The organism is Arthrobacter rhizophilus, from assembly GCF_026241105.1.
Taxonomy (GTDB): Bacteria; Actinomycetota; Actinomycetes; order Actinomycetales; family Micrococcaceae; genus Arthrobacter.
This window is the reverse complement of the sequence record NZ_JAPFFT010000003.1, coordinates 1-56,385: the sequence shown is the minus strand read 5'-3', so window position 1 is coordinate 56,385 and position 56,385 is coordinate 1. Positions and strand designations below refer to the sequence as shown.

The 56,385-nt window shown below is 64.1% G+C and carries 51 protein-coding genes and 2 pseudogenes (1 of these 53 only partly in view); 34 read left to right on the top strand and 19 right to left on the bottom strand.

The window, feature by feature from the left end:
* A protein-coding gene (locus OOZ51_RS04305) for an FAD-dependent oxidoreductase (protein WP_265977723.1) crosses the window boundary here: on the bottom strand, positions 1-839 show its 5' portion. The gene continues 682 nt to the left of window position 1, outside the view; the window shows 839 of its 1,521 coding nt (coding positions 1-839); its start codon is at positions 837-839; the stop codon falls past the left edge of the window.
* Between the two features lie 214 nt (positions 840-1,053).
* Here OOZ51_RS04305 and OOZ51_RS04300 point away from each other — a divergent pair, with 214 nt between their 5' ends.
* A complete protein-coding gene (locus tag OOZ51_RS04300) occupies positions 1,054-1,692 on the top strand; it encodes a TetR/AcrR family transcriptional regulator (RefSeq protein WP_265977722.1) in 639 nt (212 codons plus the stop codon).
* Between the two features lie 20 nt (positions 1,693-1,712).
* On the opposite strand, the gene OOZ51_RS04295 is transcribed toward OOZ51_RS04300, so the two are convergent.
* Positions 1,713-2,810, bottom strand: coding sequence for an EAL domain-containing protein (locus tag OOZ51_RS04295; RefSeq protein WP_265977721.1), 1,098 nt, complete (start codon positions 2,808-2,810; stop codon positions 1,713-1,715).
* Positions 2,811-3,027: 217 nt separating this feature from the next.
* Between OOZ51_RS04295 and OOZ51_RS04290 the strand changes: the two genes are divergently transcribed.
* The gene (locus OOZ51_RS04290) at positions 3,028-3,843 is read left to right on the top strand and encodes an MBL fold metallo-hydrolase (protein ID WP_265977720.1); all 816 of its coding nucleotides are present in this window, start codon (positions 3,028-3,030) and stop codon (positions 3,841-3,843) included.
* 25 nt (positions 3,844-3,868) lie between these two features.
* Here OOZ51_RS04290 and OOZ51_RS04285 read toward each other — a convergent pair whose 3' ends face one another.
* The gene (locus OOZ51_RS04285) at positions 3,869-4,969 is read right to left on the bottom strand and encodes an EAL domain-containing protein (RefSeq protein WP_265977719.1); all 1,101 of its coding nucleotides are present in this window, start codon (positions 4,967-4,969) and stop codon (positions 3,869-3,871) included.
* Between the two features lie 162 nt (positions 4,970-5,131).
* On the opposite strand from OOZ51_RS04285, the gene OOZ51_RS04280 reads away from it, so the two are divergent.
* A complete protein-coding gene (locus OOZ51_RS04280) occupies positions 5,132-5,743 on the top strand; it encodes a TetR/AcrR family transcriptional regulator (protein ID WP_265977718.1) in 612 nt (203 codons plus the stop codon).
* Between the two features lie 67 nt (positions 5,744-5,810).
* Here the strand turns inward: OOZ51_RS04280 and OOZ51_RS04275 are convergent, their stop codons facing one another.
* Together OOZ51_RS04275 and OOZ51_RS04270 are read right to left on the bottom strand one after the other, a co-directional pair.
* Positions 5,811-6,428 (bottom strand): cation efflux transmembrane domain-containing protein, encoded by a 618-nt coding sequence (locus tag OOZ51_RS04275; RefSeq protein WP_265977716.1) that lies wholly within the window; start codon positions 6,426-6,428, stop codon positions 5,811-5,813.
* Between the two features lie 59 nt (positions 6,429-6,487).
* On the bottom strand, positions 6,488-7,294 hold the full coding sequence (locus OOZ51_RS04270) for a DeoR/GlpR family DNA-binding transcription regulator (protein WP_265977714.1): 807 nt from the start codon (positions 7,292-7,294) through the stop codon (positions 6,488-6,490).
* A gap of 140 nt (positions 7,295-7,434) precedes the next feature.
* Here OOZ51_RS04270 and OOZ51_RS04265 point away from each other — a divergent pair, with 140 nt between their 5' ends.
* From OOZ51_RS04265 to OOZ51_RS04255, 3 genes are read left to right on the top strand one after another with little or no spacing between them, the layout of a single operon-like run.
* On the top strand, positions 7,435-7,785 hold the full coding sequence (locus OOZ51_RS04265; protein ID WP_265977712.1) for an ArsR/SmtB family transcription factor: 351 nt from the start codon (positions 7,435-7,437) through the stop codon (positions 7,783-7,785).
* A complete protein-coding gene (locus OOZ51_RS04260; RefSeq protein WP_265977711.1) occupies positions 7,782-8,528 on the top strand; it encodes an aquaporin in 747 nt (248 codons plus the stop codon). Before OOZ51_RS04265 ends, OOZ51_RS04260 begins: the two co-directional genes overlap by 4 nt.
* Positions 8,525-8,947: an arsenate reductase ArsC gene (locus tag OOZ51_RS04255; protein WP_265977710.1), complete on the top strand. Its 423-nt coding sequence runs from the start codon at positions 8,525-8,527 to the stop codon at positions 8,945-8,947. Before OOZ51_RS04260 ends, OOZ51_RS04255 begins: the two co-directional genes overlap by 4 nt.
* Positions 8,948-8,993: 46 nt before the next feature.
* On the opposite strand, the gene OOZ51_RS04250 is transcribed toward OOZ51_RS04255, so the two are convergent.
* Positions 8,994-11,624, bottom strand: coding sequence for an Ig-like domain-containing protein (locus tag OOZ51_RS04250; RefSeq protein ID WP_265977708.1), 2,631 nt, complete (start codon positions 11,622-11,624; stop codon positions 8,994-8,996).
* 265 nt (positions 11,625-11,889) lie between these two features.
* Here OOZ51_RS04250 and OOZ51_RS04245 point away from each other — a divergent pair, with 265 nt between their 5' ends.
* From OOZ51_RS04245 to OOZ51_RS04210, 8 genes are all read left to right on the top strand, one after another.
* Complete coding sequence (locus OOZ51_RS04245) at positions 11,890-12,537, top strand: bifunctional 4-hydroxy-2-oxoglutarate aldolase/2-dehydro-3-deoxy-phosphogluconate aldolase (protein ID WP_265977707.1); 648 nt, start codon at positions 11,890-11,892, stop codon at positions 12,535-12,537.
* Positions 12,538-12,667: 130 nt separating this feature from the next.
* A complete protein-coding gene (locus tag OOZ51_RS04240; RefSeq protein ID WP_265977705.1) occupies positions 12,668-13,963 on the top strand; it encodes an MFS transporter in 1,296 nt (431 codons plus the stop codon).
* A gap of 118 nt (positions 13,964-14,081) precedes the next feature.
* Positions 14,082-14,675, top strand: coding sequence for a P-loop nucleotide/nucleoside kinase family protein (locus OOZ51_RS04235; RefSeq protein WP_265977703.1), 594 nt, complete (start codon positions 14,082-14,084; stop codon positions 14,673-14,675).
* Between the two features lie 259 nt (positions 14,676-14,934).
* On the top strand, positions 14,935-16,110 hold the full coding sequence (locus OOZ51_RS04230) for a MinD/ParA family ATP-binding protein (protein ID WP_416346344.1): 1,176 nt from the start codon (positions 14,935-14,937) through the stop codon (positions 16,108-16,110).
* A 345-nt stretch (positions 16,111-16,455) separates the two neighbouring features.
* Positions 16,456-17,334, top strand: coding sequence for a glycoside hydrolase family 25 domain-containing protein (locus OOZ51_RS04225; protein WP_265977701.1), 879 nt, complete (start codon positions 16,456-16,458; stop codon positions 17,332-17,334).
* Positions 17,335-17,512: 178 nt separating this feature from the next.
* The gene (locus OOZ51_RS04220) at positions 17,513-18,466 is read left to right on the top strand and encodes a hypothetical protein (RefSeq protein WP_265977699.1); all 954 of its coding nucleotides are present in this window, start codon (positions 17,513-17,515) and stop codon (positions 18,464-18,466) included.
* A gap of 106 nt (positions 18,467-18,572) precedes the next feature.
* On the top strand, positions 18,573-19,793 hold the full coding sequence (locus OOZ51_RS04215) for an MFS transporter (RefSeq protein WP_265977697.1): 1,221 nt from the start codon (positions 18,573-18,575) through the stop codon (positions 19,791-19,793).
* 156 nt (positions 19,794-19,949) lie between these two features.
* Positions 19,950-21,197, top strand: a complete 1,248-nt coding sequence (locus OOZ51_RS04210; RefSeq protein ID WP_265977695.1) for an acyltransferase family protein — start codon at positions 19,950-19,952, stop codon at positions 21,195-21,197.
* 594 nt (positions 21,198-21,791) lie between these two features.
* Here the strand turns inward: OOZ51_RS04210 and OOZ51_RS04205 are convergent.
* The 3 genes from OOZ51_RS04205 to OOZ51_RS04195 are packed head-to-tail and all read right to left on the bottom strand — an operon-like array spanning position 21,792 to position 25,939.
* Entirely contained in the window at positions 21,792-22,712 is a 921-nt protein-coding gene (locus OOZ51_RS04205; RefSeq protein ID WP_265977693.1) for a phosphatase PAP2 family protein, read from the bottom strand.
* A gap of 32 nt (positions 22,713-22,744) precedes the next feature.
* Complete coding sequence (locus tag OOZ51_RS04200) at positions 22,745-23,767, bottom strand: glycosyltransferase (RefSeq protein ID WP_265977692.1); 1,023 nt, start codon at positions 23,765-23,767, stop codon at positions 22,745-22,747.
* Positions 23,768-25,939: an amylo-alpha-1,6-glucosidase gene (locus tag OOZ51_RS04195; RefSeq protein WP_265977691.1), complete on the bottom strand. Its 2,172-nt coding sequence runs from the start codon at positions 25,937-25,939 to the stop codon at positions 23,768-23,770.
* A 558-nt stretch (positions 25,940-26,497) separates the two neighbouring features.
* Here OOZ51_RS04195 and OOZ51_RS04190 point away from each other — a divergent pair.
* Positions 26,498-26,602, top strand: a pseudogene (locus OOZ51_RS04190) (carbohydrate ABC transporter permease); the annotation flags it as partial.
* Between the two features lie 24 nt (positions 26,603-26,626).
* Positions 26,627-28,069 (top strand): glycoside hydrolase family 32 protein, encoded by a 1,443-nt coding sequence (locus tag OOZ51_RS04185; RefSeq protein ID WP_265977690.1) that lies wholly within the window; start codon positions 26,627-26,629, stop codon positions 28,067-28,069.
* 116 nt (positions 28,070-28,185) lie between these two features.
* Here OOZ51_RS04185 and OOZ51_RS04180 read toward each other — a convergent pair whose 3' ends face one another.
* On the bottom strand, positions 28,186-29,259 hold the full coding sequence (locus tag OOZ51_RS04180; RefSeq protein ID WP_265977689.1) for a LacI family DNA-binding transcriptional regulator: 1,074 nt from the start codon (positions 29,257-29,259) through the stop codon (positions 28,186-28,188).
* A gap of 177 nt (positions 29,260-29,436) precedes the next feature.
* On the opposite strand from OOZ51_RS04180, the gene OOZ51_RS04175 reads away from it, so the two are divergent.
* Complete coding sequence (locus tag OOZ51_RS04175; RefSeq protein WP_265977688.1) at positions 29,437-30,441, top strand: o-succinylbenzoate synthase; 1,005 nt, start codon at positions 29,437-29,439, stop codon at positions 30,439-30,441.
* A gap of 94 nt (positions 30,442-30,535) precedes the next feature.
* Positions 30,536-32,245, top strand: coding sequence for a 2-succinyl-5-enolpyruvyl-6-hydroxy-3-cyclohexene-1-carboxylic-acid synthase (gene menD / locus OOZ51_RS04170; RefSeq protein ID WP_265977687.1), 1,710 nt, complete (start codon positions 30,536-30,538; stop codon positions 32,243-32,245).
* A 174-nt stretch (positions 32,246-32,419) separates the two neighbouring features.
* On the opposite strand, the gene OOZ51_RS04165 is transcribed toward menD, so the two are convergent.
* The 4 genes from OOZ51_RS04165 to OOZ51_RS04150 all read right to left on the bottom strand — a co-directional run bounded on the left by OOZ51_RS04165 (position 32,420) and on the right by OOZ51_RS04150 (position 36,748).
* A complete protein-coding gene (locus OOZ51_RS04165; protein ID WP_323054669.1) occupies positions 32,420-33,196 on the bottom strand; it encodes an amino acid ABC transporter ATP-binding protein in 777 nt (258 codons plus the stop codon).
* A complete protein-coding gene (locus tag OOZ51_RS04160) occupies positions 33,193-34,167 on the bottom strand; it encodes an amino acid ABC transporter permease (RefSeq protein ID WP_265977685.1) in 975 nt (324 codons plus the stop codon). Before OOZ51_RS04160 ends, OOZ51_RS04165 begins: the two co-directional genes overlap by 4 nt.
* Before the next feature lie 35 nt (positions 34,168-34,202).
* Positions 34,203-35,156 carry an ABC transporter substrate-binding protein gene (locus tag OOZ51_RS04155; protein WP_265977684.1) on the bottom strand — a complete coding sequence of 318 codons (954 nt, stop codon included), beginning with the start codon at positions 35,154-35,156 and terminating at the stop codon, positions 34,203-34,205.
* Positions 35,157-35,356: 200 nt separating this feature from the next.
* A complete protein-coding gene (locus tag OOZ51_RS04150) occupies positions 35,357-36,748 on the bottom strand; it encodes an isochorismate synthase (RefSeq protein WP_265977683.1) in 1,392 nt (463 codons plus the stop codon).
* Positions 36,749-36,873: 125 nt separating this feature from the next.
* Here OOZ51_RS04150 and OOZ51_RS04145 point away from each other — a divergent pair, with 125 nt between their 5' ends.
* The 4 genes from OOZ51_RS04145 to OOZ51_RS04130 all read left to right on the top strand — a co-directional run bounded on the left by OOZ51_RS04145 (position 36,874) and on the right by OOZ51_RS04130 (position 41,461).
* Positions 36,874-37,650 carry a demethylmenaquinone methyltransferase gene (locus tag OOZ51_RS04145; protein WP_265977682.1) on the top strand — a complete coding sequence of 259 codons (777 nt, stop codon included), beginning with the start codon at positions 36,874-36,876 and terminating at the stop codon, positions 37,648-37,650.
* 22 nt (positions 37,651-37,672) lie between these two features.
* Positions 37,673-39,031, top strand: coding sequence for a geranylgeranyl reductase family protein (locus tag OOZ51_RS04140; RefSeq protein ID WP_265977681.1), 1,359 nt, complete (start codon positions 37,673-37,675; stop codon positions 39,029-39,031).
* 9 nt (positions 39,032-39,040) lie between these two features.
* Positions 39,041-40,144, top strand: a complete 1,104-nt coding sequence (locus tag OOZ51_RS04135; RefSeq protein WP_265977679.1) for a polyprenyl synthetase family protein — start codon at positions 39,041-39,043, stop codon at positions 40,142-40,144.
* Positions 40,145-40,642: 498 nt separating this feature from the next.
* A complete protein-coding gene (locus OOZ51_RS04130) occupies positions 40,643-41,461 on the top strand; it encodes an endonuclease domain-containing protein (protein WP_265977678.1) in 819 nt (272 codons plus the stop codon).
* 140 nt (positions 41,462-41,601) lie between these two features.
* Here the strand turns inward: OOZ51_RS04130 and OOZ51_RS04125 are convergent, their stop codons facing one another.
* Positions 41,602-42,024, bottom strand: coding sequence for a hypothetical protein (locus tag OOZ51_RS04125; protein ID WP_265977677.1), 423 nt, complete (start codon positions 42,022-42,024; stop codon positions 41,602-41,604).
* Positions 42,025-42,037: 13 nt separating this feature from the next.
* Positions 42,038-42,721 carry a trimeric intracellular cation channel family protein gene (locus OOZ51_RS04120; protein WP_265977675.1) on the bottom strand — a complete coding sequence of 228 codons (684 nt, stop codon included), beginning with the start codon at positions 42,719-42,721 and terminating at the stop codon, positions 42,038-42,040.
* Between the two features lie 51 nt (positions 42,722-42,772).
* On the opposite strand from OOZ51_RS04120, the gene OOZ51_RS04115 reads away from it, so the two are divergent.
* The 5 genes from OOZ51_RS04115 to OOZ51_RS04095 all read left to right on the top strand — a co-directional run bounded on the left by OOZ51_RS04115 (position 42,773) and on the right by OOZ51_RS04095 (position 48,457).
* A complete protein-coding gene (locus tag OOZ51_RS04115; RefSeq protein ID WP_265977674.1) occupies positions 42,773-43,471 on the top strand; it encodes a sirohydrochlorin chelatase in 699 nt (232 codons plus the stop codon).
* A gap of 132 nt (positions 43,472-43,603) precedes the next feature.
* Positions 43,604-45,349: a nitrite/sulfite reductase gene (locus tag OOZ51_RS04110; protein ID WP_265977673.1), complete on the top strand. Its 1,746-nt coding sequence runs from the start codon at positions 43,604-43,606 to the stop codon at positions 45,347-45,349.
* Positions 45,346-46,062, top strand: a complete 717-nt coding sequence (locus tag OOZ51_RS04105; RefSeq protein ID WP_265977671.1) for a phosphoadenylyl-sulfate reductase — start codon at positions 45,346-45,348, stop codon at positions 46,060-46,062. Before OOZ51_RS04110 ends, OOZ51_RS04105 begins: the two co-directional genes overlap by 4 nt.
* Positions 46,059-47,045 carry a sulfate adenylyltransferase subunit CysD gene (gene cysD / locus OOZ51_RS04100; RefSeq protein WP_265977669.1) on the top strand — a complete coding sequence of 329 codons (987 nt, stop codon included), beginning with the start codon at positions 46,059-46,061 and terminating at the stop codon, positions 47,043-47,045. Before OOZ51_RS04105 ends, cysD begins: the two co-directional genes overlap by 4 nt.
* The gene (locus OOZ51_RS04095) at positions 47,045-48,457 is read left to right on the top strand and encodes a sulfate adenylyltransferase subunit 1 (protein ID WP_265977668.1); all 1,413 of its coding nucleotides are present in this window, start codon (positions 47,045-47,047) and stop codon (positions 48,455-48,457) included. Before cysD ends, OOZ51_RS04095 begins: the two co-directional genes overlap by 1 nt.
* A 97-nt stretch (positions 48,458-48,554) precedes the next feature.
* Here the strand turns inward: OOZ51_RS04095 and OOZ51_RS04090 are convergent, their stop codons facing one another.
* The 3 genes from OOZ51_RS04090 to OOZ51_RS04080 are packed head-to-tail and all read right to left on the bottom strand — an operon-like array spanning position 48,555 to position 49,845.
* Positions 48,555-49,073, bottom strand: coding sequence for a HipA domain-containing protein (locus tag OOZ51_RS04090; RefSeq protein WP_265978041.1), 519 nt, complete (start codon positions 49,071-49,073; stop codon positions 48,555-48,557).
* Complete coding sequence (locus OOZ51_RS04085) at positions 49,019-49,624, bottom strand: HipA N-terminal domain-containing protein (RefSeq protein ID WP_265977667.1); 606 nt, start codon at positions 49,622-49,624, stop codon at positions 49,019-49,021. Before OOZ51_RS04085 ends, OOZ51_RS04090 begins: the two co-directional genes overlap by 55 nt.
* The gene (locus tag OOZ51_RS04080; RefSeq protein WP_265977666.1) at positions 49,621-49,845 is read right to left on the bottom strand and encodes a helix-turn-helix domain-containing protein; all 225 of its coding nucleotides are present in this window, start codon (positions 49,843-49,845) and stop codon (positions 49,621-49,623) included. The genes OOZ51_RS04085 and OOZ51_RS04080 overlap by 4 nt, the downstream gene beginning before the upstream one ends.
* A gap of 315 nt (positions 49,846-50,160) precedes the next feature.
* Between OOZ51_RS04080 and OOZ51_RS04075 the strand changes: the two genes are divergently transcribed.
* From OOZ51_RS04075 to OOZ51_RS04045, 7 genes and pseudogenes are all read left to right on the top strand, one after another.
* Complete coding sequence (locus tag OOZ51_RS04075) at positions 50,161-51,315, top strand: ABC transporter substrate-binding protein (RefSeq protein WP_265977665.1); 1,155 nt, start codon at positions 50,161-50,163, stop codon at positions 51,313-51,315.
* A gap of 117 nt (positions 51,316-51,432) precedes the next feature.
* Entirely contained in the window at positions 51,433-52,170 is a 738-nt protein-coding gene (locus OOZ51_RS04070; RefSeq protein WP_265977664.1) for an ABC transporter ATP-binding protein, read from the top strand.
* On the top strand, positions 52,160-53,122 hold the full coding sequence (locus OOZ51_RS04065; RefSeq protein ID WP_265977663.1) for an ABC transporter permease: 963 nt from the start codon (positions 52,160-52,162) through the stop codon (positions 53,120-53,122). Before OOZ51_RS04070 ends, OOZ51_RS04065 begins: the two co-directional genes overlap by 11 nt.
* 67 nt (positions 53,123-53,189) lie before the next feature.
* A pseudogene (locus tag OOZ51_RS04060) lies at positions 53,190-53,367 on the top strand (LLM class flavin-dependent oxidoreductase); the annotation flags it as partial.
* Positions 53,368-53,480: 113 nt separating this feature from the next.
* Positions 53,481-54,164: a Fe(II)-2OG oxygenase family protein gene (locus OOZ51_RS04055; protein WP_265977662.1), complete on the top strand. Its 684-nt coding sequence runs from the start codon at positions 53,481-53,483 to the stop codon at positions 54,162-54,164.
* A complete protein-coding gene (locus tag OOZ51_RS04050; protein WP_265977660.1) occupies positions 54,161-55,084 on the top strand; it encodes a hypothetical protein in 924 nt (307 codons plus the stop codon). The genes OOZ51_RS04055 and OOZ51_RS04050 overlap by 4 nt, the downstream gene beginning before the upstream one ends.
* A 1,061-nt stretch (positions 55,085-56,145) precedes the next feature.
* A partial coding sequence (locus OOZ51_RS04045; protein ID WP_265977658.1) for a helix-turn-helix domain-containing protein occupies positions 56,146-56,385 on the top strand: 240 nt, incomplete at its 3' end.

The following is a 56,385-nucleotide window of genomic DNA, read 5'->3' as shown; positions in this document are numbered from 1 at the left end:
GGATAGTCCCGCAGCGACCGTGTGGGCGGCTCGGCTGAAAGGTACATCCCCGGCGGCGGGCTCATGCCCTCCGGCAGCCGCAGCGCGGCTGCATAAGAGCGATTCGGCCGCAGCTTGGCGAAGTAGAGCCCGCGGTTCAGCATAGGTGTCCCGGTGGCGAGCACCACGTCGCGGGCGGTGACCTCACCCTTCCTGGTGACCACCGCCAAGGGATCGCCGTTCCGGACGTCCATGACGCGCACGCCCTCCACGATGCTTCCACCAGCCGCCCGAACATCCGCGGCCAGCGCGTCCAACACATCCATCGGATTGAACTGCGCCTGGTCCGCAAGCCGCAAGGCGTCGTCGACGTCGAACGGCAGCCCCGTGTCCCGGGTGGACTTGACGTTGAGTCCGGCAGCCCGGGCCACGAAGGCTTCCGCGCGGAGCCGATCCGCGCCGGCCGGGGTGGTGGCGAACGTGTAGGCATCCCGATACTGGAAAGGCACACCCCGCCCCTCGAGGTAGCCGAGCAACCACTTCTGGCCCGCCCTGTTCGCGTCAACGTAGGCACGGACCACGTCCACGGGATACTGATTACGCAGCGCGGACAGGGTTGTGCCCTGCAACAGGCTCAGCTTCGCGGTGGTGTTTCCGGTGTTGACTGCGCCGACATGCCGGGCCTCAAGGACCAGCACATTGCTTCCCGCCCGTGCCAGCATGAGCGCCGAGGCCAGGCCGGTGATTCCGGCGCCGACCACCACGGCGTCGTAACTGTTCCCGGGCGTGAATTCATCAGGGCTTGTTGCACCGGGGGAGTCCTTATCCGGCCCGCGCGCGTCCAGCCACAGAGAAGTCATGACGGTCCCACTTCCCTTCAACCGGGGCACGATCCACACCGGAGTTAGCGCGGCGGCGGCCCGGTAGTGCCAGAGAAGCAGAAGGCCACGAGAGAAGCAATAGGCGGGCGCCGACGTCGTGAGTTGCTCGGTGCAAGATCGACATGACGGACCGCCAAAAAGGGCCTGACAGACAGGTCTGTCTTGTGGGTGTGCGAGTAGAATTGCTATTGCCATGACTTCGCCAGATGCCTCGGATGCCACAGGTCCGGCCTCGTCGCCAGCCGGACAAACGACCACCCGAGATGACGCGGTGGATCGGATCTTGGACGCTGCCTACGAACTGTTTTCCCGGCGCGGGATCCGCGCTGTCGGGATCGATCTCCTCATCGAGCATTCAGGAGTAGCGAAGGCCACCTTCTACCGGCACTTTCCGTCCAAGGACGATCTGGTCCTTGCCTTCCTGGCACTTCGCGACCAGATCTGGACCGTGGACTTGATCATCTCCGACGCCAAGAGCAGGGGAAACACCGCCGAGGAGCAATTGCTCGCCATCTTCGACGTGTTCGGCGATTGGTTCAAGCGGGAGGATTTTGAGGCGTGCTCGTTCATCAACGTCCTGCTTGAAATGGGCCGCGAACATCCGCTGGGGAAAGCCAGCATCGGCTACCTCGCCAGAATCAGGGGACACATCCAGGCGTTGGCAGAGGAAGCCGGCCTGGAGCGGACCGAGGAGTTCGCACGCTCCTGGCACATCCTGATGAAGGGCTCCATCATCTCGGCCACAGAAGGAGACGTCCTGGCGTCCAAGCGCGCCCAGCAGATGGCCGCTTGGCTGATAGAACAGCATCGAGGCCCAGGGCGCCCTTCCTGAAGTCCAGTCTTATTGAAGCGTCAGGTCCGCATGGCCCTTCCGGTACCGCCTGGGAAGATGAGATGCCCGGCGCGCTCGCCCCAAGTGGCCCATTCGCTGGGCTGGACCGAGGGCCGCCCAAGGTGATAGCCCTGTCCGACCGTTATTCCCAACCCGGCAAGAGTGGCGAGTTCGGCGCTGGTCTCGATGTGTTGAGCAGTCAGGACCGCCCCGATCTCCCGCGCGAACCCGACCTCCGCCGCAACGATTTCCTGGCGCAGGGGATCCTGGTTAAGACCTGCAGTCAGTCTCGGGTCCAGCTTGATCATCTCCGGCTTGAGCCGATGAATATGGCGGACCGCGGCGAAGTAGGAACCCGTATTTTCGATGGACAAGCGCACGCCGGCACTACGCAGCGGCCCCACCGCCGCGTCGAGCGAAGCGGCCTGGTCCGGGGGGAAATGCCCGGAGATTTCCAGGATCACACGGTCGGGCGCCACCGGACTTTGATCGAAAAGTGCAGGAAGGCGTGGATCCAGGCAGACCGCATCGGAAAGCTTTAACGCCACGAAAAGGTGGGGTGGCAGATCCAGCGCCGCTGTAAGCGCCGACTCCAACGCCGCGAATTCAAGATCCGTGCGGAGCCCGGTGTCCTCGGCTTCCGCGAACCAGAAGTCGGCAGGGTCTCCACCGTCGCTGACGAAGCGCGTCAAAGCCTCGGCGCCCACCACGGTAGCCGTGGTGAGATCGAAAACGGGCTGGAAGGCGGTCATCAGCATGTGGTCCCTGAGTACCGCCTCGAGCCGCGTGGTGACATGCTGCGACGAATCCGAGTTCAGCTCGTCCATCTGCGAGGGCGGGGCAGCGGTGTCCTGAACACCCAGGCCGGGCTGTTGCGTCCTGAGCGAAGACAAGTGTTCCAGCAGGGCCTCTTCCGGATGCCCCGGATGGGCGGCAACATGCCGGCGGAGTTGTTCACGCACGGCATCCGTTGCCTGCGAAGAGTCCGCCAGGACTTCATCGATGATTTCCAGGACCTGGCTGCGTAGCCCACCCAGCTCGTCGCGGGGCCCCACGAACGCCGGACTTGCGTGCATGGCGTTGGTCAAAGCAAGAAAAGGCGGCTTCTGCGTCGACATGAAATATTCCTTTGCCTATAGCTCCGGCTGAGCCCGGGACCTGCAAACTAAGGGAATACTACAGCCGGACAAACCGGTCAGCCTGCATTGGGATGAAATAGGCACGCCGTTACTTGGTTCCCGCTGTGGACGCGCGGCAGATCACGATCCTCCCAGCTCTCCGTGGGTAGAATCGAGGCCTGAACACTGCCGGAACGCATCTGAAGACGGAGAAACAATGTCAGCATGGCTCGAAGTCGGCCCAGACAACTACGTGCTGGAGACCGAGGGTTGCCTGCTCAACACGGGCCTCGTGGTAGGCACGGAACGAGCCATGGTGATCGACACCGGCTGCGGCCCCCGTCAAGGCCGGCAGATCCTCGCCGCTGTTCGCGAAAAGACCCAGCTGCCGCTGGTAGTCGTGAACACCCACGCCCACTACGACCACTACTTCGGTAACGCCATTTTTGCCGACGACGGCGTCACGGAGTTCTGGGGGCACGTCAACTGTGCAGCCACAATCGACGACGACGGCGACCACCAGCGCCGCTTCGTCGCCGCCACGGAACCGGAAATGGCCGCGGGCAAGGGCGACGCCGTCGAAATCGTCATACCCAACGCGATCGTCAAGGACCAGCCAGTCCTGGTTGACCTCGGCGGCCTGACCGCCACCCTGTTCTACCTTGGCCGCGGCCACACCGACGGCGACCTCCTGGTAGGCACGCCCAGCACCCTCTTCGCCGGCGACCTCGTGGAACAAGGGGCCCACCCATCGTTCGAGGACTCCTACCCGGAGGACTGGGCAGACGCGCTGCGGCACATCTCGGCCCTGCGCCACCGCTACGAATTCCTGATCCCCGGCCACGGAAAGCCCTGCAGTGACCAGTTCGTGAAGACCATGGCCGACACCATGTCCACAGCGGTACGGCAAGCGAGGCAGTCGATCCGGGACACGCCGTCGGACGCTACCAAAGCGATCCCGGTGCTTCCCTACGGGCCCGAACAATCACGCTGGTTCATCAAGCGGCTCCAGGAAACGCAGGCGCACCACTAAAGAGGGTGTGGCGCAGACTGCCCCGTCACTGCGTCGGTGGCGTGAGCCACGCGGTCAGGGGAGTGCCGCAGGTCCATTCTTTCCAGTCCGCGGGGCGGGTGGTGGGCCGGCCCAGGAAATAGCCTTGCCCTGCGGTCATGCCCAGGCCGGTGACGGTTGCCAGTTCTTCGGGGGTTTCGATGCCCTGGGCGATGACGATGGCACCGATTTGTTCGGCGAATCCGACCATGGCCTCACCGAGGGAAGAGCGGAGGGGGTCCGTGTCGATTCCGGCAATAAGGTTCCGGTCCAGTTTGATGATCTCGGGCCGGACGTGCCTGATTTGCCGGACCGAGGTGAAGAACGAGCCAGCGTGGTCGATCGCCAGGCGCAGTCCCCTTCGGCGCAGCGGAGCCAGCGCGGCAACAAGAGGTGCGGGCTGCTCTTTGGTCATGGCCCCGGTCAGCTCGAGGACCATGCGACCCGGATCCAGTTCCGTCTCCTCCAGCAAGACCGGAAGGAGCGGATCCAGGCAAGTGTCCGGGGAGAGTTTGAGCCCCACGAACAGGTGGGCCGGCAGTTCCTGGGCGGCCGCGAGGGCGGACTCCAGGGCAGCGAAGTCAAGATCACCCGTCAGCTGGGTACGCTTCGCATCGGCGAACCAGCCCTCCGCACTATCGCCGCCCTCGCTCAGGAACCTTGTCAACGCCTCGGCCCCGACAACGCTGCCACCCGCAAGGTCACGGACAGGCTGGAACGCCGTCACCAGCATCCTGCCCTCCAGGACCGCCTCTATCCGAGACCGGATGCTGTCCTCCGAGCGCGGGAACAGGGATCCTGTCAATTGCCGCGCCCCGGGGCTGCCCTCCGCGGGGAAGGTGTCCTGCATGCGGTCCCGGAACCTGTCCAAGGCCCTGGTGTTCACCAGGTGTTCCAGCAATGCAGTTTCGGGGCGTCCGGGGTGGGCGGCAAGACATTGACGCAGTTGTTCCCTGATGTCCGCCTGGTCCGGCCCGGATCCGGAAAGCACCGAGTCAATGATCTCCTCGGCCTGCCGCCGTATTGCCGGCTCACGCCCGCCGGAGCTGCTCGACGGTTCAGGGCGGAGGACAGCACCTGGCGGGAAAGGCTGCGACTCTATCGACATTGGCTATTCCTTTGTTTCCCCGTCTCCGGCTGAGCCCGGAAACCGTAGCCCGCCCGCCCTCTCCCTCTCGGGTTCCCCTGGGCGGAAGAACGGTAGGCCGTGAAGAAACTTTACAACGGTACAGACCGGTCTGTCCCTCATCGGGGAGTAGAATTTTTTACCATGACTCCTCAAGCCGGATCGGTCGCGGCCTCCGGTCCCCGTCCGGGCACCGCCTCGCCCGACGCAGGCCAGAGAATCCTGGACGCCGCGTACGAACTCTTCTCACGCCGGGGCATCCGGGACGTCGGCATCAGCGAACTGATCGACCGGGCCGGCGTGGCCAAGGCCACGTTCTACCGCCACTACCGCTCAAAGGACGACGTAGTCCTGGCCTTCCTCTCACAACGGGACGAACTCTGGACAGTGAACCAGATCATCGCCGGAGCCCGAAGCCGCGGGACAACCCCCACACAGCAACTCCTGGCGATCTTCGACGTATTCGGGGACTGGTTCATCCGTGACGACTTCGAGGCTTGTTCCTTCATCAACGTGCTCCTGGAGATGGGCCCCGGACACCCGCTCGGGCAGGCAAGCATCGATTACCTCGCCCGGATCCGGGACCACGTCCAAGCCCTGGCCGAAGAGGCCGGACTCGCCCGACCCGAAGAATTCGCACGGTCCTGGCACATCCTCATGAAGGGATCAATCGTCTCGGCAACCGAAGGCGACACCCACGCCGCGGCCCGGGCACAGGAAATGGCCGGCTGGCTCATCGAACACCACCAGCGGTAACCACCCGAGCAGGATACGTACCCGGACGATCGCTGCGGCCCAGCGGCCGGCTCGATCAGGCGCACCACTAAGGGGTGGTGTGTTTGAAGGCGTGGCGGGCCTCGAGGAGAGCGTAGTAAATGATCACGACCCCCGCCAGGGGATCGGCCCACCACCAGCCGAACAAGGCGTTAAGGGCGAGCCCGGCCAGGACCGCGCCGGCCAGATAGGCATCCACCAGAGTCACTCTTCCTTCAGCGCGGAGCACCGGATTGCCCAAGCTGCGCCCGGTGCGGATCTTCCCCCAAGCAAGGGCGAGCATGACCACCAAGGTCAGGGCCGTCCACACGATGCCCGGAGCTGAGGTGCCAGGGCGGACGCCTGTGGCAAACACAATGGCCAACTGGATGAGCAAGTAGGCGCCGAGAACGGCGAAAGCCGTCCCTATCAGTCTCATCGCGGGAGCTTCGCGCTCCTTGTGGGCGCCCTTGAGCTGCCACACGACCACCACCGAAGCGAAGATCTCGATCAGGGAATCCAAGCCGAAACCGGCCAGCGCAGGGGAACCGGCCTGAATGGCCGCGGCGGCAAGAACGCCGAGGCCCACCACGTTCCAGCCGAGGGTCGCGTATTCCAGACGAAGGCCGCGGCGCAACAGCATCCCGGAGTCTGTGGTTGGGGTTGCGTTGACGTCAGGACTGGTCATGGGGTGTCTGCTTCTTCCATATGAACAAACATTCAGGCGCACCACTACGTGGTGGCGTGTTAGAAGCCGTTGGTTGCCGCGACATGTACCGTGACGCCCAATTCCTGGATGTTCTCTTGGGTGTCCTGCGCCAGTTCGTCGTCGGTGACAACGGCATCTAGTTGCTCGATCGGCGCCACCCGGAACTTCGCAAAGGTTCCAAACTTGGTGCTGTCCGCCAGCAGGAAGCAGCGCGACGCTGACTCGAGCGCGGCCAGTTTCATTTCCACCTTGTCCATGGACGGCGTGGTGACGCCGCGGGACAGGCTCCATGCGCCCGTACTCATGAAGAACAGATCGATGTTGATGTGCTTGATGGCGTCGGCTGCCATACGGCCTGAGCTTGAGGCACTGGAAGCATCCACCACGCCCCCGGTGTGGATGGTCTCAACGTTCGGGTACGCGAACAAAGACGTGACCACGTAAAAATCGTTGGTGACCACCGTGATGTTCTTCCGGGCGCCGAGGTAGGGGACCACGGACTGGCAAGTGGTACCGGCGTCGAGGAACAGAACCATGTCATCCTCGACGAACTGGGACGCAAGCTCGGCGATTGCTTTTTTCCGAGGCAGCTCCAGCTGCGCCCGGGATTCCCTCTCCCGGGGAGGCTCCTGGCTGGTCCCCTCCGCTAAACGCACGCCACCCTGGACCGACAACACATGCCCGGCATCTTCGAGGGCTGTGATGTCGCGCCGGATGGTCATGTGGGAGACGTTCATGGATTCCGTGAGGCTGCGGATGCTCAGCACCCCCTCGCGGCGAAGCAAGCGAAGGATCTCCTGATGGCGCTGCTCCGGGATCAGGGGAGGTGATGTTGACGAACTCAAAGTTGCTCCTTCGCGGTGGACAACCCCATCTTAACAAGTTTTCACACGCTGTTCCGATTTGTGCTTGCCGGAGCCGACATCCCTGATAGGTGCACGGCCTTGCCTTAAACATCGACAGATGTAAATATTTACAAGTGTCTATGTCATTGGAGTTAACGCCCGTCCAGGCGGTGGCGTGTTGTTCGCCCCTATCGAGGGAACCGCTCTCGGAATCGGAAGCCGAGGGGATTGTGCCGCTGCTGAAGGCGCTGGGCGATCCGGTGCGGCTGCGGCTGATGTCCCTCGTTGCGTCCCACGAAGGCGGCGAAGCCTGCGTATGCGACCTCAACGACGCCTTTGAGCTGTCCCAGCCGACCATCAGCCACCACCTGAAGGTCCTGCACGAAGCGGGCCTGTTGGAGCGCGAAAAGCGAGGCGTCTGGGTCTACTACCGTGCGCGCACCGATGCCCTGGAAAACCTTGCCGCCCTCATCGGGGGAAAGAGCCGGTGAGCGTGCTCATGCGGCGCGCCGTCGCGGAGTTCGCCGGCACCGCCTTTCTGATCATGGCTGTGGTCGGGTCCGGGGTGATGGCCTCGCGCCTGTCCCCGAACGACGTCGGACTGCAGCTCCTGCAGAACAGCATCGCCACGGGCGCGGCGCTGGTGGCCCTGATCCTGGCCCTGCAGCCGGTCTCGGCATCCTTCAACCCCGTGGTCACGCTGGTGGAACGGGCACTCGGCATACTGGACACGCGCACCGCCCTGGGCCTGATCGCCGCCCAGTTCGCCGGTGGCCTGGCCGGAACCGTGATCGCCAACCTGATGTTCGGCCTCGACGCCGTGACGCTCTCCACGCATGAACGCGCCGGGACGGGGTTGTGGCTTGGCGAGGTCATCGCCACCATCGGGCTGGTCCTGATCGTCTTCGGCACCGTCCGCTCCGGCCGCGCCGAAAGGGTAGCCTTCGCCGTGGGCGGCTACATCACGGCTGCCTACTGGTTCACCAGCTCCACCAGTTTCGCCAACCCCGCCGTGACCGTGGCCAGGACCATCACCGACACCTTCGCGGGGATCGCCCCGGTCTCCGCCCCGGCGTTCATCATCGCCCAGCTGTTGGGCGGCGCCGCAGGATTCTTGCTGATCCGTGCTCTCTATCCATCCATACCCGCACCCGCCTTGGCCGCGCCCGCCTTGGCCGCGCCCGCCTTGGCCGCGCCCGCCGTGGCCGCGCCCGATCGAAAGGTCCTCTCATGAGCACTGAAACCGTCAAGAAACCCTCCGTTCTCTTCGTCTGTGTCCACAACGCCGGGCGTTCCCAGATGGCTGCCTCCTTCCTCACCACCCTTGCTGAGGGGCGGATTGAGGTCCGTTCCGCCGGGTCCCAGCCCGCAGACAAGGTCAACCCCGCCGCCGTCGAGGCCATGGCCGAACTCGGAATCGACATGTCCGCCGAGATCCCCAAAATCCTCACCACCGAAGCCGTGAAGGAATCCGACGTCGTGATCACCATGGGCTGCGGAGACGAGTGCCCGTACTTCCCCGGCAAGCGCTACGAGGACTGGGTCCTTGAAGATCCGGCCGGCCAGGGCATCGAGGCCGTCCGTCCAATCCGGGACGAGATCAAATCCCGCATCGAGGCACTGATCGAGTCCCTCACCCCCGCAGCCAAATAGCGCAGCACCGCGGGAAGCGGCGGCTGCCAGGATGGACTGTTGCGGTTCAAGATCCAGAGTTGCGCAGTTCCACGGCCGTCATGTTCCATTGGTCTGTTGTTGGCGCCGTTGCCCCGATTTTCACCTGGGTACCTGCGGCCCCTGTTGACTGGTTGGTGTATTCACTCCAGGAGGTGTCGCCGTGTGTGGGGTCAACCCATTGATCCAGCATGGCGAAGCCGGTGGGAAGGGTCCTGGCGGTGGCGTTGTCCCAGTCATGACCGACGGCGAAGACGAGCGACGTCGCCGAGGTTGTTGTTACGGTCAGACCCGGGGCCCGGCTGGCTGCGCTACCGGTGGAGACTGCCCCTGTTCCGGCCGCGCCTTCATAGGCGACAACGGTCAGGTCCTGGGCGTAACCGGTCTTCGTGGGTGCTGATTTCACGGTGACCTTGTTGAGTACTGTGCTGGCCGTGGCGGACCAGATTTCGGCATCCCCGGATTGGGAGTTGGCGCGCCCAACCAGCTTCCACGTCAGGCCGGCACCTGACACTGTTGCTGACTGGTTGCCCGCCCCGCTGGGGCCGTCCATGGAAACGAATGCCAGCAGCACCTCGCCGGCCACCACCGTACTGAAGCCGGGCGTCTGGACGGTGCCCGTTCCCCGTGCATTCACGTTGGCCTGCAGGACGAAACAGATCATCGGCGGTGCCGGGTTCTGGACCGTAACGGTGATGGCAGGGGCGGTGCCGATATTTCCGCTGGGATCCGTCGCCTTCGCTGACAAAGTGTGCGCACCGTTGATGGCTGTGGTTGTATTCCAGCTGGTCACATAGGGCGACGCCGTGACAGGACTGCCCAGCGGTTGGCTATCGAGCAGGAACTGGACTGAGGAGACCGCGACATTGTCCGTGGCATTGGCGGCTACCGTGATGGTGCCGGACACGGTCTGGCCCGCCGTCGGGTTCGTGATCTGGACGGTCGGAGGGGTCATGTCCGGCGGTGGCGGACTGGACGCCCCGGGAATGATTTCAACGCCGGCCATGTTCCACTCATCTGCCGTCGGTGCGGTGTCGCTCAGTGTGACGGTCTGCCCGGCCGCCGTGGTCAGGGCCGTGGTTGTCTGCAGCCAGAAGGTATCCCCGGTTGTGGTGTTGAGCCATTGAGCGACCATCTGCTGTCCGGAAGCGAGAGTACGGGCAGTTGCGCTGTCCCAGTCCTGGCCGACAGCGTAGGTCAGTGACCCGGCGGATTTCGATGCGAAACTCACCGAGGGCGGTCCGGACGCGACCGCGGCTGAACCTGACGCGCCGATTCCCCCTGAATTCATGAAGCTTTGCACGGTGAGCTGCTGACTGTAACCGGACTGGCCGGGGGTTGACGTTACCGTGACCCCGGTCAGTGCCGTTGTGGCTATCGCACTCCAGATTTCGGCGTCGCCGTGCACGGAATTGCTTCGCCTGACCAGGCTCCAGGCCAGTCCGGCCCCGCTGACGGTCGCTGTTTGTCCGCCCGTGGAGGCCCCATCGGAGGAAACTTCCGCAATCAGCGTTTCTCCGCTTGTCGCTGTGGAGAAGGCTGCCGTTGTCACTGGCCCGGATCCCCGTGCCTGGATGCTTTGGTCAACGGCCAGCCCCGTGGACGAACTCGGCACCGAGACCGGGACCACTGCTGCGGTGTTGGTGTTCCCCGCGGTGTCAGTGGCCCGCGCACTGAGATAGTGCGTCCCGGGTGGCGTATTGCCCACGGTCCAGGAATAGGTGTAGGGCGAGGCGGTCACGGGAGCGCCCAGCGGCTGGCCGTCAAGGAGGAACTGGACCGTGGAGACCGTGGCGGGTGACGTGGCGGCGGCGTTGGCTGAGACGGTCACCGTCCCGGATACCGAGGCCCCGGGCAAAGGGCTGGTCACCGAAACGCTCGGGGGAACAACCTTCGGGTTGCTCTGGGAAACGACACTCACGCTGGTCCCGTTGATGGCCAGCACGGTGTCCGTGACGTTGTTCGTGGCATCGCTTTCCGTCAGAACATGTAAGGGGTCGGCTACAGCCCGCAGAATATAAGTTCCGTTGGTAATGCCGCTCAGATCAATTGGTTGTCCTGGGTCGGTCTGGTCATACTGATCTCCCCAGCCCACGGACCAGCCAAGCGGCTTGGTTGGATCGGTGCAGTTCGATTGCGGTATGAACGTGTTTGACGGAGTGTTAGGAACCGTGCCGACTCTGGTGTTGGCAGTGATGCAGTAATCGGTCTTCGGGCTGGTGGCTACTGCCGCCCCGATTGAGCCGTCCGCATTGATGGAGTTCAGCGTGAATCTGGTGAGCGGGAACTGATAATCGCCCGACGCGCTGAAGACCCCGGTGGCGGCCACCGGAACGGTGTGGTCAAGTGACCAGACTCCCGGGCTTGGGCTGTTGTAGAGGGACTGGATGAAGGTGGCGGTTCCGGTGGCGGAATTGTAGGTAGGGTCGATTTCAAAGGGACCCGTTCCTGCGTCCCAGGTGATGTGCGTGAAGCGGAGCATCGGATGGCCGCTGGTAGGGTCAAGCCCGATGGAGATGAGGTTGGTAGGTACCTGGATCTTCATGTCCGGCGGAGTAAGTGTTGCCGCCGTGGCCGGGCCGGGCGCACCGACCATGAGTCCCCAAACCAAAGCAATGGTGGCGGTGAGCACAAGACCGAGGCGTGGATCTTTTCGCATGGCATTCGTCCCCTGATTGAAGCGTCGCAAGTGTCGACAAGGCCCTGATCGCGGCACGTAGCGAAAACGCGCCGCTCAATTCCGACTCAATTCCGACCGCGACCGACGGTCGACAGTCTCGCGCAGAGCATATTCGATGAGAGGTTGCCAGGGCGCGAGTAGTGACTACCCGTTAATTGAGGTTCCTTCGCGCGCCGACAAACCCGCTTAACAAGTTTTCACAGACTGTTCCGATTTGTGAATATTTGGGGTAATCTCTTAATCAATGTTAACAAAATTCGAAGTACTAGAGACCATCGTCCGCACCGGCGCCTTGCTGATTGCCCGCCTGGACAGTGCCGACGAGGCCTACCGCGTATCTGAAGCTGCCATCGAGGGCGGCATCCGTGCAGTGGAGGTCCCGTTGACTGTTCCCGGCGCCCTGGGAGTCATCGAGCGGCTTGCCGACAAATACGGGGACCAAGGCATCGTGATCGGTGCCGGTACCGTGCTCGACGCAGAGGCTGCCTTCGCAAGCATCTCTGCGGGCGCGCGGTTGCTGGTCAGCCCGCAGTTCAACCCGAAGATGATCGCTGCCGGAAACCGCTACCAAGCCGTCACTGCCAGCGGAGCGTTCACCCCCACGGAGGTCGTCAACACCCTGGAAGCCGGGGCGGACATCATCAAGCTGTTCCCCGCTGAACTCGGTGGGCCTTCATACGTCAAGACCATCCTGGCACCCTTGCCGCAGGCACCCATCATGCCTTCCGGCGGAGTGACCCCCGCGAATGTCGGCGCCTGGTTCGACGCCGGTGTGACCGCCGTCGGCGTGGGAAGTTTTGTGACAAAGGCGGCCCGGAACGACGGCGACTACGGACTCGTTGCCCGCGCTGCACAGACCTTCCTCGCAGCGATCGACGAAGCCCGGCGCTAGCCGAACCCCGCGATCCAAAAACCCGGCGCGAGCCGGAGTCCGGCACCGGCCGGCAAACAAAACCCGGCAGGAGCCGGCGAAAGCACAACCCGACAAAGACCGTCGGTCAGAACACAAAGGAGTGAGCTGCATGAGCCAAGCATCAGCAGATATTGATACCGCGGACACCAAGCCCCTGCATCGCGTGAGAATCAGGTGGTACCTGGTAGCCCTGCTGGTCATCGGCGGGATCGTGAACTACCTCGACCGAAACAACCTCAGCATCGCGAACACCACGATTGCCAAGGAATTCGGCCTCAATGCGCTCCAGATGGGACTGTTGCTCTCGGCATTCTCGTGGCCCTACGCCATCGCCAACCTGCCGGCCGGCTACCTCGTGGACAAATACGGTCCCAAGCGCATGTTCGCCTGGGCGGCCGGGCTCTGGTCCATCATCTCGATGCTCTCCTCCCTCGCCAACTCCTTCGGCTTCCTGTACGCCGCCCGCGTGGCACTCGGTATCTCCGAATCCCCGTTCTTCACCTCCGGGCTGAAGGTCGCCGACCGCTGGTTCAACAAGACAGAGCGCGCCCTCCCGGTCTCGATCGTCAACACCGGCTCGCAGATTGCCAACGCGATTGCCCCGCCGCTGCTGACCTTCCTCTTGCTGACCATGACCTGGCGCGGCATGTTCATCGTCATCGGCGCACTCGGCGTGATCATCGCCCTCGTATGGCTCCGCGTCTACCGTGACCCCACGCTCAAGGAACAGTTCCTCATCAAGGGTGCCGAGTTCGAAGAGCAGTCCAAGCCAAAGGAAAAGCAAGCCGGCTGGGGCGAACTGCTCAAGCAGAAGAACACCTGGTTCATGGTTCTGGGCGCATTCGGCATCTTCTACACGGTGTGGGTCTACCTCACCTGGCTCCCGAGCTACCTGCAGACCGCCCGTGGCTTCAGCCTCAGCCAGAGTGGATGGCTCGCAGCCCTTCCGTTCCTCTGCGGCATCATCGGCGTGCTGACTGGCGGCGTGATCTCCAGCAGGGCCATCCGCCGCGGTATTCCTACCGTCACCGCCCGCAAGCTCCCGATCGTCGGAGGCGCACTCCTCGCAGCCGCAGCCGTCCTGCCCGTTGCCTACGTTGACAACTCCGCACTGGCTATCGTCCTGCTCTCTGTCGGTTACTTCGCCGCCCAGGTGCCGATCGGTGTCCTCTGGACGCTGGCCGCGGACATCGCAGAACCCACCCAGGTTGCATCCTTGGGCGCCATCCAGAACTTCGGCGGCTTCCTCGGTGCGGCACTCGCCCCGATCGTCACGGGCTTCATCCTTACCGAGACCGGTGGAAACTACACCTTCGTCTTCCTGATCGGCGGAGTCCTGCTAGTGGTGGGTGCACTCTCCTACGGCTTCTTCGTCAAGGACCGTCGGGCCACCGTTACGGCCTAGTCTCAGCGCTGTGGCGGGGACGGCAACAAAGCCCACCCGCCACAGCCCTTTGTTGAAAGAATTTGATCCAGCGTTCAATATCCAGGGTTCAATGCAGAACAGACAGTTGAAGACAACCATGCCGCAGGTATTTTTCGTGATCGGGCCGGCGGGCTCCGGCAAGTCGAGCGTCAGCAAGCTCCTCGCCGAACACTACGGCGCCGCTTACATCGACAAGGACACGGCCACCAAGCGATTCACGGAGCTGCTGCTGACGCTCAACGGTTCCGATCCGAACGAGCGGGACAACAACGAGTTCTACCAGCAAGCCATCCTGCCGCTGGAGTACGCGTCCATTTTGGACCTCACCCGTGACAACCTGAGCATCGGCCGCTCCGTGGTCCTGGACGCGCCTTTTGGCAAGTTCTTCGTCGATCCGGACTACCTCATCGACGCCCGGCGGGAGCACCAATGGCCTGAGGCCGAGCTGATCGTGGTGCATGTTCGAACCGATGGCGAGGCCGTCAGGGCGCGCCTTGTGGCCCGGGGGTATGAGCGCGACGAGTGGAAACTCAACAACTGGGAGCAATTCTGGGCCGCGTCCCAGGCCAACGCCTGCGAGTGGAAAGCTGCCCGCCACGTCGACCTCGACAACAGCGGCGACGCGATCGACGTCGAGCTTCTCGACATTGCATTCGGCGCCGACGTTCCGCCGGCTGACGCACCTGCCTGACTGCCGTTACAGGGCCTTCCAGCTTCCGAGGCACGCCTGCCATGACGGGTTTGTGACGGTCTCCACCTAGAATTGTTGGTTGAAGCAATCTAAACGAGAGCCGCGGCGCATAACGCTGCGAGTCCTAGGGGACAAGACCATGCCGGATTCTGTGGAAAACGAAGCGAGCGCCGCTGCATCAAGCGAAGGGCAGCCGGAACTTCGGCGACGCCGCGATCGCCGCCGCGCAGAGGGTGACGACGACGCCTGGACAGGAACTATGCCGATCATTACGCCGAACGATTCCGTAGCAACCGCTGCCCCGCTTCAAAGCAGATCCTGGGCTGAAGCGGCAGCCGCCGCCGACGCGTTCATCGAGGCGGAACCGGTCAGTGAAGACTCCAGCCGTGAAGAACCCGGCTTCGAGCGCCCGACGGCGGCAGCACCGGCGTCGGGGGCTCCGTCGTCCGGGGCTCCGTCTCCAACAGCTGGGCGGGCCGGACGCACCGCGGCTGCGAATGCTCCGATTTCCGACTTCATCTCGTCGCCCGGGTCCTTCGTGAGGGAACAGAAGCCGCGCCCCATAGGCGGCTTTCGCGGCATGCTCTACAAGCTCACCGGTGGCGCCTGGAACCTCGGCCCGAGTGCCAAGCAGCGTGAGGAAGACGAACTGGCGCGGCGCATTTCCCGGCAGCTCCAAGGCAGCTACAACACCGCCGTCCTGAGCCTCAAAGGTGGCATCGGCAAGACTTCCACCACGGTAGGCGTGGGCCTCACCCTCGCGGAGTTCCGCGGCGACCCGCCCTGCGCCATCGACGCCAACCCGGATTCCGGCGACCTCGTAGAGCGCGCCCTGGGTGAAGGCATTTACCAGAAGGCCACTCCGCGCACCATCACGGACTTGCTCCAGAACGTCGACAACGTCGATTCGCTGACGGCGCTTGCCCGGTATATGCACCACGCGGGCCGATTGCACCTGATCGCCGGCGAACAGGACCCGGAAGTCTCGGATTCACTCACCGCCGAGGAGTACCTGCGCATCCGCCAGCTGATCTCGGGCTACTACTCCATTGCCCTGACCGATTGCGGCACCGGCGTCACGCACAACGCGATGAGCGGCATCCTCCAATCGGCCGACAACCTGATCATTGCGGCCGGCTATGCGGTGAGCGGTGCCAAACGCGCCCGCAGCACCCTCCAGTGGCTTGCGAGCCACGGCTACGAGGACCTGGCCCGCAACGCGATCGTGGTCATCACGGACAAGGACGAAGTCTCGTCCCGCGTGGACAAGGACGCCATCGAGGAACACCTCTCCGGGATCTGCCGCCAGTTGATTGCCGTCCCGCACGACAGGGGAGTGGCCGACGGCGACCTGGTCACCCTGGACGTCCTGCGCCCCGATACCCGCCGCGCGTACAAAGAGATCGCGGCCGCGATCGTGGACGGGTACGTGTAGCGGCTCCTGCATTTCGCGGCGTAATTTTCCCGGCGCTGCGCTTCCGCACTGACGCTACGCGAATTTCGTGCGCGCAGGACGAAAAGTGCGTCGCAGCGCGCGTTGGCCCGTCCACTCTATTTACTACCTGGCCTGCTCGGCTTCATACTCGACTGCTACCTGGATTGCAAATTGTCGCTTCTGCCCAGACTTTCCTAAAGTTGGTGGCGGACGTCTTCCGTATTGCGGGGCGTCCTCGCCATGACCGGGAACTGGGCCCGGCCATGGTGCACCCCCATCTTTCACTTTTGTGACAATTCGCTGCGCCCGTTTCTGAACTCGCGGCCAGCACCCAGGAGCCTCATTTTGATTCCAAAGAACCTAGCTTTCGCGTTCGCTGCATTGCTCCTCGTCGGACTGACCAGTGCCTCAGCCACCGTCCCCGCCCCCATTGCCGGCCGTTCCACCAACCCAGCGCCCGACGCCGGCCCCGCACCCATCGCGAACGCCGCGCCCGCCGCCCAGGTCGCCCCGGTCGCCACTCCGGCTGCGGTTCCCGCTCCGGCAGCAGCTCCAGCACCTCCCGCCGTTCCGCAACCTGCCGCCGCAGCGGCGCCCGCCGTCGTCGTGCCCCAAGCTGCCCCGAACGGCTCCGTGAAGGTGCTCGACACCACCGCGGCCATCACCGACCCCGCCTGGTTCCGTCAGGCCTACGCCGAGGGCTTCCGTCTCTACGTGATGCACTCAACCGTTTGGGGCACGTGCACCCCGTGGCAACAGACCCAGGTCCAATTGAAGATGGCGCTCGACGCCGGCCTCAAGATCGCGGTCTACACGCGTGACGCATCGTGCTGGGAAGGCGGCATCAAAGCCGCGGGCCCATACATGTCCCAGTTGCAGTTCTTCGCCCTGGACGTCGAGCCCGGGAGTTCGCCCGTGACGCGTGCCATGGTGGATGGCGTGCGCAGCCTGGGCGTTCGTCCCGTGATCTACAGCGGAAGCGGCATGTGGCCCGGGTTGATGAACAACTCCACCGCGTTCGCGGACGTACCCCTGTGGGATACCAACGCGAGCAACATCAACTACGCCAGCTGGACCGCGAACTACCTGGCTCCAGCCCCGGTGCAGTACGGCGGCTGGAACACGGCCAGGACCATGCGCGTGGGAATCCAGCAGAAGTTCGAGCACACCCTGAATGGCATCAACGTAGACCTGAACTCCTTCAGCGCCAGCTTCCTCAAGTAGGCGCGGCGCTTCTTGCCCTGCGCGGCGCTAAATTCCTGACGCAGCGGGAAATCCGGGGGCGTCAGGAAAACACGGTGTCGGAGGGCACGGGGCGCGTCGGGATTGTTTCCGCGGAGTTGTCCACATGGAGGAATTCGGTGCTGCCGCGGGCCGCAGTCCACGTGGCAGTTTCTCATGCATGACCCACTTGCCCCGTTTGATCCTCAGCCGAGATCACCTTTTTCACGGAATCACTCTCAAGGAACTCGCCCGGGCTGCCAAGGCGGGTACCCTGCATCGTGTGCGCCAAGGAGTGTATGTGGACGGCGCCGCGTGGGCCGCGCTGAAACCGTGGGAACAATACCGTGTCCGGGTCAGCGCCGCAGCCGAAACTTCCATCGCACGGACCATATTCGCCAGGCACTCGGCAGCGTCGGTCTGGGGGATCCCCACCATAGGCGTGCATCATCCGGTGCAGGCTGTGACCTTGAAGAACGACGGCGGCCGCTCGCGTGCCGGGATATCCCGCCACTACGCGGACCCCACCAGCCTCACGGTGCGTCGCAGAGAGGGACTATTGGTGACGGACAGGGTGCGCACGGTCTTGGATCTGGCCGCTTTTACCCCGTTCGTCGAATCCATCGCTCCCTTGGACCACGTGCTCAAAGACGATCGGAAACGGGGACTGCCCGCCATCTCGAAAGAGACGCTGCTGGCAAGAGTGGATGGAATCTACACGGCAGCGGCCATCCGGAGGATCCAAGTGGCCGTCGATTTCGCGGATCCCCTGTCCGGATCGGCGGGGGAAACCTACAGCCGCGCTTTGATGCACGCTGCCGGATTCGAGGCTCCTGTCCTTCAACGTGAATTCCGCGACGAAGCAGGCCTCGTGGGCTATTCGGACTTCTATTGGAAGGGTGTGCGGGTGGCAGGGGAGTTCGACGGCATCGACAAGTACCTGAAGCCGGAATTCCTGAAGGGACGGACTGCCGCTCAAGCCGTGGTCGAGGAGAAGCTGCGTGAGGACCGGATCCGCGCCACGGGGTGCGGCGTCGTCCGTTGGGTGTGGGCAGAACTCATGGTTCCCGGCGTGTTCGAACGGAAGCTGGCAACGGCAGGGGTGCCCCGGCGTCGTCCGCGAGGAGCCTTATGACGCGCAAAGTATCCCGCGCTGCGCAGAATGCCTGGCGCTGCCGGAATTCCGGGTGCGATAGGTATTTTGCGCAGCGCAATAGAAGGGGCGTCCTAGGATAAAGGGGATGACCACCACCAGCACCATCCAACCCTTCAATCTCCGCAGCATTGCCCTGCCCGCCTTCGGGCCCGCCCTGCTGTTCTGCATAGGCGAAGGCGCGGTGCTTCCCGTAGTGGCATTGTCCGCCCGCGATCTTGGCGCCTCCGTGGCCGTTTCCGCACTCGTAGTCACCTTGATCGGGCTGGGCTCCTGGCTTTTCAACCTGCCGGCGTCGCTCATCACCATCAAGTTCGGTGAGCGGTGGGCAATCGTAGGCGCGGGTGCCGCCGGAGCCTTGGCTTTGCTGGCCGCCGGATTCGCGCCCCTCCTTGCCCACAACGGCATCTGGCTGCTTGCCGCGGCGATGACCGTGGTGGGGATGTCCACGAGCGTCTTCAACCTGGCCCGCCAGAAGTACCTCACCGAGGCCGTCCCGGTCATTTTCCGGGCCCGCGCCCTGTCTACGCTGGGCGGCGTCACCCGGATCGGCGTGTTCATCGGCCCGTTCGTCGGCGCGGCCGTGATGCAGTTCGCAGGCATCAGCGGTGCGTATTGGGTCGGCGTTGTGGGCATGGCGGCCGCAGCGGTGCTGTCCCTCACCATCCCGGACCTCGTAGTGCCGGACGACCCCGACGGCGGCCCCAAAGGACCTGAGCCAACCCTCCGGGGAGTGGCGGCTTCCCACGCGGGCGTGTTCCTCACGATCGGTACCGGGATCCTCCTGCTCAGCGCACTCCGGGCCTCCCGCCAAGTGGTCATCCCTCTATGGGCGGACCACCTGGGACTGGACGCAACGCACGCCTCACTCATCTATGGCCTGTCCGGCGCGATCGACATGCTCGTGTTCTACCCGGCCGGCAAACTCATGGACCGCAAGGGGCGGATGTGGGTTGCCGTGCCGTCCACGCTCATCATGGGCGCGGCGTTGTTCCTGATGCCCCTATCGGCCGAGTTTGCGGGATTGCTCCTGGCTTCGCTCCTGATCGGTTTCGGCAACGGCATCAGCTCGGGACTCATCATGACGCTCGGCGCCGACTTTTCCCCGGACAAGGGCCGCGGCCAATTCCTTGGCTTGTGGCGGTTCATCTCGGACGCCGGTTCCACCGGTGGACCCGTCCTGCTCTCGGCCCTCACAGCCACGGTATCCCTTGCAGCGGGGGTCTGGGCCACAGGCGTTCTGGGCGTGGCCGCTGCAGCCGTGTTCGCCGTCGCGCTCCCCAAGCTCAAGCACCGCCGCAACTACTAAGGCGCCCGACGACGGCGGGACGCGCCGGCGTCGGACGCTGCCTGATGGCGGGCTGCGGAGTCAGCCCGTAGCGGCAATGTGGGGCAGATCCTGCACCCAGGCGGCCTGCCGCCCACTCCCAGACTCCGGTCAGGAGCCTCCGGTATGGTGGACTGGATGGTTTCAGTCATCACGCCTCCGCGTCCCGCCACTACCCGGAAACCCACCGGGAATCCGGCCCCGGCGAAAACCAGACCGGATGGCGCAGGAGCTCCCCGGCCGAGCGATTCACAGCAGTCCAGGCCCGATCTCGGGACGCTGACCGCGCTGCGTTTCGTCGCGGCCCTGTGGGTGGTGCTCTTCCATCTTCAGGCCATGCGGCAAACTTTCCTTGCCCCCGTCTACGAGCTGCTCGGCCCGGTCATTGCCAATGGTGACCTGGGCGTGGACGTGTTTTTTGTGCTCAGCGGCTTCATCATCACCTACACCTACCTGGACCGTCTAGGCCCCCGGTTCCGCTGGCGTGCGGCCGCGGACTTTGTCTGGGCCCGGTTCGCCCGGATGTGGCCGGCGTTCGCCCTGGTGGTGGGCGTGCTGGGCCTGTGGTTCGCGTATGGGACCGAGGAGCAATCCGCGGGGACCTGGTCGCTGCAGACCCGGGCCCCGGACCTGTCGCCGTGGGGGCTGGCCAAGCAACTACTGATGGTCCATCTCTGGTTCCAACCGGGCACCGACGGCGCCAGCTGGTTCGGCCCGGGCTGGACGGTCAGCGCCGAATGGCTGGCTTATCTGGCGTTCCCGCTGCTGGCGCTGGTCCTCTTCCGGCTGCGCCGGCTGCATCCGCTGGCAGCGCTTGCCGCTTCAGTGACGGTCCTGCTGCCGACAGCCATTTGGGGCCAGGACCTGCCAATCGCCGCCGGCGAGCATCAGCCGTACGAGTGGCTGCTCCGGATCGCCTGCTGCTTCCTCTCCGGCGCCTTCGCCTGTATCGCCGCCCGGAATGCGGACCAAATGAACTTCAACTCCGCGCTCGCCGGGCCCGGCGCGGTACTGGCCGGAACCGCCGTCGTCGTCTTCCTGGCAACGGCCGGAAAACCGGGCCCCGGACGGCTGGCCGTGCTGGCCTTCCCGCTGCTGATCGCACTCCTGAGCCTGACCCAGGGTTGGCTTCGCTCGATGCTGTCCGCACGCTGGCTGCAGTATGGCGGACACAGCTCCTACAGCCTGTACCTGGTCCACATGTTCTTTATCTATCTCTACTACTGGCTGGAAAGGGACTGGCCGAATGGTGCGGGTCCGGTGGCCACGAACGTGCTCGCGGCGGGTTGCCTGGCCGGAATTGCCCTCGCCACACACCTGCTGTTCAAGTATGTCGAGGAACCGGCCCGCCTCCGCCTGCGCGCGCTGGTACCGCGGCCGCGCTGAGCCTCTAGGTCCACACGTCAAGATCCGACCATTCTTGGCCGGGCCGTTGCCCCGATTTCCGCGGAAGTACAGGGATCCGGGACGACGATACCGGTCAAAAGTGGTCAAACGTTGAGTCACCGACCGGACCAAGGAACGCCGTCGCGTCCTCTGCCACCCGGTCCGGACACTCCCACAAGACCGGGTGCCCACACTGTTCGCATCGCCCTGCCCGGAGGTCGGGCGCGTAAACCCTGAAGTCGGTCAGACGGGGTACAAGACGGTCAAAGCTTAGACGGGCTTCACCCCATGCATGCAATAGGACCAGCGGCCTTGCACCGACGCCGCCCTGGACGAGACACGGCACCGTGATTCCCGTGCTGAGCCTGGGATTCAGGACTTCGGAGTCCATAGCCCTCAGGGTACGCCGACGGCATTGTGGCGACGGCAAATGATCCCCTTCCACCCCGCTGAATCTCCCCACGTTTGGCAGGGCCGCGGCTTCGGAATCCGCAGAAATACGGGGATTCCGGACAACGACACCGGCCAAAAGTGGTCGAAAGTGGGGAAACCACGACGACGGCCGGCGTCGGGCGCTCAAGGCGACGGCCGGAACTAAGGCGACGGCCGCCGTCGGGCGCTCAGTCCGAAAAGCCAGGTGGCAGCGACGGTTGCCAGATAACCGGTGATGACGATCAGCGCGGCCCCGGCCCAAAAGTAGTTGGTGGTGCTGCTTTCCTGGCCGAAACCAGGGGCGATCTTGATCAGCGAGTACACAGCAACAGCCGCCGCCGCGACGCCCGCCAGCGCCGACAACAACAGCCACAAACGCGAGGAAGCCCAATGGTCGCCGCGATCGTCATGGACGTTCCAGCGATTCCCGGTGCGCAGAACCAGCCAACCGGCCGGGAGCATGACCGCTCCCACCAGGAGGAACGCCGCTACGACGTCGGCGGGCCGGTGCCACTGGTTGATCAGCGTGGCCACCCCGGCGGCCACCGCGAACGTTCCGCCCAGGAACCCGGCCACGGGCCGCCAACGCGGCGAGACCACCAGGAACACCGCGGCTGCCGCGGAGGCCGCCAGGGTCGTGTGGCCGGACGGCAGCGAATTCAGCTCGATGGTCTCGACCCCGCGGAACGGCCTGTCCGGGAACCAATCCTTCAAGACCTGCGTGGCCAGGTTTGCCGCCACGCAAGCGGCCAGGGCAATGCCCGCGGCCTTCCAGCGCCGGCGCGCTATGGTGACGAAAAGGACGACGACGGCGGCGATCGCCACCGAAATGACCGGCAACCAATCGAGGAACTTGGTGGTTGCCCGCTCGGCCGGGCCGTTGAGGGTCACGGCTTCCACCAGGGCGGATTCGTCGATGTACTGTCCCGTTGTGGTGCGGACGAAGAAATAGTAGGTGGCGACGAATCCGGCCACGCATGCCAAGGTTGCCAGCACGAAAAGGAAGCCCGTTCCGGCGCCTGCCCAGCGCTTGTTTGCGGTCCTCTGTGTGGCCGTCAGCCGGCCTGTGCTAGGAAAACTCATCCCCTTCAGGGTGCCATATCTAGCTGGGAGGATCACTTTTGCTCGGCGAGAAGCTCCTCATAGAGCTCCAGGTGTTCCGCAACCATCCTTTCGGCGCCGAAATAGGTTTCCGCGGCCCGGCGGCATTCGCCGCGGTCCAACGTGGCGGCGGCAATGAGGGCGGACGCGAGTTCCGGGGGAGTGGAACCGAGGTAGCCGGTGACGCCTTCACAAACGATCTCCGGGGCGGATCCTCGGAATGTTGCCACTACTGGCGTGCCGGTAGCGAGGGCCTCGATCATGGCCATCCCGAAGGGCTCATCCCACTGAATCGGATTCAGCAAAGCCACGGAGCCGCCCAGGAGGACGAACTTGTCCACGGCGTTCAGCTCGCCGAGGTATTCGACGTCGGGCCCCAGCAACGGAGCAATGACCGCAGAGTAATACTCATGTTCCTCCGCGCTGTACATCTTGGCCGCAATTCGGAGCGGAATCTGGGCCAGTCTGGCGGCCTCTATTGCTTCCGGCAAGCCCTTGCCGGGGTGCATCCGGCCAAGGAAGCTGGCGTAGCCGCCGTCGCCGGTTCCGAGCGGGACGGATTGTGTGTTGATGCCGTGGTGAATGACCCTCCGTACCTTGATTCCCGGGGCAGTGTCTGCTTGATGCTGCGAGATGGCAATGATCGCGGTGTCGGTTGCCATTGCTTGGTAGATGTCATGGTTTTCGGTTGAAAAGGGGAGATGGGCCGTTGCGACGAGGGGAATTCCGCTTGGCCGATGCCTATAGAGCGGCCCGGCCAGCGTGTTGTCGTGGATGAGGTCCACATCCTCCATGGCCGCGAAGGCATACACGCTGTGGCGAAGTTCGTCGGTGCCGTTCCCTATCCTGGATCCGTCCGCGAGCGGAGGGCCCGGGACTCTTTCCACTGGACATGTGCTTCCGGAGGCCGCCGCCAGAAGCACATCATGGCCGGCTGCGGACAGGCCACGCGCCAGGATATCGATGATCGACTCGGTGCCGCCGTAAGCGGGCGGTGGGACGGGGATCCAGGGCGGGGCAACCAATCCGATGCGCATCTACTTCACCCGCCGCGGTCCAGCGGTGACATGGTGGACATCCAACAGGTCGGAAAGCGGCTTGCGGGCCTCGAGGTGCAGCGCGATATTCTCAGGTAGGTCCATGACCCGTGTTTTTCCGTTGACCACCTCCACGGAAATCCGGGATCCGGCCAGCGGAATGTTCCGCATCTTGATGTCCCCGAAGCCTTCGGGGAGCACAGGCGCCAGCCAGAGGCCTCCGTGTGTGAGGCAAGGATCGAAGCGGAGCAGCACGCGGAGGAGGTGAACCGGTGTGGCGGCCGCCCAAGCCTGCGGTGAACACGACGAGGGATACGGAACGGGCATCCCGTAGGTTTTCCTGTCCAAGCCGCAGAACAATTCCGGCAGCCGCCCGCCAAAGGCCTCCGCCGCATCCAAGAGGCCCGTGACGATCCGCTGGGACTCCTCCACAAATCCGTACCGCATCAAGCCGCCGGCAATGAGGGCATTGTCGTGCGGCCACACCGAGCCGTTGTGGTAGCTCGCAGGATTGTAGGCTGCCATGTCTGAGGCGAGCGTCCGGACACCCCACCCGGTGAACATGGTGTCCGACATCAGCCGTTCCGCGACCAAGGGAGCCTTGTCGTCGTCGACGATTCCGCTCCAGAGGCAGTGGCCCATATTTGACGCGCACGCATCTACTGGCCGCTTGTCGCGGTCCAGGGCGATGGCGAAATAGCCGCGTTCAGGAAGCCAGAACTGCTCGTTGAACTTGCGCTTGAGTTCGGCCGCCCGCGAACCCCACACTGCGGCAAGCTTCGCATCTCCGTCCTCTTGGGCCATGAGTGCCCTGCTGAGATAGGCCGTGTACACATAGCCCTGGACTTCGCACAGCGCGGTTGGTGGGGTGGCCAAAGTGCCGTCGGCGAAGTTGATGCCGTCCCCGGAATCCTTCCAGCCTTGGTTGAACAGGCCTTGGTCCGTGGCCCGCGAGTACTCCACAAAGCCATCCCCGTCGGCGTCTCCGTAGTCTCGGATCCAATCCAAGGCCCGGTCCACCGCAGGCAGGAGGGATTCCGTGACCTCCGAGCGGAATCCCCAGCGGGTGAGCTCCCCGGCAAGCGTGACGAACAATGGAGTGGCATCCACCGACCCGTAGTAGGCACTCCCGCCCCCAAGGGCCAAGCCCGTGCTGGCGCCCAGGCGGACCTCATGCAGGATCCGGCCGGGTTCCTCTTCGCTGAGCGGGTTGACGGTGCGGCCTTGGTGATCGGCGAGGGTTTGCAGGGTTCCCAAGGCCAGCGAGGGGTCGAGGGGAAGGGTCATGAAGGAAGTCAGGAGCGAGTCCCGGCCGAAGAGGGCCATGAACCAAGGCGATCCTGCTGCCACCACGGTGCGTCCAGGATGGTCGGGGTCGAAGATCCGCAACGAGCCGAGGTCTGCCCTGCTTTGATCCAACGCCTTTTCGAAGACGTGGTTGGCCACTTCCGTTTGAGGAACCTTGCCGTGCCACTCCTGCAATCTCTCTTCCGGGACATCGTAAGGACGCTGGCTGCCCCAAACAGAGGCGTCGGCATCCGGGCCAACCCCGTCAATGCTTGGCGTGGCAGTCACATTGGTGGACCAATGGCCTTGGGGTGCAATGGCCACGTCATAGCTGAGGACATCACCGTCAACCAAGGCATTCGGGGCGTCGACAGTGACCAGGACATGCCGCTCCTGCCGCTGGGACTCAAGGACCAACGCCCCATTGCTGCCCTGCGCCAAATGCACACTCTCGTGCCGTGCCCGCCCTTCTTTGACCTCGAAGATGTCGGCAAAATCAGCGCTTACCGTTAGCGAAACAGTGCATCGAGTGGCTTTGTTGGAAAAGTTCCTGACCGTGATTTCCTCGCGCACTCCGCCGAACAGGCTCCGTCGGCGTTCGATCAGCAGGTGGCTGTCTGCCAGGCCGTCGGTGCGTGCCGCCCGGCCGATGAAATCAGCACGATAGGGCTCCGGGACCGGGGAGCCCAGGGCCTCGATGGCGTGGCCGTTCACCGCCAGCACCCAGTTGGACACAAACCGCGTGTCCCGGAAAAACATTCCGTGGGGGCGTATCTGATCCATATCGCCGTTGGCTGCGGACACGCAAAAGGACGTTCCCGCCAACAGCGTCACGGCGCCTGCGCCCGCCGAACCTGCAAGGTTTTCGGCATTCCAACCTGTCATCGATGAGCTCCAAGGTAGGGAAGAGAAGGGAAGGAAGAGGAGAGGGTGGTGATGGGGTAGGGAACGAGATAGGGCCAGTGAAGGCGATGGGAACTGGATCTGGGATTGGAAACAGGGGATGGGGATCGGGAAAACTGGGCAGCTTGCATCAGCGTATTCTGCGCGTCTTCGGAAGTGAACCCTCCCGCACGTGTGGCGGCCTTTTGGTGGACCCTCCTGCAGGTTTGGCGGGTTTTTGGTGGACCCTCCTGCACGTATGGCGGGTTTTCCACTGACGCTCCTTCAGTTCTAACCCCTTGTTGCCGCGGATTGGGGGCGATTTCTGCCGGAGGGTTGGGGTTTTGGGCGCTATATGTGCTGGAGGGTTTGTCGGGTGGGGCGCGATATCTGCAGGAGCGTTGGGGAACCATCACCTAACACGGATGTGATGCTTGACACGTGTTAGGTGGTGGATTTACACTTCCTAACACGTGTTAGGAAGGAAGGGCATGGCAGGAAACAATGGCCACGGTTGACCGGCATGGACATCCCGGGCCGCGGCATCGGTTTGTCCGACACGTGGTGTTGGCGGGCGTGATGCTCTCCATGATTCCTGCCCTGGTGGTGTTCATGTTCGGCCAGCGCGCCCTGTGTGACGGACTCACCGCCGGCACCGGCAAATAGCCCTACTTTTCTGAAAGGCCTTCGATGACGGACCTTGTACCCGCTACTCCTTCCCTTGCTGTGGCGGCCACCCACCCGGACCCCGCGTTCCCGCATTTCCACCCCCGCCCTGCCCAAGGCTGGATCAACGATCCCAACGGCGTCAGCCACATCAACGGCCGGTACCACGTGTTCTTCCAGTTCAACCCGGAATCGGCCCGACACCACCGGATCCAGTGGGGCCATGTGAGCTCCCCGGACCTGGTGCACTGGGATGAGCATCCCGTCGCGCTGCGCCCACAGGACGGCGGGCCGGACGAGTTCGGTTGCTGGACCGGCGTAGTGACCGACGACGACGGCGTCCCCACCGCCGCGTACTCCGGCGTCAGGGCGGATGGGGGTCACTCGCAAGTGGTGATTTCCAGAGGCTCCGCGGACTTGGTGTCCTGGGAGCAAACCGGCCACGTGGCGGCCACCATGCCGTCCGACGGGTTGGTCACGGCCGTGCGCGATCCCTTCCTCTTCCGTTTCAACGGCAAGCGGTACGCCATGCAGGGCGCCGGGCTGGCCAATGGACATGCTGCCCTTTTGCTGTACACCGTGGAGGACATGTCCGACTGGAAGTACCAAGGGATCTGGCTGACCTCCGAAAACCCCGTGGCCGCCACGCACACGCCGGCCGAAATCTGGGAGTGCCCGCAGCTGGTCCGAGTCCCTTCCCACGGCGCACCTTCCGACGGCGCACCTTCCGACGATGTACTTTTCGACGGCCCTGAAACCTGGGTCATGATGTTCTCCCTGTGGCTCTCCGGTGACGACCACGAGCACGCCAACGGAGTGGGCCACCTCATTGGCTCGCTGGCCGAGGACCCGTCCTCTGGGCTCCCGGTGTTTGTTCCGCGCTCCGGCGGCAAGTCTGACCTTGGCCGCGATTTTTACGCCCCGCAGATCGTTCAGCTGCAAGTCGCTGGGTCCTCGTCGGAGCCGCGCGCCCTGCTGTGGGGATGGGCCAACGAAGGCCCGGGCCGTGATGGGCGCCGTGGCCGTTCGCAGGACCAGATCGACGCCGCGGGCTGGGCCGGCGTGTTAACCCACCCGCGCTTCCTCTCGGTTGAGGACGGGTCACTGGTGGTGGCTCCTGCGCCCGAGGTTGAGGCTTACCGTGGTTCCTTGGCTGCGGGCGGGGCGGCCGGGACCGTTCCCTTGCCGCCGTTTGCCGAAGCAATAGTGACTGGTGGCCTTGATGGTAGCCCTGGCGAGGTTCGTCTGGTGCTGGCCTCCGGAGCGGAGCGGCAAGTGGTGTTCGCCGGGCCGCTGTCCGAGGGCGAGGAGCTCCGCATCTTTGTCGATGCTTCCCTGGTGGAGGTGTATCGGAAGGGCTCGGTGGCCACGACGCTCCGCGCCTACCCGGCGGCCGGGGAAATATGGAGCCTTGAGCTTCCCGAAGGTGCCGCGGCGGACATCTGGGAACTGAGGCTGCCCGAATAGGCGGCAGGCCGCCGTCGTGGTTTCCCCACTTTTGACCACATTTGGCCGGAGTCGCAGTCCAAAAGCCCCGTACTTTCGCGGATTCCGGGCTGCGGCCCGGCCAAAAGTGGGGAGATTTAGCGGGCAGGCACGGGTCCCGTGGACTCACGAACCACCAAACGGCAGGAAACCATGGTTTCCAAGCCGGCGTTGGCCGCCAGACCCGCCCTGCCGCCGGCCGCCGCAGGCCTCTGGGCCGCATCCTCAATCTGTTCCAGCAACATGCTCATGGCGGCCGCGCCCATTTCCCGCAACGGGAGGGCCATGGTGGTCAGCGCCGGGACCATGGTGGCGGCGATGCGGAACTCGTCGTCGTAACCCATGACCGAGAGGTCGTGAGGGACGGAGAGGCCCAACCGGGCAGCAGCCAGGGCAACCCCGACGGCGAGGCGATCGTTCGCGCACGCAATCGCCGTGGGCCGCTCGGTGGAGGAGAGCAGTCTCATGGCACCGTGGAATCCGTCGTTGATGTCCCAGCCGGCCGTGAATACGCGGTCGTCGCGAACGGGGATGGCGGCCTTGGCCATGGCCTCCCGGTGGCCTTCGATGCGCAATGGCACAGCCGGGGAGGTGGCGGCGCCGGCGAGGAAGGCGATGTCGCGATGGCCCAGCTGCAGCAAGTGCTCGGTGGCTTCCCTGCCGCCGGAAACCTCGTCAGGGATGACATGGTGGAGCCGCGGGGTGGGGCTGTTGTCGAAGCAGTTGGCCAGCACAGAGGGGACCCGCAGCATGCCCTGGGGCACGTCGAGTGGCTTCAAGCCGACCGTGACGTACATCAGCCCGTCCACTTGCCGGTCCAGCAGGGTTTCGACGGCGCTCTCGTCCCGCGAGGCGTCGCGCTCGGTGTCCATGACGACCGTGACAAAGCCGTGGGCGCGGGCCACATCGTCGGCGCCACCGATGATGTTGCCGTCGAACGGGCTCACAACCACCTCGTCAGACACGATGCCAATTACGCGCGTGCGTTGGTTCCGCAGGCTCAGGGCGATGGCGTTGGGCGAGTAGTTGAGCTCCGCCGCGGCCTGCCGGATGCGGTCCTGGCTCTCCTTGGCCACATTGCCGTCGCCGCGCCCGTTGAGCACCAGCGACACCGCACTCCGCGAGACGCCCGCCCGTTTCGCGACGTCGAGCGCTGTGGCCTTGCGCTGCATGCGGGCTCTCCTCCGGGGGTGGTTCGGGTTTCTTGCTGCATTCTACCTAACGCGTGTGAGGGCCGCCGGTACTGCAACCCTCCTGCACTTTTAGAGCCCTTTACGGCGATCCTCCTGCAGATATATGCCCTTCCACCCAAACCCTCCTGCAGATATGCCGGGCGTAGAGTATCCACCATGCCCGAATTCCCCACCCTCGACGAGCTCCTTGCCACCGCCACCGTGGTCAGCCTGCCGATGCGCGTCAAGTTTCGGGGGATCACGGAGCGCGAGACCCTGCTGTTCCGCGGCCCGGCCGGATGGGGCGAGTTTTGCCCGTTCCCCGAGTACGGCGACGCCGAGGCCTCCCGTTGGCTCGCCGCCGCCGTCGAAGCCGCTTGGCAGGGTTTTCCGCCCCAGCTGAGAGACACTATCCCCGTCAACGCCACGGTTCCCGCCGTGCCTGCCGCCCGGGTGCCCGAGGTCCTGGAGCGCTTCGGCCGCGTGGACGCCGTCAAAGTCAAGGTGGCCGAGCGCGGGCAGGAACTCGCCGACGACGTCGCGCGCGTCACTGCCGTCCGGGACGCCCTGCCGGACGCCGCGATCCGCGTCGACGCGAACGCGGGCTGGGACGTGCCCCAGGCGATCGAGGCACTTGGGCGACTTTCCGCCGTCGGGCTCGAATACGCCGAGCAACCCGTACCGGATATCGAGGGCCTCGCCGAAGTCCGCCGACGGCTCGCGCAGCAGGGCACGCCCGTGCTCATCGCCGCCGATGAATCCGTGCGGAAGGAAGACGACCCCCTCAAGGTGGCCCGGGCCGGCGCGGCGGACCTGATCGTCGTCAAGGTGGCGCCGCTTGGGGGAGTGCGGCGCGCGCTGGACATCGTGGCGCAAGCAGGGCTTCCCGCCGTCGTGAGCTCGGCGCTGGACACGTCGGTGGGGATCCGCGCGGGGCTGGCGCTCGCCGCCGCGCTGCCGGAACTGCCTTACGCGTGCGGGCTGGGGACCGTGCGGCTGTTCACCTCGGACATCACGCGGGATCCGTTAGTGCCCGACGTCGGCGCCATCCGCGTCCGCGAAGCCGTCGCCGACGAGGGGCTACTGGAGCAATACGCGGCTCCCGCTGAACGTCGCGACTGGTGGCTGGACAGGCTCCGCCGAGTGCACGCTCTCCTGGCCGGGCAGTTCACCGGAACCTAACCGGAGCGTCCTCTCGCCACCCGACGGTCGCTCACCTTTGCTTTCATAGGTGAGCGAGCGTTTGAGGGGGAGGCGCCGCTAATAGACTGGTGCGGTGACTTCGCAAGGCTCCCTGAGCTCCCTCGCCGCTGCCCGGATCGCCGTTAAGGCGTTGCTCGACGGCGGTGTGCGGTACGTGGTGGTCTCTCCGGGTTCGCGCTCGGCACCTATGGCCTACGCGCTGGCCGAGGCCGAAGCAGCCGGAAACGTCCGCCTCCTCGTCAGGATCGACGAACGCTCAGCTGGTTTCACGGCCCTGGGCCTGGCCCTGTCCACGGGCGCCCCGGCGGCCGTCCTCACCACCTCAGGCACCGCCGTCGGGAATCTCCTCCCCGCGGTCATGGAGGCCAACCACGCTGCGGTTCCCCTCGTAGTCCTTTCGGCCGATCGTCCCGCCGAACTCCTGGGCACCGGCGCCAACCAAACCACCATCCAGCTGGACCTCTTCGGCGAACACGTGCGCTTCGCCGTCGACATTCCCGCGGGCAGCAACCCCCAGCACGCCGTCGAGACCGCCCTTTACGCGGCAACCGGCGCCCTCGAGGACACCCCTCCAGGCCCGGTGCAGCTCAACCTTGCCTTCCGCGAGCCATTGGTTCCGGAACCAGGCGAGGCGCTGCCCGCCACCAAGGGCCACGGAGTCTTCCACTACGACTCCGGTCCCCAGCCACTGAGCATGCCCCCCGCTCCCGCGGAACTGACCGAACGGCGGACGGTGGTCCTGGCAGGGCACGACGCCGGTCCGGTCGCCGAGGCCTTCGCCCGCGCCCACGGCTTTCCCTTGCTCGCCGAGCCCTCGTCCAACGCGCGCTTCGGCCCCAATGCGATCGGGCCGTATCGCCTGATGCTGGACAACTTCGGACCAAGCTCTGCCCTGCCGATCGAACGGGTGGTGGTCTTCGGGCGTCCGACCCTTTCGCGGCCCGTCGCAGCCTTGCTTGCCCGAAACGACCTCCCCGCCGCGATGTACGAGCCCGTTCCGGTGGCCTGGTACGAGCACGGCCGGCGTCGTGAGGAACGCTTTGATTCGCTGACTGAATTGGCGGAGTTCGCAGGCCGGGGCTCGGACGAATGGCTCGACGCCTGGCTCCTCGCCGGGGCCGCAGCCCAACACGCGCTCGACGGCGTTCTCGAAGCGGAGCCTGCTGCCAACGGGCCCGCCGTGGGAGCCGTCGTTTGGAAACAAGCCCGCGGGCAGCTGGTTCTGGGCTCCTCCAACGGCATCCGCGACGTCGACCTCGCCGGACAGCCTGCCTCCGAGCCCCTGGCCACGGTTTTCGCGAACCGCGGCCTCGCCGGCATCGACGGAACCATCTCCACGGCTACGGGAATCGCCCTCGGCGCGGGCCGCGAAACCACTCTCCTCCTGGGCGACGTCACCTTCCTGCACGACGCCGGCGGCCTGCTCCTCGGAGCAGGAGAACCCGGGCCGGACCTGCGCATCGTGGTCCTCAACGACTCCGGCGGGGGCATCTTCGGCCTCCTCGAGCACGGCAAGGTGGAGGACGACGGCGGCTACGGCACCGCCGTCGAGCGCCTCTTCGGCACCCCGCACAGCGTCGACATTTCCGCGCTGGCCGCGGCATACGGCGTCGGGCACACTTCAGTGCGTACGACGGCGGAGCTCGCCGCCGTGCTTGCCTCGCCTTTGAAGGGGCGCAGCATCGTCGAAGTACGCGCCGACCGTTCCGAGCTGCGCCCGCTGCACGTGGGCATCAGGGCCGCAGTAGGCGCGGCCGTGTCCCAGGTGCTGCTGGGGGCGTAGGGGCTCGGAGCTGGCGACGCGCACACCGACTGGCGACACGGAGGCAGACCCTCGACGCGGACGCTGACTGGCGACGCGGAGGCAGACCTCGACACGGAAATGCCCTGTCGCGGCTGGATTTCCAGCCTCGACAGGGCATTTGCGCGTCGCCGGGTATTTACCGCAGCGCAGGATCTACAGCACGCGGCTGAGGAATTCCTTGGTGCGGGCGTGCTGGGGGTTGGCGATGATTTCGCGGGGGTCACCGGATTCCACCACCACGCCTCCGTCCATGAATGTCAGCGTGTCGCCGACCTCGCGGGCAAAGCCGATCTCGTGGGTCACCACGATCATGGTCATGCCGGACTTAGCTAGATCCTTCATCACGTTGAGCACGTCGCCCACGAGTTCGGGGTCAAGGGCGGACGTGGGCTCATCGAAGAGCATCAGCTCGGGTTCCATGGCCAGGGCCCGGGCGATGGCAACTCGCTGCTGCTGGCCACCGGAAAGCTGTGCAGGGTAGTGGTTGGCGCGGTCCGCCAGGCCTACGCGGTCCAGCAGTTCAAGGGCCTGCTTCTTGGCGATGCCCTTGGCTTTGCCCTTGACCTGCACGGGCGCTTCCATGACGTTGTAGAGCGCGGTCTTGTGCGGGAACAGGTTGAAGCGCTGGAAGACCATGCCGATTTCCCGGCGCTGCGCGGCGATTTCCTTGACCTTCAGGTCGTGGAGGCGGCCGTTGACTTCGCGGTAGCCGATCAGCTGGTCGCCGACTGAGATGCGGCCGGCGCTGATGGTTTCGAGCAGGTTCACGCAGCGGAGCATGGTGGACTTGCCGGAACCGGACGGGCCGATCACAACGGACACTTCGCCTTGGTTGACCGTCAGGTCGATGCCGCGGAGAACATGGTGGGGACCGAAGTACTTGTGGAGGCCTTCGATCCGCACCAGCGGTTTCTGGGTGGTGATCGTCATTTTGCCTCATCCTCCGGGAAGTCCATCTTCAGTGACGGCTCTGCTTCGGCACTCGGTGCCACTGCCGCGGACGCCTTGGCAGCCGCGGGGTTGATGACGGCCGGGGCGAGGTTGGTGTCCACGCCCTTGCCGTAGTAGGCCTCGATGTAGCGCTGGCCCACCATGAGGAGGCTGGTGATGACCAGGTACCAGATGGCTGCCACGATCAGCAGCGGGACCGGAAGGTAGATCCGGTTGGCCAGCGCGTTGGTGGCGAAGGTCAGATCCAAGGTGAACGGGACGGCCAGGACCAGTGAGGTGGTCTTGAGCATGCCGATGGTCTCGTTGCCGGTGGGCGGGACGATGATGCGCATGGCCTGGGGCAGGATGATGCGCCACATGATCTTGCCCTTGCCCATGCCCAGGGCTTCAGCGGCTTCGGTCTGTCCCTTGTCCACGGACTTCAGGCCGGCCCGGAAGATCTCGGCCAAGTAGGCCGATTCATTAAGGCCAAGCCCCAGAATCGCGGCAACAAGAGCCGTAATGACTGTGCTCGTGTCCAGGCTGAACAGCTCGGGGCCGAACGGCACCCCGGCGCTGATTTTAGGGTAGAGGACGGCGATCAAGCCCCAGAAGACCAACTGTGTGTAGACCGGGGTGCCGCGGAAGAACCAGACCCAAACCCAGGAGGTGTAGCGCAGGACCGGGTTGTCGGACTGCCTCATGACGGCCAGCAAGATGGCCAGGACAATCGCGATGACCATCGACGCCACGGTCAGCAGCAACGTCCAGCCCACACCCTGGACGACCTTGACGTCCAGGATGTAGGTCCCCACAACGTCCCAACGGAAGTTGTGGTTCGTGATCACGCTCTGCACCATCAGGGCTAGTACGCCAACGATGACGATGGCGCTGATCCAGCGGCCGGGATGCCTGACCGGCACCGCATTGTTCAGCACCGGCACCGCGTGGCCTTGTTGATGATGATCCATCTGTGCACCTGATTTGTTATCGGTGGCGGGAATACTCAAGACTTGACCGCCGGGTTGACCTCGGACTTGGTGATGGCGCCTTCGGCGTTGCCCCAGCCAGTGAGGATCTTCTTGTATGAACCGTCAGACATGAGCTTGGTCAGGGTCTTCTGGATGACATCGGCGAGGGCGGTGTCCGACTTGGCAACGGCGATGCCCTGGGGAGCGGCGTCGTAAACGTCGCCGAGCTTCTCGAGCTGGCCGTTCGTCTGGGTCAGGGCGTAACCGATGATGGGGGAGTCGGCTGCCATGGCGTCGATGCTGCCGTTGACGAGCCTGGTGGTGACGTCGGTCTGGTTCTTCAGAGTGACGATGTTGATCGGCTGCTTGCCGTCAGCTACGCACTTCTTGTTGCGGCCGGAGAGGTCCGGGTCTTCCTGGACGGTGCCGGTCTGCACGCCGATGGACTTGCCGCAGACGTCATCCAGGGAGAACTTCTTCGGGTTGCCCTTCTGCACGGCCCAGGCGGTGCCGGCGTTGAAGTAGCTGACCATGTTGACGGCGCCGAGTCGCTCGGGGTTGATGGTGAAGGAAGAGACGCCGAGATCGTACTTGGGGCCGAGAGCGGGGAGGATGCCCGTGAACTCGGCGGTCTGCACCTGGACCTTCAGGCCGAGGGTGGCGCCGATTGCCTTGGCGATGTCGACGTCGTACCCGACAGGGGTCTGGCCGTCGGTCCCGAGGAATTCCGCGGGCGCATAGGTGGTGTCCGAGCCGACGGTCAGCGTGCCCTTGGACTTGATGGCCGCCGGGACCAAGGCAGCAAGGGTGTCGTCCTTCTTGATGGTGCTGGGGTCAAAGCTTGCATTGGCACTGCCGGAAGGCGAGGCGGCACTCGACGTGCCTTGCTCTGAGGCGTTGGTGCAGGCGGTCAGGGCCAGGGCGCCGATTGCGATGATGGTTGCAGCCTTGAGCGTCGAATTGACCGGAAGCGAACGGAATTTCTGCATTTTCTTACCTTTTTTTGCAGTGGATGCGAAACTAATCGGTTTATAGTGTAGCGCCGAACATGAGATGTGCGTCACAGAAAACTAAGTTTTACTATTGGATAACCTACCAAGCCAAAAATCAAGACCCTCTCCATAGCCTTTGTCTCACATCCCAGACATCACGGGGATAGGCGAGGGCCGGGAAGTCAAAGGGTCGGTTCTTAGCTGTTGATACCCAGTGATTCAAGCATCGGCCGGAATTTGGCCCAGGTCTCGGCCAGCTCGGCCTCGGGAACGGAGCCCTCAACGATCCCGCAGCCCGCGTACAAGCGGACGGTTGTTGGGCTCTCGATGATGGCACCACGCAGTGCGATGCCCCACTCACCGTTGCCCGCGGCGTCGAGCCATCCGACCGGTCCCGCATAGGGCCCGCGGTCCATTTGCTCAAGCTCCCGGATCAGTTCCCCGGCCACCAAAGTAGGCGTCCCGCACACGGCGGCCGTGGGGTGAAGTGCGTTGATCAGGGCGAGGCACGTAGGGACATGTCCCTCGATATCGGCCAGTTCAGCCTTCACGTCCGAGGCCAAGTGCCACACATTGGGCAGCTCCAGGATGAACGGCTCACTGTGGGCGTTCATGGCCTCGGAGAAGGGCGCAAGCTGCGTGGTGAGCGACTGGATGGCGATCTCGTGCTCATGTCTTTGCTTCTCGGAACCAGCCAGCACGCGTTCGGCGTATTCCATAGGGGAGCCGTCCATCCCCTCCGCATCGCGCCGGTCAAGCGTCCCGGCCAGGACACGCGCCTGCGCGGTGCGGCCTTCCACTTGGATGAGCATCTCCGGCGTCGCGCCTACCAAACCGTCGACGCCGTAAGTCCAGCATTCGCGGTATCGGCTGGCCAACTGGCGGAGCACCTGGGCGGCGTTGACGCCGTCGGGCAGCGTTGCCACCACGTCGCGGGCGAGGACCAGCTTCTCCAGCTTTCCCGTCCGGATTTCCGTCACGCCGTCGGCGACCGCCTGCTTCCAGTCGGCTTCGCTCAGCGAACCGCTCTCCAGCGTGACGTCCCCGTCCCCCAACTGGCTCGCATTTGTTGTCGTTATGGGCCCTCTAAACGACAACAACTGCGAGTTAGTTGGGTGCCCGACGGCGGAGCCTCCAGCCGCCGTTGGTTGCCCGACGGCGGGGCTAAGCCAGCCTGCCAGGGCGGCGAGGGCGCCCGCCTCGCTGAGTTCGGCGTCGTCGAGTGTCAAGTGGGTGAGCCAGGACTGCCCGTCCCGGATCCCGACCACAATTTCCGGAAGGATCAGGCGCGATTCAAAGGCGGACGTCTTGGAGAAAGCAAAGGAGCCGAAGGCTACGGGGCCGGTGCCGGGGATCTCGAGGGGATCCGTGACGTCGGCCTCGATGACGAGGTGACGCCACCAGATATCGGCCTCGAGGAAGCGATCAGGCCCGGTGGCAGTGAAGCGTGCGAGTTCGCCAAAACCAACCAGGCCGTTCTCGCGGCGGGACCAGCACAGGACGTCGTCCCGGACCAGAAACGACGGCAGCCCCCCGGAGGATGAATAAACATCGAGGGGGACTGTCAAGGTGCGGAGCGTGCTCGTCATGATGGAACAACATTACTCCCGCGGGAGCGTGCGGCCGTGTTGCCCGGGCGGGAACCCGGACGGGAACCCCGGCAAGAACGGAGCGCCCGAAAGTTCTTCCCAATTTTGTCTGAGACAATTGCAGGGTGAACCGAGCATCCTTGGAAAAGCGTCCGGACGAAGTTGCGACGATGTTTGACGATGTCGCCCCCAAATACGACGTCGTCAACGATGTCCTGTCCATGGGGCAGACCCGGCGTTGGCGTCGCGTCGTCGTGGATGCGATGGATGTTCGGGTGGGCCAAAAGGTCCTGGACTTGGCCGCCGGGACTGGCACCTCGAGCGAACCCTATGCCGACGCCGGAGTGGATGTTGTAGCCTGCGATTTCTCGCTGGGGATGCTGAAGGTTGGCAAGCGCCGCCGTCCGGACATCAACTTCGTTGCCGGAGATGCCACCAATCTGCCGTTCGCAGACAACTCCTTTGACGCGTGCACCATTTCCTTCGGCCTGCGCAACGTCAACGAACCGCACAAGGCCCTCGCGGAGATGCTGCGCGTCACCAAGCCGGGCGGACGCCTGGTCATCGCAGAATTCTCGGCCCCGGTGGTGCCCCTCTGGCGCACCATGTACACCGAATACCTGATGCGCGCACTGCCCGCCATCGCCACCAAAGTCTCCTCCAACCCGGACGCCTACGTGTACCTTGCCGAGTCCATCCGCGCTTGGCCGGACCAGGACCACCTGGCCGCTTGGCTGCAGGAAGCCGGTTGGACGGACGTCAACTACCGCAACTTGAGCGGTGGAATCGTGGCAGTACACCGGGCCCAGAAGCCCGCCGCCCCGCACACCGCCAGCGTCCCCGTGGCCAAGCTGCGCCGCCAGATCAAGCCGCGCCGCCAAGCCGGCGATCAGTCCCGCTAACCGGCTCATAAACAAGGATGCTGTGAACGTACTGATAGTCGGCGCAGGACCTGCCGGGTCCACCGCCGCGTACTACCTTGCCCGGGCTGGAATAGCCGTGACGGTGCTGGAGAAGACCAGCTTCCCGCGCGAAAAGGTCTGCGGTGACGGCCTCACTCCCCGTGCGGTCCGCGAAATCCAGAAGCTCGGCCTTCCGCACGCCGCGGACGGGGGCTGGCGGCGCAACAAGGGACTCCGGCTGATCGCTGGCGGCCGGACTATCGAGCTGCCCTGGCCCGAAGTTGCCGACTTTCCCACGTACGGCCTCATCCGCACCCGCCTCGGATTCGACGAGGAGTTGGCCCGGCACGCCCAGGCCGCCGGCGCCGTCGTCCTTGAACGCCACAGCGTCACCGAAGCCCTGCGCGACGACGCCGGGCGGGTGATCGGCGCCCGTGCGGCGCTCCTCGACGAGTCCGGACGCAAGACGGGCGAAACGCGCGACTTCCACGCCGACGTCGTACTCGCCGCGGACGGCAACTCGACCCGCACAGCCGTTTCGCTCGGGATGCACAAGCGAGATGACCGCCCGCTGGGCGTCGCGGTCCGCACCTATTTCACCTCGCCCCGCCACGACGACGACTGGATGGAAGGCTGGCTTGAGCTGCCGGGCAAGTCCGGAAAGCCGCTGCCCGGCTACGGTTGGGTGTTCGGCGTCGGAGATGGAACGTCCAACGTTGGCCTCGGAATCCTGAACTCCTCCAAGGAATTCGGCAAGCTCGACTACAAGCAGGTCCTGCGCGAATGGACCGCCGCCATGCCGTCCGGCTGGGGCTTCACTCCTGAAAACCAGGTGGGGGAGATCCGCGGCGCAGCCCTGCCCATGGGCTTCAACCGGACCCCGCACTACTCGCCGGGGCTCATGCTCCTGGGCGACGCCGGCGGCATGGTTTCCCCGTTTAACGGCGAGGGCATTTCCTACGCCATGGAGTCCGCCCGCTTTGCGGCCGAGTTCATCATCGACGCGTCGTCCCGTTCGCGTTCAGCGGGATGGGGGTCCGGGACGGAGGCTTCCAGAGCCGCCGATGCCCACCTTTCGCGGTACGCGGACTACGTGCGGGACCAATGGGGTTCACACTTCACCTTGGGACGGGTCTTTGCTGCCCTCATCGGCAAGCCTGCCGTCATGAAACTCGCGCTGCGGACCGGCATGCCCATCCCAGTGCTGATGCGCTTTGTGGTGAGGGTACTCGCCAACCTCACAGATGCGTCCGCCAAGGGTTTCGAGGACCGCGTCATCCGCGTCATCGAGATGCTTGTGCCAGCCACGTCCAACACCACGCCCACCGTCGTTTCCACCCGCGCCGGCACCGAATCAACGCTTTCCACCGCGAAAAGTTAGGGTTAACCCGTGACTCACTCTGCCGAACACAGTTGGACGCACGCCGGTCACGGCCTGCCGGAGACTGTCGAACCCGCTCCCACCACCACCGCGATTGCCACTGGCCTGCAGCTTCCTGCCGGTTTTGCGGCTATCGCCAAAGACGTGGAGCTGGGTCCTGCCATCACCACCAACCTTGCCCGCGTGGAGAAGAAGCTCCGCGAAGCAATTGCCAACTCGGACCCCTTGGCTGACGCAACGTCGCGTCACCTGGTGGAAGCCGGCGGCAAGCGCATCCGTCCGCTGTTGACCCTCCTGTGCGCCCACCTCGGTGACGCCTCCCGTCCGGAGGTGGTCCAGGCCGCCGTCGTGGTTGAACTGACGCACCTCGCAACCCTCTACCACGACGACGTGATGGACTCTGCTCCTTACCGCCGGGGCGCCCCCACGGCCCACGAAGTCTGGGGCAACTCGGTGGCCATCCTCACCGGTGATCTGATCTTTGCCCGGGCCTCGATCCTGGTGTCCGAACTCGGTTCGCGTGCCTTGGGAATCCAGGCCCGCACCTTCGAGCGCCTGTGCCTCGGGCAGCTGCACGAAACCGTGGGCCCGCGTGAGGGCGAAGACGCCGTGGAGCACTATCTCTCCGTTATCGCCGACAAGACCGGTTCCTTGGTTGCCGCCTCCGGCCAGCTCGGTGCCATCTTCGCAGGCGCCGACGAAGCCTTCGAAGACGTGCTCGTGGAATACGGCGAGAAAGTAGGCGTGGCCTTCCAGTTGGCCGACGACGTCATTGACGTCACCGGCGTGAAGGTCAAGTCCGGCAAGTCCCCGGGGACGGACCTCCGCGAAGGCGTCCCCACCTTGCCCGTCCTGCTGCTTCGCAAGGCTGCCGACAATGGCGACCAGTCCGCCGTCGAACTCTTGAAGCTGGTGGACGGCGACCTGTCCTCCGATGAAGCGCTGGCCTTGGCCGTCGCCGGGCTGCGCAACCACCCTGTCACCGTTGAATCCTGGGTGATCGCGCGTCAGTGGTCCGCGGAAGCCATCGAGGCCTTGAAGCCGTTGCCCGAAGGCGTGGTCAAGGAATCGCTCACAAACTTCGCCCACGCCGTGGTGGAGCGCGCCAGCTAGTTGGGTGGGGCGGGCTGCCCTGTGGAGGGTGCCGTCGTTGGCGCCCCCTTTTTCTTCGCCGCGGACCCAACTAACTCGCAGTTAACGTCGTTTTGACCCGTCATAACGACAACTACTGCCAGCTACTTGGGCGGGGACGGGCTTAAATGCAATGGCCCCGGTTCATTGCAACGCTACGAGTCACGCGCTGCAATGAACCGGGACCATAATCTCCGTTCGCATCAGACTCACCGGAGGCATTTAGTGAATCCGGTTACAGCATATGACAGGTTTGTCACGGGTGCAACTTTCTCGGTCAATAGATCTTCCGGAGTTTGCGTAGGCCATCGCGTCGTAAATTCCCCACCTTTGACGCTGCCCAGGACCTCAAAGCCTGAATTCTCGGTGTTGGTAACCCGGCAACTCGCTCAAAACCGGGGAGTTTCCGCGCCTACACTCTTATCCACATAGCGAAGCCTTCACCTTCCGGCGTCAACGCCAAACTGCTGAAGTTTTCTCATGGACCTCGTTGGCTTCCTCAAATACGCTGGCTCGGCTGCGAGAACCTCCACGGTGAAGCAGGCTGGTTTCTCCGATCGTGCCATTCGGGCTGCGGTTGTTGGCAGCAAAGTCGTGCGGCGACGCTGGGGTGTGCTGGCCTTGCCGGGTGCCCAGGAAGATATCGTCGCTGCCCTCAGCGCCAACGGACTGCTCACGTGTGCATCCGGCGCCCGTCACAACGGCATCTGGGTTCTGCACGAACCTCGGACCCCCCATTTACTGTGCAGGCACGGCAACGCCAAGGGATTTGTGGTCCACCGTGAGTCAGTGGTGGAGACTCGGCACATCCGACCAGTGGCCAGCCTTACAGATACCTTGCTGCATTCCCTCCGTTGCCTGCCCGACGTCGAGGCGGCCGTCATGGTGGAAAGTGCCCTCCTCCAAGGACGAACCAACCTTGATTACCTCCGTGAGAGGCTGCCTGGCAACCGGAACGGGGCGGCCCGAAAGGTGCTCTCACTCGTCGATGGCTCGGCAGATTCTCCCATCGAGGTCTTGGCGCGGATACTTTTTCGTCAAGCAGGCATCCGGACCGAGACACAGGTCGAATTGTCCGGAATCGGCATCGTCGACTTCTTGCTGGAGGGAAAGCTGATTGTGGAGGTGGACGGTGAGAGCCATCTTCAGCCCCGGCAGGTCAAGAAGGATAGGCGCCGCAATAACGCAGGAACGGTGAAAGGCTTTCTGGTTCTCAGATACGACTATTCGCAGATTGTGTATCAGCGGGAAACCGTGCGTGCCGAGGTTCTCCAGGTCCTTCGCCAAGGATGCCGCTGAATCCGTCACGGATGCCGCTGAAACTCCCCGGTTTTGGCCAGGCGGGGACCGGAGTGCCCTTAGAAACAAGGGGCCCGGGCCCTAGAGGCAGCCCAAAGGTGGGGAGAAGGCTCCGGTCTCCGCTAAAACAAACCCAACCCTCAGTCTTCGTCGCTGAAAGCCCAGTCGAACATGTCGAACACGAACTCGGAGAACGTGCCTTCTTCGGATTTCCACTGGCCGCGGGCGTTGTTGCGGCGCCAAACGATGGGATCCGGGACGCCAAGGTCGCCTACGCGGAAGCCCCAGGTGAATTGCTCTTCTTCGTCCTCCAGGAACATGAGGAAGCCTTCGTCGTCCACTTCGAGTTCCTCGGGGTCCCAGAAGTAGTGGTAAGCCTCCATGAGGTCCTCGCAACCACCGATCGCAAGGTAGAACTCGCGCAAAACCATGGGAACGGTGAACGAGTGGGCGGCCAAGGCTTCGTTCAGCTCGGAGGCGGTGAGGCCGTCTTCTTCCTGCCATTCGTCCTCGAGATACTTCGGTACAAGCGCGCGGAACTTCTCGAGGAACATGTCAGTCATGCTCCCATCCTAGCTAATCGCGGGCACGTGAATCGGCGCCTGTCGAGACCCCGGCGCGATGCCATCCGCGGACCGCCAAGGGCACTCGCCAACCGCGTCGCCAAGCCACCACCCGGAAGGCGAAAACCAAGGCGGCAATCAGGGCAGCGGTCAGCCCGTTGAAGGCACCCGTGTTCCAGAGCAAGGCCGTCAGTGCCGCTCCGCTGAAGGCCGGCAGGGCGTACAGATCCCGGGCATCGAAGAGCGTGGGGATTTCGTTGGCGGTGATGTCGCGGAGCAGTCCGCCGCCCACGGCCGTGGTGACGCCCAACAGGACTGCAGCCACCGGATTCATCCCCGCGGCCAGCGCCTTGAGCGTTCCGGTGATGCAGAACAATGCCAGGCCGCCGGCGTCGAACAGGGTCAACAGCGAGGTAAAGCGTTGGATGCTTGAAAACAGGAAGTACACCAGCACGGCGGCCAACAACGGCGGCAGCAAGTAGACCGGGTTGGTGAACGCCGCGGGCGGGCCGGCGTTGATGATGATGTCGCGGATGACGCCGCCGCCCAGTGACACGAGCGAAGCCAAGAGAAGGGAGCCGATGATGTCGAACTGCTTCTTGGCCGCGAGCAAGGACCCGGACACAGCGAAAAAGAACACGCCGGCCAGATCCAGCCATACCAGCGCGAGGTCAAACGTGAACAAATGCAGCTCCATTCTTCGTTCACAGACGGGCGATCATGCTTGCCCAACGTTACGCTTGCACCCATGAACAGCCCCGTCTTGATCGCGTGCGCCCACGGAACCCGGAACGTCGAAGGGCAGGCCGCCATCCGCCGGGTCATGGCTGAAATCGAGGCACTCCGTCCTGGCCTGACTGTTGTTGAAGCCTACGTCGACGTCCAGGAACCCGAGTTGTCCGGCGTGGTGGCGGGCCTCCCGGAAGGCACCCCCGCCGTCGTCGTTCCTTTGCTGCTCAGCACGGGCTACCACGTCAAGGTGGACATCCCCAAGGCGATCAGGTCCCGTCCGGAAGTGTCCGCGGCACCGCCGCTGGGGCCGGATCCGCGGCTCGCGGAGCTGCTCGCCGCACGGTTGCGCGACGCCGGCCTGGGCGACGACGACGGCGTCCTGCTCGCCGCCGCGGGCTCATCCTTGCCGGACGGTTCCGTCGATTCGGAAGAGCAGGCGCGTCAGCTCGCCGAGCTGCTGCCCAATAAGGTGCGCGTCGCCTATGGCGCAAGTGCCGAACCGAATGTGCCCGACGGCGTCGCGGCCCTGCGCGCGGAACTCACCGAAGACGGCGGCCGGGTTGTGGTGTCCTCGTATCTGTTGGCCACGGGCTACTTCCACGACCAACTGTCCAAAGCCGGGGCCGACGTCGTGACGGCGCCACTGCTGCCTTCTCCGGTGCTCGCGGAGATCGCCCTGGAACGCTACGACGCAGTCCTCGCCGCACGTTCCTGAACCGTTCTTTCGAATGCATAGCGGGGCCTCTCGAACAAGGTCCGACGGCGGTTCGTGACGAAATGTTTCCCTAGGTGACTCTTCGTTTCTGCTCCATTGTTGGAGAAATCTGGGCGGTTCTACAGTCGATGCATGACTGATACAGCTCTAGCCGGAGCGTCTGCGGACGAGGCTGCACCCAAGCGCCCGGCCCGCACCGCCCGTCCTGCCGCTAAACCCCATGGCCAGTGGAAGGTTGACGGCACCACGCCGCTCAACGCCAACGAGACCTGGAAGCAGGAAGACAACGGGCTGAACGTCCGCGAGCGTATCGAGTCTGTCTACTCCAAGCACGGCTTCGACTCGATCGACGGCACGGACCTGCACGGCCGCTTCCGCTGGTGGGGCCTGTACACCCAGCGCAAGCCCGGGATCGACGGCGGCAAGACCGCCACGCTTGAGCCGCACGAGCTCGAGGACAAGTACTTCATGCTTCGCGTCAGGATCGACGGCGGTGCGCTCACCACCGAGCAACTGCGGGTGATCGGCCAGATTTCCGTTGACTTCGCTCGCGGAAGCGCCGACCTGACTGACCGCCAGAACATCCAGCTGCACTGGATCCGCGTTGAGGACGTGCCGGAGATCTGGCGTCGCCTCGAATCCGTTGGCCTGTCCACCACCGAGGCCTGCGGCGACGTCCCGCGCGTCATCCTGGGCTCCCCGGTCGCCGGTATCGCCAAGGACGAGATCATCGACCCCACGCCGCTGATCCACGAACTCGCGGAGCGCTTCATTGGCGATCCCGAGCTCGCCAACCTGCCGCGCAAGTACAAGACCGCCATCACCGGCCACCCCTCGCAGGACGTTGTCCACGAGATCAACGACTTCGGCTTGGTTGGCATGGTCCACCCCGAACTTGGTGTCGGCTACGACCTCTGGGTGGGTGGCGCGCTCTCCACGAACCCCATGCTGGCCAAGCGGCTCGGCGCGTTCGTGAAGCCCGAGGAAGCCGCCGAAGTATGGCTCGGCGTCACCAGCATCTTCCGCGACTACGGTTACCGCCGCATGCGCACCAAGGCCCGCCTGAAGTTCCTCTTGGCCGACTGGGGTCCGGAGAAGTTCCGCCAGATCCTTGAAGACGAATACCTCGGCTTCAAGCTTGCGGACGGCCCGGCGGCGCCCAAGCCTTCTACACCCGGCGATCACGTTGGAGTGCACGAACAGAAGGACGGCAAGTTCTTCATCGGCGCCACCCCGCTGGCAGGACGCTTGTCCGGCAGCCAGCTCGTGAAGCTGGCCGACACCCTCGAAGCCCGTGGATCCTTCCGCCTGCGCACCACGCCGCACCAGAAGATCGTTGTGCTGGACGTCGCCAAAGAGCAGGTGGAACCGCTCGTCGCCGAACTGGACGCACTGGGCCTCTCCGCCCGTCCGTCCGTGTTCCGCCGCGGCACCATCGCCTGCACCGGCATCGAGTTCTGCAAGCTTGCCATCGTGGAAACCAAGGTCACCGCAGCCACCGCCATCGCCGAACTGGAACGCCGCCTGGCCGACCTCGCGGACAGCGGTCAGCTGCCACAGGCACTATCCCTGCACATCAACGGCTGCCCCAACTCCTGCGCCCGCATCCAGACCGCGGACATCGGGCTCAAGGGCATGATGCTGCCAACGCCCGACGGCGACCCCACCCCCGGCTTCCAGGTTCACTTGGGCGGCGGGTTGGCTTCCTCCGACCGCGAAGAAGCAGGCCTCGGCCGCACGGTGCGCGGCCTCAAGGTTTACGTCGAGGACCTGCCCGATTACGTAGAACGGGTAGTCCGGAAATTCGTGGCAGACCGCGCCGAAGGCCAGACCTTCGCCGAATGGGCACACTCCGCAGATGAAGGAGATCTCCAGTGACTACCAGCACCAAGCTCCGCTCCCACGACGAACTCAAGGCCCTGGCCGAATCCGGTGCCGCAGAGCTCGGCTGGAACGCGCCCGCCCGCGACGTCATCGCCTGGGTGGCCCGCAACTTCGACTTGCCCGCCGTCGCCGTGGCCTGCTCGATGGCCGACGCCGTGCTGCCGGCTCTTGTCGCGGACCAGTTTCCCGGCGTCGACGTTCTCTTCCTGGAGACTGGCTACCACTTCCCGGAAACCCACGCCACACGGGATGAGGTCGCCGCGAACCTGCGTGTGAACATCGTGGACGTGCTCCCGGAGAACACCGTGGAGCAGCAGGACCGCCTTCTCGGCAAGGACCTCTTCGCCCGCGACGCCGCCCAGTGCTGCGCGCTCCGGAAGGTCCAGCCGCTGCGGCGGACCCTGGCCGGCTACGAAGTCTGGTTCACCGGTGTCCGCCGCGACGAGGCCCCCACCCGGACCAACACTCCGCTGATCACCTGGGACGAGACGAACGGCCTGGTCAAGGTCAACCCGATGGCCGATTGGAGCTTCGACCAGTTGGTCCAGTACTCCGAAGACAACATCCTTCCCGTCAACCCCCTCCTGAGCCAGGGCTACCCGTCCATCGGATGCCAGCCGTGCACCAGGAAAGTGGCCCCGGGAGCGGACCCCCGCTCCGGCCGCTGGGCAGGAACCGACAAGACAGAATGCGGACTACACGTATGAGCACCCAAATCACCAACGAGGACCTGGAGTTGTCTGTGCTGGAAACCGACGCTGCTGAGACGCCGACTGCCGCTCCGGCTCTGCGTTCGGCCCGCCTGTCCAGCCTCGACACCCTCGAGTCCGAGGCCATCCACATCATCCGCGAGGTTGTTGCCGAGTTCGAGAAGCCTGCGTTGCTGTTCTCCGGCGGCAAGGACTCCGTGGTCATGCTGCACCTGGCTACCAAGGCGTTCTGGCCGGGCAAGGTACCGTTCCCCGTCTTGCACGTGGACACTGGCCATAACTTCCCTGAGGTCATTGATTTCCGTGATCGCACGGTGGAGCGCCTGGGCCTCAAGCTCGTGGTTGGCTCCGTGCAGGAGTTCATCGACCGCGGCGAACTCGCCGAACGTGCCGACGGCACCCGCAACCCGCTGCAGACCGTGCCGCTCCTGGATGCCATCCAGCGCAACAAGTTCGACGCCGTTTTCGGCGGCGGCCGTCGCGACGAGGACAAGGCCCGTGCCAAGGAGCGCATCCTGAGCCTGCGTGACGAATTCGGCCAGTGGGATCCCCGCAATCAGCGCCCCGAATTGTGGAACCTGTACAACGGCCGCCACACCGTGGGCCAGCACGTCCGGGCATTCCCCATCAGCAACTGGACCGAGCTGGACGTCTGGCGCTACATCGAGCGCGAAGGCATTGAGTTGCCCGGTTTGTACTACGCCCACGAGCGCGAAGTCTACGAGCGCGACGGCATGTGGCGCGCAGTGGGTGAGGTCTCCATGCCTAAACCCCATGAGGAAGTCATTACGAAGCTCGTGCGTTACCGCACCGTAGGCGACATGTCCTGCACCGGCGCCGTCCTTTCCGACGCCCGCACCGTTGCCGACGTGGTTGTCGAAGTTGCCGCATCCACACTCACCGAACGTGGCGCCACCCGTGCAGATGACCGCATCTCCGAGGCAGCCATGGAAGACCGCAAGAAGGACGGCTACTTCTAATGAGCACTGAGACTTCACTCCTTGAGAGCGGCCTGCGCGAATCCACCCTGTTTCGCTTTGCCACTGCTGGGTCCGTCGACGACGGCAAGTCCACCCTGGTGGGACGCTTGCTTCACGATTCCAAGGCGATCCTCGCCGACCAGCTCGACGCTGTGGCCCGCACCTCAGCGGACCGTGGCTTCGGTGGAGCCGGCGCCACAGGCACTCAGGCGATCGACCTTGCCCTCCTGACCGATGGCCTTCGTGCCGAGCGGGAACAAGGCATCACCATCGACGTCGCATACCGCTACTTCGCCACCGACCGTCGCAGCTTCATCCTCGCGGACTGCCCGGGCCATGTTCAGTACACCAAGAACACGGTGACCGGCGCGTCTACCGCGGACGCCGTCGTCGTACTCATTGACGCCCGCAAGGGAGTCTTGGAGCAGACCCGCCGGCACTTGTCCGTGCTGCAGCTGTTGCGCGTGGCGCACGTGATTGTCGCCGTGAACAAGATCGACCTCGTGGACTTCCGCGAGTCCGTCTTCCGCGAAATCGAGACGGACGTGCAGAAGGTTGCCCGCGAGCTTGGCTTGGGCAGCGATGGCATTGCCGACGTCGTGGTCATCCCGGTTTCAGCGCTCGACGGCGACAACGTGGTGGACCGCTCGGACCGCACCCCCTGGTACAGCGGGCCCGCACTGCTCGAGGTCCTGGAAACCCTTCCGGCCGCCGACGAACTTGAAAGCCACCTGGAAAGCTTCCGCTTCCCGGTCCAGCTGGTCATCCGCCCGCAAGGCGCGCTGGCCCCCGACGCCGTCGCCGCAGGCCTCGACGTCGAGGCGTACCGCGACTACCGTGCCTACGCCGGCCAGATCACGGAAGGAACCGTGAAGCTCGGCGACAAGGTCACCGTCCTGAGCCCGGGCCACGAGCCCCGGATCACCACGGTGACGGGGATCGACTTCGCCGGCAACGACTTGGCCGAGGCCACTGCTCCTCAGTCCGTGGCGATCCGCTTGGCCGATGAGATCGACATCGCCCGCGGTGACACCATTGCCGCGGCAGGAACGGTGCGCGAGAGCTCGGCTGACCTGTACGCAGCGCTGTGCTGGCTCTCGCCGAAGCCGCTGCGCGAAGGTGCCAAGGTGATCGTGAAGCATGGCACCCGCACTGTCCAGGCGCTGGTGCGCAATGTGACCGGCAAGCTGGACCTGGCCACGTTCAACGTGGAGGCTGCCTCCAGCCTTGAACTGAACGACATTGGCAACGCCCAGCTTCGACTCGCCGCGCCGTTGCCCCTCGAGAATTACCTGCACCACCGCCGCACGGGCGCGTTCCTGGTGATCGATCCCGTGGACGGCAACACCTTGGCCGCCGGTTTGGTGAAGGACCACCCGGGCGACCATGAGGACGAACGTTACGTCATCTGACTTTCTTGGTGACTGGAACCGCAGCTTGTTTCCCAAACCCCGCCTTCAAGGACCGGGATGGGAAACAAGCTGCGGTTTTTTGCGTTGGGACCAGCCGTCAGGCGCCGACCAGTGGGAGCTTGACCAGTCCGCCCAGAACATCGTCCGCTACTGCGCGCACTTGAGGTCCCTGGTTTTCGAGCCGCGCGCGGGCGGACTCAAAGGCCCGGACGACGCCGGAGGAGACTTCCGTGACGGTTTCATTGGCCTGATCGATCGAGAGCCCGAATTTGGGCCCAAGCGCTGCAAGGTTCGACCGACTGATGCGTTCAAGACTGTATTCGCCACCGACATTCATCGCGCTATCGATCCTGCTCGTGCCATCCCAATACGGGGCGTATGTCGCCAGATCGTAGAGGGGCGCCAAGCTCACGTTGTTTCCACGGAGCAACAGCGAATAGTTCTTTGCGCGGGCATCCAAGGCCCTGTCGTAGCGTTCGGTGACGAAGACGTCCCACTTGCCGATGGATACGATTTCTGACTTGGCGACATCATTCCCCAGCACGGAAGCCGCGTGCATGGTCATCTGCTCGACGACGTCGAGCCGGCTGAACGGGCCGGTGGCGGGTTTGAGGATGTGGGTGGTCGGCGTCGCTCATTCGGCACGCCCCATCCGCCGTCGGCCATTTTGTGCAACGCGATCTTTGGCTGGGCGCCCGCCACACTGAAGCGGCCAGCACCGTCGTCGTAAGGCGTACCGTCGGCGTATTCCGATACGGCATGGTCCAGCATCGTGGCAACGTCTGATTCGACGACGGGACGGACGTCGTGCCGTTGGAGGACGCCGTCGGTGGGGCGGCCATCCGGGCCGCAAATCTGAATGGCTCCAGCCACGTCGAAGCCAATGTGCTCCAGGATCGCGAATGGGTTGCTAGGAGAGACCGAGAAGCGACGTCCGATGGCTCGCAACGCCTCCTCGTTGTCCGGCAGGAGCCCCTGCAGAAAGGGCAGTACCGAACGCTTCTTATGGACCAACACGGCCAAGGGCATGGAAAGGGACAGGGGCGTTGGGTTGGAGCCTGAGCGATACGAATCGTCATATTTGAACGTCAGGTTGCCGCCCGAAGTCTGCTCAAGGTGACCACACAATATGCCGTCCAGGTAGACGTACAGTCCACGCGTACTCACCAGCGCACCTTGCCCGTTTCACGGTTCCGGATGGCGATTTCGTAGCCTAACGCTTGGAACACGTCCATGAATTTCCATGTTTCAACGGTGGATTTCCCGGCCTCCAGGTCCACGAGGAAGGATCTGGATACCCCGGCCCGGCTCGCGAGCTCGGCTTGTGTCCAGCCATGTTCTTCCCGGAGTTCGCGTACAAGAGGCCCTGCCTCGCGGACTGTAAACATGAAAGACCCCTGTCGCCGTACGGCTACTCCGGTGATTGTCGCCGTACGGCTACAGTAACATTTGATGCCGTACGGCGACAATGGTCTCTGTCGCTGTACGGCGACAACCAGTGAAGGAGTGGCCTGGGCCCGATTGTGACGCCGCATGAACGTGCGTGACCCCGGGTTTCCGGGTCGTTGAACGGCAATTATGACAGTCCCTATGGTGAATCCATGACCTCTTCGGATTGGTCCTTGCCTGCCCTCTCGGGGCGATGTCGCAGGGCCTGACAACCCGCCCAGCCCCTTCCGCAACGCATCCCAAGGATTCCCCCCATGTCAAACACCCCAGAACCCACGCCGCCCGCCTCGAACCCGGGAACCACGCGCATCGTCGCGGGTGAAAGCAACAAGCCCAAGCGCCGCCGCACGCTCGAGATCGGCATCGCCGTCGGACTCGTACTCCTGATCGGCGCCGGCGCGGCCGTGGCGTCCGTTGTCGCGAAGAACAACGAAACGAAGCCCGCGGCAGCGACGACGCCCGCCGCGGAACTCCGGCTGGGCTACTTCGGCAACGTCACCCACGCCCCCGCACTGGTCGGGGTGAGCAAGGGCATCATCGCCAGCAAGCTGGGCAGCACCAAGCTCACTACCCAGATCTTCAACGCCGGACCGGCCGCCATCGAGGCCCTGAACGCCGGCGCGATCGACGCCGCCTACCTTGGCCCGAATCCGGCCATCAATTCCTTCGTCCAGAGCAAGGGCGCGTCCATCAGCATCATCGCGGGTGCTGCCTCGGGCGGAGCCCAGCTGGTGGTCAAGCCCGGCATCAACTCCGCCGCAGACCTCAAGGGCAAGACCCTCGCCTCACCGCAGCTCGGCGGCACCCAGGACGTGGCGCTGCGCGCCTGGCTGGGCAAGCAGGGCCTGAAAACCAACCCGAACGGCGGCGGCGACGTCGCCGTCAACCCGACCGAGAACGCCCAGACCCTCAAGCTCTTCCAAGACGGAAAGCTCGACGGCGCGTGGTTACCAGAGCCCTGGGCCTCCCGACTGGTGCTTCAGGCCGGCGGCAAGGTGCTGGTGGACGAGAAGGACCTCTGGGACAAGGGTGAGTTTCCCACTACCATCCTGATCGTCAGCAAGAAGTTCGCCGCAGAACACCCCGAGACCGTGACCGCCTTGCTCCAGGGCCACGAGGCCTCCGTCAAGTGGCTCAACACGGCCTCGGCCGCCGACAAGGCCGCCGCCATCAACGCCGCGCTGAAGGCGACCGCGGGCAGCACGCTCCCGGCCGACGTGATCGACCGCTCCCTGAAGAACATCGTCTTCACCGTGGACCCGCTCGCCGGAACCTACAAGAAGCTGCTCCAGGACGGCGTGGACGCCGGCATCACCAAACCCGCCGACATCAACGGCATCTTCGATCTCCGCGCCCTCAACAGCGTCACGGGACAGAAGACATCGGCCGCAGGACTGGGCCAGGACTGAACCGCCGCCACCCAACTGACTGGCAGCTGTTGTCGTTTTGACGGCTCATAACGACAACAACTGCCAGTTAGTTGGGTGCACATTCAACAAACGAAGCAACAAACGAAGGACGGGACCATGCCAGTCGTACTGGAACACCTGGGTAAACGCTTCGGCGACGGCGCCCCGGTGTTGGACGACGTCAACGCCACCATCCAGCAGGGCGAGTTCGTCGCGCTGCTCGGCGCGTCCGGCTGCGGCAAATCCACCCTGCTGAACATCCTCGCGGGATTGGACCAGCCGACGTCGGGCGCTCTGGAGGTGCCCAGCGACGGCGCCGCCTTCATGTTCCAGGATTCTGCGCTGTTTCCGTGGCTCACGGCCCGTGGCAATATCGAACTCGCGCTGAAGCTGGCCGACAAGTCCGGCAGCACAAGCAAGGCTTCGCGCGCTGCGCGTACAGGCGAACTGTTGGACCTCGTCCACTTGGGCGGCGCGGGAGACAAGCGCCCGCACGAGCTCTCCGGAGGCATGCGGCAACGCGTCGCCCTGGCTCGCGCTTTGGCCCAGGACCGGCAGCTGCTACTCATGGACGAACCGTTCGCCGCGCTCGATGCCATCACCCGCGACCTTCTCCACGACGAGCTGGAGCGGATCTGGAAGGAAACCGGCCGCACAATCGTGTTCGTGACGCACAACGTGCGTGAGGCCGTGCGGCTGGGCCAGAGGGTGCTCTTGCTGTCCTCCCGTCCGGGACGGGTTGTGGCCGAATGGAACGTCTCGGAGGAACACCGGACCGACGCCGGCCGTGCCGGGGAACTGACTGGAACCATTACCCGCCGCCTGCGCGAGGAGATCCGCCGCCATGCCAATTGAACAAGAGACCCGGCTTGCCGGGGAAAGCACAGGGGCGGAGAACGCCGAGCAAGCTTCGGAGTCCCGCCACATCACGTCGCCGTCCCTGAAGGGAAACCCGGATGAGCTCCGGGACCTTGAGGCCGGCCTGGACAAATTGCAGTCGGACTCACACCGCAAGGCGCGCATCGACTGGACCCGGGTCATCCTCCCCATTGCAGCGCTCTTGGTGCTCATCCTGGCGTGGCAGTTCTACGTCTCCCTCGGTTTCAAACGCCGTGACCAAGTTCCGGGCCCGCTTGATGTCCTGGGCCAGTTCGGTGCTCTTTGGGCCGAAGGCAAAGCCCAGGAAGCCGTGCTGACTTCACTCCAGCGCGGCGTAATCGGGTTCCTCATCAGTGTTGCCGTGGCCACCCCGCTGGGCCTGCTCCTCGCGCAAGTGCAGCCGCTGCGCCGTGCCTTCGGGCCGCTCATTTCGGGGCTACAGGTGCTTCCATCCGTGGCGTGGGTTCCTGCCGCCATCATCTGGTTCGGACTATCGGACGGCACTGTGTACTTCGTCGTTCTGATGGGTGCCATCCCTTCCATCATCAACGGGCTGATTTCCGGTGTGGACCAGATCCCGCCGCAATACCGGAGCGTGGGCAAGGTCCTCGGTGCATCGCGGCTACAGATGGCCTTGCAGATTGTCCTGCCGGCGGCCCTTCCCGGCTACCTCGGCGGCCTCAAGCAGGGCTGGGCATTCTCCTGGCGATCCCTCATGGCTGCCGAAATCATCGCGGTGGGCGGTACCATCGGCTTCGGACTCGGTTCGCTCCTGGACCAGGGCCGCACTCTGTCCGACATGGCCACGGTCATGTCCGCGATTCTGGCCATCTTGTTTGTGGGCATCCTTATCGAGCTCGTGGTGTTCGCCCCGATTGAGCGCCGCCTCCTGTTGCGCCGCGGTCTGCTGGCGGGGAGCACGCGCTAAGGAATTCCGCGGCCCACCCCATTGGGGGCCTGTCCAAGGCTCACTGACTCGTTCGGCCGGCGACGCCTTGCTGCAGGGGATTGACTTGGCCGTCGCGGCGGAGGAACTCGAGATCAACGGAGCGTTCTTCCGCGTGCACCACTTTGCGCCAGCAGTCTTTCCCGTTCCCCTTGTTGGCTGCCATCGCGGCCCGGACCAGCCGGATCGAGATGGGCACCGGCGTGATCCACATGCGCTATGAAAATTCCTAGTGCGTCTTTGAGCTCAGCAAGACCGCATCTTTAGGGTCACGGAAGTGTCAAACATGAGCGTCGTCGGCCTCATGTAGGCTCTGGCTGGAAAATTAGCAAAAAGGGGGATGAGGGGCATCAAGAGTCTTAAGGAAGCCTGGGAAGAAGCTCAACAGCAAGGATGGTCCTCTGGCGAGACGTCAAGCCTACAAAATTTGCGGTTTGAAGCCAGGTTGGACAAATGGGAGGAGGTGGAGACGCGCTCAGGACAGGGAACGGAGACCATGCTGCGTCCGACCTCGCAGGCTGCAGCGCCTTATCCTCGTTCGATTAGCGCAGTTTACGGATTGGACGAGCAGCCGCTACATGTGGACGGCGCCCATTTCCCCACTCCTCCTGACGTGGTGCTTCTTTTTTGCGACGCGCCGAATGAGACGCCTACGAATGTCCTCAGCATTAAGGAGTTGGATCTTCGTTTCGCGAGCGCGAAGGAATATCTTCCATCCGAATACCTCCGGCATGGGATTTTCATTGTCGGTAGTGGCCCTGCAGCCTTTTTGGCGCCCGTTCTGGATGCCGGACGGCTTCGCTACGATCCGAACGTGATGGAGCCTGCCGATGCAAGGGCGCGGGACGCAGCAGACTACCTACGATCGCTGCAGGACAAAGCGACTCCCTTTCATTGGTCCGTTCCAAAGTCGTATCTCTTGATCGCGAACCGATTGGCTTTGCATGGGCGAGCGAAGGTAGTTGAAAGCGATAGCGCGCGTGAAGTAACGCGGGTTGCTTACAGGATTGGAGCGAAGAGGTGAGTCACCAGTCATACGACCACGAGGCGCTTTGGCTGAAGGCGAAACTGTTCATCAGTCGCGCCATGGACGAGCAAGAGAACCAGTCCTTCGATGAGCAAGCTTTGTGGGCGTCTCTCGCCCTGGAGTTGCTCGGCAAGTCCGCACTGGCAAAGATATCCCCGCTTCTTATCGCAGAGCCGACCGAGGAGGGAAGAAACATCCTGGCCGCTATGGGCATCGGTGACGGGGATGGAAAGTTTACGACCGTGAGCGCGTCGACAGTCTTCAAGAGGTGCAAACGCGCGTTCCCTACGTTCAATCTTGTCCACGCTACGGAAATCGCAACCGCGCGGAATGAGTACCTACATGGCGCGGGAGTCGGATTCGGCGCCCTACCTCCAGACAAGTGGTGGCAGAGGTTCTGGAGTTCGGCCAGCACTTTGATAACTGGGCAGGACAAGACTATCGATCAACTTGTCGGCTTCTACCGCGAGAAAGTTGTAAACAAGTACCTAGAACAGAATCAGCAGTATATGGAAGAACGATTTCAGTCATTAGTAAACCGCGCCGAGCAGCGGTACTTGCAAAAGTCGCGAGGTGACTTGCCGGAAAGACAGCAGAAGGTTTGGAAGACTGAGCGCCAGTTGGCTCTCGGCCTCAGGTACTCAAAGAGTGCAATTTGTCCGGCGTGCGGGAGTTCAGGGTTGCTTGAAGCCGAGGAGGTGCAAAACGAGCGGTCCGATGGCTATTTTGATCCAGGCACGGGCGAGCACGAGTCGTGGGGTGTAGCGGATGCCCTGCCTGACTACTTTTCTTGTGCAGCATGCCAATTGATTCTGAATGAGCTCTCCCTTTTAGAGTCGGCTGGGCTTGACGAGCCTTTCGAAGTGCAAGGCGAGGAGTTTCTGGTGGAAGCTGAAGGCGAGTACGGAAACGACTGAGGGGCGGGGACGGAACTGCGATACGGCGCGTCAGACCCAGCCGGGTTTGCAAATCGCCGGTGCTGCCTCCGAGCGCTCGCCGTCGCGGCGAAGCGCTTGTCCGGGGGCGCCGGATATCCTCGCAACGTGAATATTTCGGCCTTCATGGCATTACAAAATTGGGGTTCGGTTCCTGACTGGTTAGCAGCTGTCGGAACGATAGGCGCCGTGACAATCGCTTTGTGGTTTGGCCTCAGGGACGGCAAGCGACTAGAGGATGAGCGCGACGAAGCAATGGATGACCGGGCGCTCTTCCGTCAGCAGCAAGTGTCGGAGGCTGAGGCACGGAAGCGGAGTCTGGCGGCAAAAGTGAGCTTGACCGCTGAGAGGTCGCCGTCGGGCCTTCACCCGTCCATGGGCCAGACTCGACAGCACGTTAATTGGATCGTGCACAACGGCGGCGACGAACCTAACTCGATGGTGTCAGTCGTGCAAAGGCTTCGTCCGGAGGCGCCAGGGGCGGGCACGACTCCAACAGAAATCAGTAAGACCTGGCCCATGAATGCCCCCGGTGGCTTTGGTAACGCTCGCACTCAGATTTACAGGGATCCTCAGGATTTCGGGCGCGAGCGGGAGGTCCAGTTCACTGACGGGACGGGACCGAGGTGGCAATTCAAGGAGTTCGGCACACTGCGACCGATAGCGCCAGACGACGTCGAGGCGTTGGCCATGGTAATCCTGCCCGCTTGATCCGACGAGGTCAGGCAATGCCAAAGGCCCCCCTCTCTCGGCCCAGAACGAAGTTCCTGTGCTCTGGGAGGGGCCTTTTGCTATAGGGACGATCTTTAGCCTCCCGACTTGTTTGGCTGGCTGGGGACGCGGTGGATAACATGAGCCTTCAAGTGTTGAGCATCAGCAAAAGGGGAAGTAATGGGCGGTAGTCGGACCTGTTCAATTTGTGGGGTTGAAGGCCATGACAGGAGGTCGTGCACCGTTTCGCAAAACGCAGGGCAGTGCAGCGTCTGCGGCTTCCACGGGCACGACAAGCGAAACTGCCCCGACAAGTAGTCGGCAGAACGACGATGAGCGCCGTCCTTACCCGGCAAGGGCGGGTTCTCGCGGTCGTTGCAACACCCAGAATTTTGGGAGTTGCAACGACCGTGTCGTCTTTAACGAGAGAAGCTGCCGGCCGGAGGAAATACACGCCGGAGCAGAGGGCTCAGTTCTTTTCGGTGTTGGACCGCGTTGGGAGTGTGAGCGCGGCCGCGAAGGAGCTCGGATTCAACCTGATGACGTGCTACCAGTGGGTCCACAAATCCCGG

What these genes read in the sequence shown, in the direction of transcription:
- OOZ51_RS04080 (WP_265977666.1), bottom strand. Translation starts at nt 49,845, where the DNA reads ATGTTTACAGTCCGCGAGGCAGGGCCTCTTGTACGCGAACTCCGGGAA.
- OOZ51_RS04210 (WP_265977695.1), top strand. Translation starts at nt 19,950, where the DNA reads ATGGTTTCAGTCATCACGCCTCCGCGTCCCGCCACTACCCGGAAACCC.
- OOZ51_RS04195 (WP_265977691.1), bottom strand. Translation starts at nt 25,939, where the DNA reads ATGACAGGTTGGAATGCCGAAAACCTTGCAGGTTCGGCGGGCGCAGGC.
- OOZ51_RS04300 (WP_265977722.1), top strand. Translation starts at nt 1,054, where the DNA reads ATGACTTCGCCAGATGCCTCGGATGCCACAGGTCCGGCCTCGTCGCCA.
- OOZ51_RS04155 (WP_265977684.1), bottom strand. Translation starts at nt 35,156, where the DNA reads ATGCAGAAATTCCGTTCGCTTCCGGTCAATTCGACGCTCAAGGCTGCA.
- OOZ51_RS04240 (WP_265977705.1), top strand. Translation starts at nt 12,668, where the DNA reads ATGAGCCAAGCATCAGCAGATATTGATACCGCGGACACCAAGCCCCTG.
- OOZ51_RS04070 (WP_265977664.1), top strand. Translation starts at nt 51,433, where the DNA reads ATGCCAGTCGTACTGGAACACCTGGGTAAACGCTTCGGCGACGGCGCC.
- OOZ51_RS04175 (WP_265977688.1), top strand. Translation starts at nt 29,437, where the DNA reads ATGCCCGAATTCCCCACCCTCGACGAGCTCCTTGCCACCGCCACCGTG.
- OOZ51_RS04115 (WP_265977674.1), top strand. Translation starts at nt 42,773, where the DNA reads ATGAACAGCCCCGTCTTGATCGCGTGCGCCCACGGAACCCGGAACGTC.
- OOZ51_RS04165 (WP_323054669.1), bottom strand. Translation starts at nt 33,196, where the DNA reads ATGACGATCACCACCCAGAAACCGCTGGTGCGGATCGAAGGCCTCCAC.
- OOZ51_RS04235 (WP_265977703.1), top strand. Translation starts at nt 14,082, where the DNA reads ATGCCGCAGGTATTTTTCGTGATCGGGCCGGCGGGCTCCGGCAAGTCG.
- OOZ51_RS04180 (WP_265977689.1), bottom strand. Translation starts at nt 29,259, where the DNA reads ATGCAGCGCAAGGCCACAGCGCTCGACGTCGCGAAACGGGCGGGCGTC.
- OOZ51_RS04290 (WP_265977720.1), top strand. Translation starts at nt 3,028, where the DNA reads ATGTCAGCATGGCTCGAAGTCGGCCCAGACAACTACGTGCTGGAGACC.
- OOZ51_RS04120 (WP_265977675.1), bottom strand. Translation starts at nt 42,721, where the DNA reads ATGGAGCTGCATTTGTTCACGTTTGACCTCGCGCTGGTATGGCTGGAT.
- OOZ51_RS04230 (WP_416346344.1), top strand. Translation starts at nt 14,935, where the DNA reads ATGCCGATCATTACGCCGAACGATTCCGTAGCAACCGCTGCCCCGCTT.
- OOZ51_RS04130 (WP_265977678.1), top strand. Translation starts at nt 40,643, where the DNA reads ATGGACCTCGTTGGCTTCCTCAAATACGCTGGCTCGGCTGCGAGAACC.
- OOZ51_RS04185 (WP_265977690.1), top strand. Translation starts at nt 26,627, where the DNA reads ATGACGGACCTTGTACCCGCTACTCCTTCCCTTGCTGTGGCGGCCACC.
- OOZ51_RS04075 (WP_265977665.1), top strand. Translation starts at nt 50,161, where the DNA reads ATGTCAAACACCCCAGAACCCACGCCGCCCGCCTCGAACCCGGGAACC.
- OOZ51_RS04220 (WP_265977699.1), top strand. Translation starts at nt 17,513, where the DNA reads ATGACCCACTTGCCCCGTTTGATCCTCAGCCGAGATCACCTTTTTCAC.
- OOZ51_RS04295 (WP_265977721.1), bottom strand. Translation starts at nt 2,810, where the DNA reads ATGTCGACGCAGAAGCCGCCTTTTCTTGCTTTGACCAACGCCATGCAC.
- OOZ51_RS04110 (WP_265977673.1), top strand. Translation starts at nt 43,604, where the DNA reads ATGACTGATACAGCTCTAGCCGGAGCGTCTGCGGACGAGGCTGCACCC.
- OOZ51_RS04265 (WP_265977712.1), top strand. Translation starts at nt 7,435, where the DNA reads ATGTCATTGGAGTTAACGCCCGTCCAGGCGGTGGCGTGTTGTTCGCCC.
- OOZ51_RS04285 (WP_265977719.1), bottom strand. Translation starts at nt 4,969, where the DNA reads ATGTCGATAGAGTCGCAGCCTTTCCCGCCAGGTGCTGTCCTCCGCCCT.
- OOZ51_RS04055 (WP_265977662.1), top strand. Translation starts at nt 53,481, where the DNA reads ATGAGGGGCATCAAGAGTCTTAAGGAAGCCTGGGAAGAAGCTCAACAG.
- OOZ51_RS04215 (WP_265977697.1), top strand. Translation starts at nt 18,573, where the DNA reads ATGACCACCACCAGCACCATCCAACCCTTCAATCTCCGCAGCATTGCC.
- OOZ51_RS04095 (WP_265977668.1), top strand. Translation starts at nt 47,045, where the DNA reads ATGAGCACTGAGACTTCACTCCTTGAGAGCGGCCTGCGCGAATCCACC.
- OOZ51_RS04255 (WP_265977710.1), top strand. Translation starts at nt 8,525, where the DNA reads ATGAGCACTGAAACCGTCAAGAAACCCTCCGTTCTCTTCGTCTGTGTC.
- OOZ51_RS04200 (WP_265977692.1), bottom strand. Translation starts at nt 23,767, where the DNA reads ATGCGCATCGGATTGGTTGCCCCGCCCTGGATCCCCGTCCCACCGCCC.
- OOZ51_RS04150 (WP_265977683.1), bottom strand. Translation starts at nt 36,748, where the DNA reads ATGACGAGCACGCTCCGCACCTTGACAGTCCCCCTCGATGTTTATTCA.
- OOZ51_RS04280 (WP_265977718.1), top strand. Translation starts at nt 5,132, where the DNA reads ATGACTCCTCAAGCCGGATCGGTCGCGGCCTCCGGTCCCCGTCCGGGC.
- OOZ51_RS04275 (WP_265977716.1), bottom strand. Translation starts at nt 6,428, where the DNA reads ATGACCAGTCCTGACGTCAACGCAACCCCAACCACAGACTCCGGGATG.
- OOZ51_RS04160 (WP_265977685.1), bottom strand. Translation starts at nt 34,167, where the DNA reads ATGGATCATCATCAACAAGGCCACGCGGTGCCGGTGCTGAACAATGCG.
- OOZ51_RS04205 (WP_265977693.1), bottom strand. Translation starts at nt 22,712, where the DNA reads ATGAGTTTTCCTAGCACAGGCCGGCTGACGGCCACACAGAGGACCGCA.
- OOZ51_RS04065 (WP_265977663.1), top strand. Translation starts at nt 52,160, where the DNA reads ATGCCAATTGAACAAGAGACCCGGCTTGCCGGGGAAAGCACAGGGGCG.
- OOZ51_RS04250 (WP_265977708.1), bottom strand. Translation starts at nt 11,624, where the DNA reads ATGCGAAAAGATCCACGCCTCGGTCTTGTGCTCACCGCCACCATTGCT.
- OOZ51_RS04245 (WP_265977707.1), top strand. Translation starts at nt 11,890, where the DNA reads ATGTTAACAAAATTCGAAGTACTAGAGACCATCGTCCGCACCGGCGCC.
- OOZ51_RS04125 (WP_265977677.1), bottom strand. Translation starts at nt 42,024, where the DNA reads ATGACTGACATGTTCCTCGAGAAGTTCCGCGCGCTTGTACCGAAGTAT.
- cysD (WP_265977669.1), top strand. Translation starts at nt 46,059, where the DNA reads ATGAGCACCCAAATCACCAACGAGGACCTGGAGTTGTCTGTGCTGGAA.